The organism is Streptomyces sp. NPDC001443, from assembly GCF_053597355.1.
The window spans coordinates 115,343-169,440 of sequence record NZ_JBSFIA010000008.1; the positions used below are offsets into that span (position 1 = coordinate 115,343).

A 54,098-nucleotide genomic window follows, 5' to 3' on the forward strand; every position below is an offset into this window, starting at 1 on the left:
GGAGTTCTTCAAAGTCCAAACAAAACCATTTTTTTCAGCTTGTACGACTACTCGCATGATGTCGGATCCTCCCAGCCCACGACCGCCGACCGGGCCCGACACCGCCACCGGAGGCGCGCCGTCCACCGACTGGCCCACAATGAGCCGGTGAACGACCTGCACGCCCTCCTCACGCCCGAAGGCCGCGCCCTCCTCCACGAGGTCCGCGACACCGCCCCGGCCGACGAACTCGCCGTCGCCACCCGGCTCCGCCGCGAGCACCCCGCCGACCTGGTGTCGGCGGCGCTCGGCCAGGCACGCCTGCGGCAGCGGGCGGCGGCGAAGTTCGCGGCCGAGGACGCGCGGCGGATGTTCTTCACGCCCAACGGGGTGGAACAGTCCACCCGGGCGACGGTGGCCGGCTACCGCGCGCGGCGGTTCGCGGAACTCGGCGTGACCTCGGTCGCGGACCTGTGCTGCGGCATCGGCGGCGACGCGATCGCGCTCGCCCGCGCCGGCATCCGGGTCCTGGCCGTGGACCGCGACCCGGTGACGGCGGCCGTGGCGCGCGCGAACGCCGACGCGCTGGGGCTCGCCGACCTGATCGAGGTGCGGGAGGCGGACGTCACGGAGGTGGACGTGTCGTCGTACGACGCCGTCTTCGTGGACCCGGCGCGCCGGGGCGGACGCGGCCGCATCTTCGATCCGGAGGCGTACTCGCCGCCGCTGTCCTGGGCGGTGCGGACGGCCATGGCGGCCCCGCGCGCCGCGCTGAAGGTCGCGCCCGGCATTCCGCACGAGGCCGTGCCCGCCGAGGCGGAGGCCGAGTGGATCTCGGACGGCGGGGACGTGAAGGAGGCGGTGCTGTGGTTCGGGACGAGCCCGGGCGCGGTGCGCTCCACCCTGCTGCCCGGCCCGCGCACCCTGCTCTCCCGCGGTCTGCCCGACCCCGAAGTCCGTTCCGTCGGACGCTACTTGTACGAGCCCGACGGCGCCGTCATCCGTGCCCATCTGGTGGCCGAGGTGGCCGAGGAGGTCGGTGGCGGCCTCGTCGACGAGACGATCGCGTACGTGACGTCGGACGAACTGCGCCCGACGGAGTACGCCTCGGCGTACGAGATCACCGACCAGCTCCACTTCAGCGTCAAGCGGCTGAAGGCGCTGCTGCGGGAGCGGGAGGTCGGGGTGCTGACCGTCAAGAAGCGCGGGTCGGCGGTGGAACCGGAGGAACTGCGCCGCAAGGTCAAACCGCAGGGGCCGAACGCGGCGACGGTGTTCCTCACCCGGGTGGCGGGGGCGCCGACGATGCTGATCGGCCGTCCGGCCTAGGGCCTTCCCGGCGGTGCGCGGGCCGGCGGTCGGCTGCGGGGCCGTCGTGGCCGGTCGCGCAGTTCCCCGCGCCCCTTCAGGGCGGTCGACCGCGCCGTGGGGCTTCAACGTGCCGTCCCGGGCGTCGGCCGGCGGTCGGCTGCGGGGCCGTCGTGGCCGGTCGCGCAGTTCCCCGCGCCCCTTCAGGGCGCCGTCCACCTCAGGGCGTTGTGCCGTCAGGGCGTTGTGCCGTCAGGGTGTGGGTTCGTCTGCTCGGCGTCGTAGCAGCCGTCGTTCGCGCTCGTTGCGGGCCAGGGCGGCCGCCCTGGCGAACTCCGTGCGTGCCTCCGCCGTGCGGCCCAGCCGGGCCAGGAGGTCCCCCCGGACGCTCGGCAGCAGGTGGTAGTCCCGCAGGGCGGGTTCGGCGGCCAGGGCGTCGACGATCTCCAGGGCCGGGGCCGGGCCGTCCGCCATCGACACGGCCACCGCGCGGTTGAGCTCGACGACCGGGGAGGGGGCGCGGACGGCGAGCAGACCGTACAGGGTCGCGATGGCCCGCCAGTCGGTGTCCTCGTAGGTGTGGGCGTGGGCGTGGCAGGCGGCGATCGTGGCCTGGAGGACGTACGGGCCGGGGACGCCGGTGGCGACGGCGTCGGCCCGGGCGAGGGCGTCGACACCGCGGGCGAGGAGCATCCGGTTCCAGCGGCGGCGGTTCTGGTCCTTGAGCAGGATCGGCTCGCCGTCGGGGCCGGTGCGGGAAGCGGTGCGGGAGGCCTGGAACTCCAGCAGGGACGCGAGGCCGTGCGCCTCCGGCTCCTTGGGCATCAAGGCCGCGAGCTGCCGGGCGAGCCGCAGGGCGTCCTCGCACAGCGCCGGGCGCAGCCAGTCGTCCCCGGCGGTGGCCGCGTACCCCTCGTTGAAGATCAGGTAGATGACGTCGAGGACCGAGCCGAGGCGGGCCTCGCGGTCGGGTCCGCTCGGCACCTCGAAGGCGACGTTCCTGGTGGCGAGGGTCCGTTTCGCGCGGACGATGCGCTGGGCGACCGTCGGCTCCGGGGTGAGGAAGGCTCGGGCGATCTCGGCCGTACTCAGCCCGCCGAGCAGACGCAGGGTGAGGGCGGTACGGGCCTCGGCGGACAGCACCGGGTGGCAGGCCGTGAAGACCAGCCGGAGCAGGTCGTCGTCGATGTCGTCCGGGTCGGCGGGCTCCTGCGCCGGTACCGTGGTCTCCAGGTCGCGGCCGATCTCCGCGAGCTTGCGGGCGTAGTTCTCCCGGCGGCGGACCAGGTCGACGGCGCGGCGGCGGGCGGTGGTGACGAGCCAGGCGCCCGGGTTGTCGGGCACCCCGTCCCGCGGCCACTGCTCGAGGGCCGCGACCAGGGCGTCCTGGGCGAGCTCCTCCGCGATGCCGACGTCACGCACGATCCGGGTGGCGGCGGCGATGACGCGGGGGGACTCCAGACGGAAGACGGTCTCGATGGCGCCGCGCGGATCGGCGGGGGGTTGCGAGCTCACAACCCCCCATCGAACACCCCCGCACTGACAAGGCCCAGTGCGGAACCGCTCAGCCCTCGGCGATCTGGCGTACCTCGCAGGTCACCGTCCAGAAGTCCTCGTGCACCTTCAGGAAGCGCTTGGTCCACTCGACGGCCTCGGCCATGTCCTTGCACTGCATGATGGCGTAGCCGCCGACGACCTCCTTGGCCTCGGTGAAGGGCCCGTCGGTCACGGACAGTTCCCCGCCCGCGTAGTGGACGCGCTTGCCCTGCGCGCTGGGCGTCAGGCCCTCGGTCTGGAGCATGACGCCGGCCTTGGTGATCTCCTCGATCAGTTCGCCCATCCGCTGCATCAGCTCGGGGCTGGGTCCCTCGGCGGGCGCGGTGGACTCGTCGATCTGCACGAGCGAAAGGAAGCGGGGCATGGTGACTCCTCACGGCGGTGGGCGACCCGTACGGTGCCGAGTCTCCCGGGCGGGGGCCTTCCCCACCTCTCACCTGTGCGTCGAACAGGGGACGGCCGGATCGACACGGTCGCCGAAATTCTTCGAAGAATTTTCTCGAGGGTGTGTTTCCGCAGGTCAGCGGTGCGATCCGAGCGGCAGGACCTACCGCAGGGACTCCCACAGCTCGCTCGCCGCCGGTTCCCTGGCCACCACCCGGTTGGGGTCCGACGGGGCGGTCACCACCGGCATCATCACCGTCTCGACCCGGTCGGCCGCCAGGCCCTTCAGGCTCTCGCCCAGGTCGGTGAGCTCGCCCAGCGAGTCGAGTCCGGTGTCGGTGGTCAGGCTGCCGGTGACGGCGTCGGCGACCCCGTAGAGCTGGGTGGGGTCGGTCAGCAGGTCGATCGAGGCGATCTGCTCCAGCAGCGCCTTCACCAGCTTCTGCTGGAGGCCGATGCGGCCGAGGTCGCTGCCGTCGCCTATGCCGTGCCGGGTGCGGGCCAGGGCGAGTGCCTGCTTGCCGTCCAGGTGGTGGGTGCCCGCCGCGAGGTGCAGATGGCTGTCGTCGTCGTCGATGTCCTCGTCGGTGGTGACGGTGACTCCGCCGAGCGCGTCGACCAGTTTCGCGAAGCCGGAGAAGTCGATCTCGATGTAGTGGTCCATCCGTACGCCGGTGATCGACTCGACGGTCTTCACCGCGCAGACCGGACCGCCCACCGCGTACGCGCTGTTGAACATCGTGCCGTAGGCCACCGCGGTCGAGCGGCCCGACGACAGCGGGCAGGACGGACGGGTGACGAGGGTGTCGCGCGGGATGCTGACCACGGTGGCCGTGGTGCGCCCCGCGTCGAGGTGCACGACCATCGCCGTGTCGGAGCGGGCGCCGGAGCTGCTGCCGCCGCCGAGTTCCTCGTTCTCGGCGCCGCTGCGCGAGTCCGAGCCCAGCACGAGGATGTTCAGCGCCCCGGTCGCCGGCGCGGAGGCGGCGGCCGAGGGGGACGCCGACCCGCCGGGCGTGGGCGTGGACGCGGCCACCGCCCTGGCCGGGCGGTCGTCGCCGAGCGCGCTGTTGATGTCGACGCTCTTGATGTTGTTGTTCAGGTGCCAGTAGACCCAGCCCGTCGCCGCGACGCCGAGCACCAGGGCGCCCGCGAGGGTGAGGCCGGCGGCCCTCAGGACGATCGACCGCCGGCCTCCGCGTCTGCCCGTGTCCCAGTCCTGTTTCTCGTCGTGTCCGGTCACGCAGAGGAACGTAAGTCCGAATTATTACAACGGGCTTGTCTGGGGCAGTTTTCTTCAGAAAATCTCACTTTTCTCAGGACGAGTTCAGTGCCGTCTCAGCCCAGTGTCACCGTGGGCAGCGGATTGCTCCCGCTCCAGGACGCGTTGAACCCGAACGTCACCGAACCACCGTCCGGGACCGACCCGTTGTAGGAGGCGTTCGCGCACGAGACGGCCGCGCCGGACTGGGTGCAGGTCGCGTTCCAGGCCTGGGTGATCTGCTGCCCCGCGCCGTACGTCCAGACCGCCTTCCAGGAGGAGAGCGAGGCGCCGGAACAAGCGATCTTCACCTGGCCGGTGAAGCCGGTGTTCCACTGGTTGACCACGCTGTACGTGGCCGTGCAGGCGCCGGTGGAGGGCGGTGGCGTGGTAGTCGTCCCGCCGAGCGCCTCGGCGACTCCGTAGTACGCGGGCTTCGGGGCGTAGTTCGCGTCATACAGGGTCGCCGCCCCGTACCCCGGGAAGGTGCTGTCGACCCAGGAGTCGGAGTCGGTGAAGCCCCAGACGGTCAGGTTGACGCAGCGCGTCACGGCCACGCAGGCGGCGGTGACCGCCTTGTAGTCGGCGGCCTGCTGGGCCAGTTTCGTGCTGTCGGCCGGCAGCGCCATCCGGATGTCCAGCTCGGTGATCGCCACGTCGACGCCGAGGTCGGCGAAGCGCTGGATGTTCTGCTGGAGCGTGGCCGGCACCTGGCCGAGGATCAGGTGGGCCTGGAGGCCGACGCCGTCGATCGGGACACCGCGCTCCTTCAGGGACTTGACCAGGTTGTACAGGGCGGTGCTCTTGGCGTTGACGCCCTCGACGTTGTAGTCGTTGATGTACAGCTTGGCGGCCGGGTCGGCGGCCCGCGCCCAGGTCAGGGCGCTGGCGATGTAGTCGGCGCCGAGGCCGTTGTACCAGAGGGTCGAACGGTAGGTGCCGTCCTCGTTGAAGGGTTCGTTGACCACGTCCCAGGCGGTGATCTTGCCCTGGTAGCGGCCGACCTCGGTGCTGATGTGGTTCTGGAGCAGGGTGCCGAGCTGGGCGGCCGTCCAGCTGCCGTTGGTCAGCCAGCTCGGGTTCTGGCTGTGCCAGACCAGGGTGTGACCGCGCACCTGCTGGTTGTGCGCCTGCGCGAAGGCGACGATCTGGTCGGCCTCGGCCCAGTTGAAGGTGCCCTGGGTCGGCTCGACCGACCCCCACTTCATGGCGTTGCCCGGGGTGAGCGAACCGAACTGGGCCCCGGCGATGTCGCCGTAGCTGCCGGTGAGCTTGGAGCCGGTGACCGCCGTACCGACGACCTTGCCCTTGGCGGCCGCGAGGTCGCGCAGGGGCGTGTCGGCGGCCTGGGCGGACGTCATGCCGGCGGCGAGCAGGGCGCCGACGGCGGTGACGCCGGTGAGCAGGGCGGCGAGCCGGGTGCGTAACGATGACGATCTGGAGGTTCTCATTGCGGGTGCCTCCGAAAGTTTCGGTCGTCCAGCCGATTGACTTCGGTGGAGTGTGGAGGCACCGGCCTCACCCGTCAATACGTCAACTTCCGGCCACAGGATCCGCAGGAGCCTCGGGATCCGCAGGCGTTGCGGGTTCCGCAGAGGTTGCGGGTTCCGAGGGAACCTCAGGAGCCGCGGGATCCGCGGCGGCCGCCCGGTCCGCCGGATCCGCGGGGGCCGCGGGGGCCGCGGGGGCCGCGGTGCTGGACCGCACCACCAGGCTGGTGGCCAGCTCCACCCGGGTCGCCGCCTGCGCCCCCTCACCGCGCGCCAGCTCCAGCACCAGCCGGGCCGCCGCCTCCGCCATCTCGGTCAGCGGCTGCCGTACGGTCGTCAGCGGCGGCCCCACCCAGCGCGCCACCGGCAGATCGTCGAACCCGACCACGCTGAGGTCGTCCGGGATGCGCAGCCCCAGCTCGCGGGCGGCCTCGTAGAGCCCGAGCGCCTGGAGGTCGTTGCCGGCGAAGACGGCGGTGGGCCGGTCCGGCCGGCTCAGCAGTTCGCGGCCGAGCCGGTATCCGGCGTCGTGGTGGAAGTCGCCCGCCCTGATCAGCCCCCCGTCGACGGGCAGACCGGCCGTCTCCAGGGCGGCCCGGTAGCCGTCCACCCGGGCGCGGCTGCACATCATGGTGGCCGGTCCGCTGATCGCGCCGATGCGGGTGTGCCCGAGGTCGATCAGGTGCCGGGTGGCGGCGAGGCCGCCCTGCCAGTTGGTGGCGCCGATGGACGGCACGTCGGCGCCCGGGTCGCCGGCCGGGTCCATCACCACGAACGGGATGGACCTGCTGGTCAGCAGGGCGCGCTGGGACTCGTCGAGCCCGGACAGGACGAGGATGACGCCGTACGGGCGGCGGGCGGCGACCTGGTCGGCCCAGGTCCGCCCCGGGGTGAGCCGGCCCGCGCTCTCGCTCAGCACGACGCTCAGCCCGGCGTCCCGGGCCACGTTCTCCACGCCTCGGATGACCTCCATCGCCCAGGCGCTCTCCAGCTCGTGGAAGACCAGGTCGATCAGCGGCGAGCGGCTGGCCTCGGCCCGGCGGCGCCGGTAGCCGTGGACGCGCAGCAGTTCTTCCACCCGATTGCGGGTGGCCGGGGCGACGTCGGCACGGCCGTTGAGGACCTTCGAAACAGTCGGCGCCGACACGCCGGCCTCGCGGGCGATCTCGGCGAGCGTCGCGGTCCGGCTGGACCGCCCTGTCATCTGGGCTTCGGCAGGCTCCGGGGCTGTCATGGCGGCGATCGTATCCCTACGCGACCTCTTGACGAACCCCCTGTCGCACCATAGGTTCCCGGAACATTCGGATTGCATATCGAAACATTCGGACTGCGTCTTCGGCACCGGCGTCACCAGCATCCCCGAACACCTCCTACCGAGTGGAGCTCCATGACCACCGCCCCCTGGCGTGACCCCGCTCGGTCCGCCGCCGCCCGCGTCGACGACCTCCTGGCCCGGATGACCCTGGAGGAGAAGACCGCCCAGCTCTACGGAGTGTGGGTGGGAGCCGACACCGCCGGCGACGGGGTCGCCCCGCACCAGCACGACATGACCGACGGCCACTCCGCCGACGACTACGCCGAGCTGATCACCCTCGGCCTTGGCCAGCTCACCCGCCCCTTCGGCACCGCCCCCGTCGACCCGGACCTCGGCGCCCGGGCCCTGGCCGTGGCCCAGCGCCGGATCGCCGCGGCCGGCCGCTTCGGCATCCCGGCCGTCACCCACGAGGAGTGCCTGGCCGGCTTCACGGCCTGGCACGCCACCGCGTACCCCGTACCGCTGGCCTGGGGAGCGAGCTTCGACCCGCCGCTGGTCGAGGAGATGGCCCGGCACATCGGCCGCGACCTGCGCTCGGTGGGCGTGCACCAGGGCCTGGCCCCGGTCCTGGACGTGGTCCGCGACCCCCGCTGGGGACGGGTCGAGGAGACGATCGGCGAGGACCCGTACCTGGTCGGCACGGTCGGCAGCGCCTATGTGCGCGGCCTGGAGTCGGCCGGGATCGTCGCCACGCTCAAGCACTTCGCCGGGTACGCGTCCTCGGTGGGCGCCCGCAACCTGGCGCCGGTCCGCGCGGGCCTGCGCGAGCTCGCCGACATCACGCTGCCGCCCTTCGAGATGGCGCTGCGCGAAGGCGGGGCGCGCAGCGTGATGGCGGCGTACAACGAGACGGACGGCGTGCCCGCCTCGGCCGACCCCTGGCTGCTGACCGGACTCCTGCGCGAGGAGTGGGGCTTCACCGGCACGGTGGTCGCCGACTACTTCGGCATCGGCTTCCTCCAGACCCTGCACCGGGTCGCCGGTTCGCCCGCCGAGGCGGCCGGGCTGGCCCTCGCGGCCGGCGTCGACGTGGAGCTGCCGACGCTGAAGTGCTACGGGCAGGACCTGGTCGCCGCCGTGCGGGAGGGGGCGGTCCCGGCCGAGCTGGTGGACCGGGCGGCCCGCCGCGTCCTGCTCCAGAAGTGCGAACTGGGGCTGCTGGACGAGGACTGGTCCCCGGAGCCGACGGCCTCCGTCGACCTGGACTCGGCGGCGAACCGCGCGCTGGCCCGGCGCCTGGCCGAGGAGTCGGTGGTCCTGCTGGACAACCCCGACGGCGTCCTGCCGCTGGCCCCCGACGCGCGCGTGGCGGTCGTCGGCCCCCGGGCGGCGGACCCGCTCGCGATGCTGGGCTGCTACTCGTTCCCCTCGCACGTGCTGACGCACCACCCCCAGGTGCCGATGGGCATCGACATCCCCACGGTGCTCCAGGCGCTGCGCGCCGAGCTCCCCGACGCGAAGGTCACCTTCGCCGAGGGGTGCGGGGTCTCGGACCCGGACGACTCGGGCTTCGCGGAGGCGGTGGCGCGGGCCTCGGAGGCGGATGTGTGCGTGGCCGTCCTGGGCGACCGGGCCGGTCTGTTCGGCCGCGGGACGTCCGGCGAGGGCTGCGACGTGGCGGACCTGGACCTGCCGGGCCGCCAGGGCGAACTGCTGGACCGGCTGGTGGCGACCGGCGTCCCGGTGGTCCTGGTCCTGCTGACCGGCCGCCCGTACGCGCTCGGCCGCTGGCAGGGCAGGCTGGGCGCGGTGGTCCAGGCCTTCTTCCCCGGGGAGGAGGGCGGCCCGGCCGTGACGGGGGTGCTGTCGGGCCGCGTCAATCCGTCCGGGCGGCTGCCGGTGAGCGTGCCGCGGCTGCCGGGCGGCCAGCCGTGGACGTACCTCCAGCCGCCGCTGGGCCTGGCGGGCGAGGTCAGCAACCTGGACCCGACCCCGCTGTACGCCTTCGGCCACGGCCGTTCGTACACGGAGTTCGCGTGGGAGGACTTCGCGGGGCCCGAGGCCCGGATCGGCACGGACGGTGCGGACGGTCCCTCCGGTACGGACGGTCCCTCCGGTACGGACGGCACGTACGACGTGTCGGTGACCGTCCGCAACACCGGCGGCCGGGCGGGCGCCGAGGTGGTGCAGCTCTACCTGCACGACCCGGTGGCGTCCGTGACCCGCCCCGACGTCCGCCTGATCGGCTACCGGCGGCTGGAACTGGCGCCGGGCGAGGCACGGCGCGTGACGTTCCACTTCCACCCGGACCTGTCCGCCTTCACCGACCGCGCGGGCCGCCGGGTCGTCGAGCCGGGGGCGCTGGAACTGCGGCTGGGGGTCTCCAGCGCGGAGATCCGGCACACGGCCCGGCTGGCCCTCACGGGCCCGGTACGGGTCCTGGGGCCGGACCGCCGACTGCGGTGCGAGGTGAGCGAAGGCGCGTGAACGAAGGCGCGTGAACGGCGGGGCAGCTTGATCCACGCCTGGCTGATATTCGCACTGTTGCGTTCCCGCCGTGTGCCAGAATCCGCCGGAACCTCAGGCGCACGCACGTGACAGGAACGCACCTCCATGGACATACGACCGCAGCCGCTCCGCGAGTGGCTGCTCATCGGCGCGATGCTGACCGTGGCCTGGCTGCCACATGTCCTCGTCGGCATCGCACTGACCATCGCGAGCCTGGTGTTCCACACCCCGTGGACGCTGGTGTGGCTGGTGGGGATGTTCATGGCCGGGGCCACGAGAGGCTTCATCGGCCGGGACCGGCTGCCCGGCCGGGCCGTGCGGCCCGAGGACGAACCGGAACTGGTCGCGCTGGTGCAGGACGTGGCCGAGCGGGTCGGCTTCCGGGAGCCGCTGCTGGTGCGGATCGTCCCCGACGTGGACGCGTCCATGGGACCGGCGAAGGTCGGCGGTGTGCGCACCTACGTCCTGCTGCTCGGCCTGCCCCTGCTGCGCATGCTGACCGATGCCCAGCTGGCCTCGGTCGTCGCCCATGAACTGGCGCACGTGCACCATGCCCGCGACCGGCGCACGAACGCGCTGCGGTTCGCCCGCGCCTGTCTCGCCGACCGGACGGACAGTCGCTTCCGCCCGTTCGGCCCGCTGGCCGCACCGCTGCTGCGGGCCACCCAGCCGCGGATGTGGCGGGCGGAGACGGCCGCCGACGCCGACGCCGTCCGGGTCGCCGGCACCGCGGCCACCGCCGAGGCGCTGCGCCGGACCGGGATGATCCACGCGGCGTTCGAGGGCCTCGGCTCCGACTGGGTGCTCTCGGCGGAGGAGGAGGACACCTACCCCGAGGACCTGTACCCGGCCCTGGAGAGCGCCCTGGCCGAACCGCTCGTGGCCGAACGCAGCGTCCTCTCCGTCACTTCGGAGGAGGAGATGGCCGCCGCCTCCCCGTACGCCGTCGAGGACCATCCGCCGCTCGACCACCGGATCGCCGCGCTGCCCGCCGGCATCGAGGCGGCGACGCCGTACACGGGTGCTCCTCTCGCCCTGCGGACCGCGGGGTCCGTCGAGCGCTGGTGCTTGCGCGTGCTGGCCGGTCTGGAGGACACAGCGGCGGAGGACATGCGCCCCGTACGTCTGCTCGACCTGCCCGACGAGCGGCTGCACGCCCTGGGCGACCGCACGGGCCTCACGCTGCTGAAGGGCGCCACCGGCCACGAGGCGCCCGAGGAAGCGGTGGCCGCCGCGCTGGACACCGTCGCCGACGGCACCTGGCCGCGGCTGGCCCGCCGTCTCGAACCGCAGCTGCGCTGGATGCCTGCCACGGTACGGTCGGTGGCCGCCCCGCAGGTGCTGAGCACCGCGGTGGTCCAGGGGCTGGAGTCCGTGCTGCGCACGGCCGGCTGGACCCACGCCAACCGCTGGGTCAACAGCGTCCTGGTCGCGCCCGACGGCACGACCGTCGTGGACCTGTACGAGCCGGTCACCGCCGCCCTGACGAGCGGCGACCCGGAGCCCGTACGGGCTCTGCTGGCGACCGCCGCCACGACCCGGAAGGAGACGGCCGCATGAGACGTCCAGGACCCGCCCTGCGCGTCGCGCTCCTCGGCCTCACCGTCACGGTCGTCGGCTACGCCCTGTTCGCCGGCTGGCTCGTCGGACACGCCTACGCCTACGAGCACGCCCGCGACCGGGCCACGGCGACGGCACACGGGCTGATCGTCGAGGACGGCATCGGCGAGGAAGGGGACATCCGCGTGCGCTGGCGCGACGCGGACGGCCGCACGCACGTCCAGCGCTTCGGCATCTACGACACCGACCGCTACACCGAGGGCAGGCGCTTCGAGGTCGTCTACGATCCCGCCGGGGCGGACCCACAGGGCTTCCCTGCGGACCCCGACGAGACCTCGGCCGAGGACGACCGAGGCGTGCCCGCCGTGCTCGGCGGGGTCGTCCTCGTCCCGCTGAGCGTGATCTGGCTCTGGCGCGGACTGCGGTTCCGGCTGGCGGCCCGGCGGCCGGGCCGCCCGATGACGGCCACGGTGCGCCGTGGGGAGCGGCTGAACCTGAGGAACGCGTTCCAGAACTCGAACAGCACATGGCTGGTGCTGTCGGAGGCCGACCTGCCCGAGCAGGCCGACCGGCCGAAGGCATCGGAGGATGCGAAGCCGGCCGAGCGCTGGCAGCGGGTCATGTGGCACCCGGCCCTCGACGAACTGACGGGCGGCCGGGCACCGGTGACGGTGCACGCCCGCGGCGACCGGCCCGCCGTGGTACGGCTGTCCGACGGCACCCGTCTGGTGCCACTGGGCCGGCTGCGCCGGAAGCCGCCGACGAACGTGTCTCTCGACGACCACGAGGCCGGCCGGCTCGACCTGCGGGACTCCTTCGTCCGCCCGGCCGGCGCCGAGCCGCGCTCCGCCGGCCCGTGGTGGTGGTCGGGCGCGGGCATCGCCGCGGCGGGCACCGTGCTCGGCGTCTTCGGGGGCTTCCTGATGGGCGGCGGCACGCTGGTCGCGGTGGTGGGTTTCGCCCTGTTCGTACCGACCCTGCTCACCGCGGTCTGGGCGCTGTCGGCCCCGCAGCCCTGAGCCGGTGGTCCGGTGTCCCCCGGGACACCGGACCCCTCACCCGGTCCGCTCGGCCCCGTGGGACATGCGTACCGTCACGCCTCCGCCACCTGTTCGAACCGCCAGCGGTGCACGGTCCGGGTGACCAGGTCCGGCTCCGGTTCGGGGAGTTCGGGCAGGTCGGCGTCGTGGGGCGCGTCCCACCAGGTGATGACGAGGACGCGGTCCTGCGGGGCGCGGAAGGTCTCCCGGCGCAGCGGCGGCCGTCCGGGCAGCTTCTGTTCCCTTGCCCAGGCGAGCAGTTCGACGCCGCGGCCGGTCGCCGCCCGCGCCTCCCACATCAGCGCGACGGTCATGAGTAGAGGTTGTCCTTGCTGACCTCGTGCACATGGTCGTGGCTGTGGCTGTGGCCGTGGCCGTGTTCCCGCTCGCGGCCCGGCACGTGAGTGTCCGTCACCGGCAGGGAGGAGTCGGCCGAGAGGTCCCAGTCGGACGCGGACCGGCCGCGGGCGACCATCTCCGCGCCGAGCGCGGCCACCATCGCGCCGTTGTCGGTGCACAGCTTGGGGCGCGGCACGCGCAGCCGGATGCCGGCCGCCTCGCAGCGCTCCTGGGCGAGGACCCGCAGCCGGGAGTTGGCGGCGACACCGCCGCCGATCATCAGATGGTCGACGCCCTCGTCCTTGCAGGCCCGTACGGCCTTGCGGGTCAGCACGTCCACGACCGCCTCCTGGAAGGACGCCGCCACGTCACGCACCGGCACCTCCTCGCCCGCCGCCCGCTTGGCCTCGATCCAGCGGGCCACGGCCGTCTTCAGCCCGGAGAAGGAGAAGTCGTACGCCGGGTCGCGCGGCCCGGTCAGTCCGCGCGGGAAGGCGATGGCGCGCGGGTCGCCCTCCTTGGCGTACCGGTCGATGACCGGGCCGCCGGGGAAGCCGAGGTTCAGCACCCGGGCGATCTTGTCGAAGGCCTCGCCCGCCGCGTCGTCGATGGTCGCGCCCATGGGGCGGACGTCGGCGGTGATGTCCGTGGACAGCAGCAGCGACGAGTGGCCGCCGGAGACCAGCAGGGCCATCGTCGGCTCCGGCAGCGCGCCGTGCTCCAGCTGGTCGACGCAGATGTGGGAGGCGAGGTGGTTGACGCCGTACAGCGGCTTGCCGAGCGCGTAGGCGTACGCCTTCGCCGCCGAGACGCCGACCAGCAGGGCACCCGCCAGACCGGGTCCCGCGGTGACCGCGATGCCGTCCAGGTCGCGCGCGGAGACCCCGGCCTCCTTCAGCGCGCGGTCGATGGTCGGCACCATCGCCTCCAGGTGCGCGCGGGACGCCACCTCCGGCACGACCCCGCCGAAACGCGCGTGCTCGTCGACGCTGGACGCGATGGCGTCGGCCAGCAGGGTGGTGCCGCGGACGACGCCGACGCCGGTCTCGTCGCAGGAGGTCTCGATCCCCAGGACCAGGGGTTCGTCAGCCATTGATCTCTGTTCCTTGTTCGGGGGTGGAGCCCTCGGCGGAGCCGCCGCCGGATTTCATGGTCAGGCGCATCACCAGGGCGTCGATGTTGCCCGGCTGGTAGTAGCCGCGGCGGAAGCCGATGGGCTCGAAGCCGAAACGCTCGTAGAGCCGCTGGGCGCTGATGTTGTCGACCCGGCATTCGAGCATGACCTCGGCGCACTCGAAGGTGGTCGCGGCCCGCAGCAGTTCGGTCAGCAGCCGGGAGCCGAGGCCGGTGCCCTGGTGGTCACGGGCGACGGCGATGGTCTGCACGTCCGCCAGGTCGCCGGAGGCGGCCAGGCCCGCGTAGCCCACGACCCGGCCCTCGTGCTCGGCCAGGACGTACCGCCGGGTCGCCCCGGGGCCGCGCGCATGGGCCAGTTCGGACCAGAACATCCCCCGCGACCAGGCGTCCTCGGGGAAGAGTTCCTTCTCCAGCTCCAGCACGGGGTCGATGTCCCACCAGCGCATCTCGCGCAGGCTCGGAGTCACGGGCTCGGTCACTTGGGGGTGACCACCTTGTAGTTCTTGGGCACCTGCGCGTCGGGCCGGCGCAGGTACAGCGGGCGGGGTTCGGGCAGTTCCTCGCCCGCGGCCAGTCTCTCGGCGGCCAGCGAGGCGAGGGCCGCGGCGGAGACGTGCTCGGGCTCGCGGGCGACCGGGAAGGTGTCGGGGTAGAGCAGCGCGCCCGCGCCGACGGCCGGGAGCCCGGCCACCTGGTCTGCGATGTCGGCGGGCCGGTCGACGGCGGGGCCGGTCAGCCGGGTGCGGGAGTCGGCGTACGTCGCCCAGTAGACCTCCTTGCGGCGGGCGTCGGTCGCCACGACGAAGGGGCCCTTCTCGATGTCGGCGGCGTACGCGAGGCCGTCCAGCGTGCACAGGCCGTGCACGGGGACGCCGAGCGCGAGCCCGAAGGTGTCGGCGGTCATCAGACCGACGCGCAGCCCGGTGTAGGGGCCGGGTCCGGTGCCGACGACGACCGCGGTGACGGCGTCGAGCTTCAGCCCGGCGTCGGCGAGCACACGGTCGACGGCCGGCAGCAGCAGCTCGCCGTGCCGGCGGGCGTCGACCTGGCTCGACGAGGCGATGACGTCCGTGCCGTCGTGCAGCGCGACGGTGACGGCGGGGGTGGCGGTATCCAGAGCGAGCAAGAGCACGCAAACAGCCTACGGCTCCGCGGCCCGTGCCGGACGCGCTGTGCCCGGGCCGGGGTACGGGAAGCCCGCGGCCCGGGTACGGGGAAGCCCGCGGTCCGGTTACGACGGAGCCCGCGGCCGGGGTCCGACACGGGCCCCGGGCGCGGGCTCGCACGCCCGGGCCGGGCAGGACCCGGCTGCTAACGTCGCCGGAAGGCACGGCGTACGGCTCTCGGTACGGATGCAGAGGTGGCAGCGGTGGCAAGCAGCAGCGCGGGATTCGTGGCCGGGCTGACCGCGACGGCCGTGGTGACGGTCGCCTTCCTCGCCTACCAGGCCTCGTCGGCCGTTCCGGCCGGTTTCGACACCACCGCCGCGGTCGGCGCACCCACCAAGGCGGCCGCGAAGGCTCCCCGGGACCGCAAGAACCCCACCACGCTGCCGGGGAACTCCGGCACGGGTGAACGGGTCGTGTACTCGGTGGACGACGACCGGGTGTGGCTGGTCGGCGGCAGCGGCCGGGTCGAGCGCACCTTCGAGGTCAAGCCGGGCAGCGTCGACCCGCTGCCGGGTTCCTACTTCGTCACCTCCCGCTCGAAGGCGGTCACCGGCACGGACGGCACCCCCATCGAGCACGTCGTGCGCTTCGCCGGCGCGGGCGACGTGGTCATCGGGTTCAGCGCGGCCGTGCAGCCGCCGGAGGACCCCTCCGACCCGAGCGTGAAGACGGGCGGCATCCGCGAGTCCCGCAAGGACGGCGACGCGATGTGGGTGTTCGCGACGATCGGCCAGAAGGTCGTCGTGATCCGCTGAGCAGCGGCTCGCCCTCGGTCGGGCGGCCTCACGGCGGCACTCCGTACGCTCGCCGGCCGGGCGGCCTCACGGCGATTCTCCGCCCGCCCTCGGTCAGGCGGTCTCACGGCGGCACTCCGTACGCTCGCCGGTCAGGCGGCCTCGCGACGGTTCTCCGCCCGTTCGTCGGGCGCGCGGGGCGGGGTGGAGATCGCGTCCGCGGCCGCGCACGACGCCAGCAGCTCGCGCATGGACGGTCCGCGCGTCGACGCACCGCGCAGGGACAGGCCGCGCAGGGCCGACCCGCGCTGTCCGGACTGCGCCTGGGGTTCCGTGGCCGGCATGGACGCCTCCTGAGGGCCGGGGGCGGACGTGGTTAGGTAGACCTAACTACGAACTGGATACCATGTGACCACGCCCGGAGCGCCCGGCGCAACATCTTGCCGACGGGTTGTCGGAACGTTCATGCGAACGTCTCAGCCACCGCGGGACCCGTCCCGGAGGGTCTCAGGCCGACAGAACGCTCAGGTCGGCCGTGCCCCAGCGCTCCCCGAGCCCGGTCACGGTCACGTGCCGCACCTCGTCGGTCGTGTCGCCCACAGCCCGGTGGATACGGACCTGGAGCCGCTCGTCGGTCAGCTCCTCGACCTTGCCCTCGCCCCACTCCACGACGATCACGGACTCGGGCAGCGAGACGTCGAGGTCGAGGTCCTCCATCTCGTCCAGACCGCCGCCCAGCCGGTAGGCGTCGACGTGTACGAGCGGAGGTCCGTCGCCGAGCGAGGGATGCACCCTGGCGATGACGAAGGTCGGGGACGTGACGGCGCCGCGCACGCCGAGGCCCTCGCCGAGCCCTCGGGTGAGCGTGGTCTTGCCCGCGCCGAGCTCGCCGCTGAGCATCACCAGGTCGCCCGCGCGCAGCAGTTTGGCCAGACGGCGACCCAGTTCGCGCATCTGGTCGGGCGAGGTGACGGTCAGTTCGAGGTCAGCCGGGCTGTGCGGTGCTGCTGGTGCTTCCATAGCCACCCACGGTAGCCCCTGCGGGCACGGCACCGGCGCGGGTGAGCAGGTCCGCGAGGCGGTCGGTCACCACCTCCGGGTGCTCCAGCATCACCAGATGCCCGGCGTCCGGTACAAGGACGAGTTCGGCGTCCGGCAGCAGGCTCGCGATGGCCTCGCTGTGCTCGCTGGGCGTCACCAGGTCCCGGACCCCGGCCAGCACCAGGACCGGCATGTCCTTGAACAGCCCGAGCGCCTCGGTCTTGTCGTGGTCGGTGAAGGCCGGGTAGAACTCGGCGACCACGTCGATCGGCGTGCTCTCGATCATCCGTTCGGCGAATCGCTCGACCGCGGGGTCGACGTCCCGGGACGCGAACGAGTACCGCTTGATGATCCCGGCGAACAGCTCCGCCGTGGCCCTGCGCCCCTTCTCCACCAGCTCGGCCTGCTGCCCCAGCGCTTTCAGCACACCGGGGAGCACCCGGCGCACCGCGTTGACGCCGGCGACGGGCAGCCCGAAGTTGATCTCTCCGAGCCGCCCCGACGACGTGCCGACCAGGGCCGTGGCGACCACCCGGTCACGGATCAGCTCCGGGTACAGGGCCGCCAGCGCCATCACCGTCATCCCGCCCATGGAGTGGCCGACCAGCACGATCGGTCCGTCCGGCGCGGCGGTGTCGATGACGGCCTTCAGGTCCCGGCCGAGCTGGTCGATGGTGACCGGCACCTCGCCGCCGGCCTGCGCCGCCCCGCGCCCGGACCGGCCGTGGCTGCGCTGGTCCCAGTGCACGGTCCGTACGACACCGCGCAGCGCCGCCCGCTGGAAGTGCCAGGAGTCCTGGTTGAGGCAGTAGCCGTGGCTGAAGACGACGGTGACGGGGAGGGGGGCCTTGCGGCCGAAGAGCCGGCGCCTGCGGGGAGCCGGGCCGCCCTCGGGCTCGACGTCGTCCACCTCGTAGTACAGCTCGGTGCCGTCGTCGGCGTACGCCTTGCCGGGGGTGCCGCGCAGCGCGCCGTACGGGCCTGTGGAGTCCAGTGCGAGCCGGGCCCGCCTGCGCATCCCGCGTCCGACGGTCATCCGCTCGATGGCGACACCGGCGGCCGCGCCCGCGGCGAGCACGCCTATCGCGGCACCCGCGAGGCCGGTCGTCCTGCGCCAGCCGCCGGACGCCGCCGCGGCGGAGGCGACGGCCGCTGTGGCGCTCGCGACGGCCTCCGCACTGCTCTCGCTCACGTACCGCTCCTCTTCCCCGTGTCGGCCGTGACGGCCGGACCGGCCGCGGCCGCCTTACCGGGCGGGTCGGCCGTGGTGGTCGTCGTAGTGGTCGTGGTGGTCGCCGTACTTGTTTCCGGTTCTTCGTTCACATAGACGCGCGGAACCCGGGTTCCGATGCGCGTGACGATCTCGTACGCGATGGTGCCCGCGGCCTGCGCCCAGTCCTCGGCGGTGGGCTCGCCCCGGTCCCCGGGGCCGAAGAGCACCGCGCGGGAGCCCGGCTCGGGCTCGTCGCCGCCGAGGTCGACGACGAACTGGTCCATCGCGATCCGTCCGGCGGCCGTGCGCCACTTGCCGTCGATCAGGACCGGCCCGCTGCCGGAGGCGTGCCGCGGGATGCCGTCCGCGTAGCCGACGGGCACCAGGCCGAGGGTGGTCTCACCGGGGGTGACGTAGTGGTGGCCGTAGCTCACGCCGTGACCGGCCGGGACCCGCTTCACCAGCGCGACCGACGCAGACAGCGTCATCACCGGGCGCAGCCCGAGGTCGGCGGGGGTGCCGAGTTCGGGGCTGGGCGAGATGCCGTACACGGCGATCCCGGTCCGCACGAGGTCGAAGTGGCTCTCGGGCAGGGTGAGCGTGGCGGGCGAGTTGGCGATGTGCCGCACCTCGGGGCGGACGCCGCGCGCCTGCGCGTACGCCAGCATCTCCCGGAAGACGTCGAGCTGCGCGGCGATGGAGGGGTGCCCGGGTTCGTCGGCGCAGGCGAAGTGCGACCAGAGCCCGGTGATCCGGACCAGCCCCTCGGACTCGGCCGCCAGGGCCGCGCCGACCAGCTCGGCCCAGTCCTCGCCGGGCTGGCAGCCGCTGCGGCCGAGCCCGGTGTCGGCCTTGAGCTGCACCCGCGCGGGCACACCGGCCGCCCGCGCCGCCTGCACGACCTCCCGCAGCGCCCACATCCCGCTGACGGAGACGTCCAGGTCGGCCTCGATCGCTTCCCGCCAGGGCCCGCCGGGCGTCCACAGCCAGCACATGATCCGCCCCGGCAGCCCGGCGGCGCGCAGCGCCAGGGCTTCCTCGGGGGTGGCCGTGCCGAGCCAGGTCGCTCCCGCGTCGAGGGCCGCCCGGGCGCAGCGGACCGCGCCGTGGCCGTACGCGTCGGATTTCACGACGGCCATGAGGGCCGCGCCCGGCGCGAGGGCGCGCAGGGCGCGCACATTGGCCCGCAGGGCCGCCAGGTCGATCTCGGCGCGGGCACGCAGGGGGGCGGTCGGCGAAGGTGCTGTCTCATTCATGGCGCCCCCAGTGTCTCAGAGGGGTGCGGCGGCCCTCCGGCACCGGCCTGGGTAGGCGGCCCTCCGGCACCGGCCCGGGTAGGCGCCCCTCCGGCACCGGCCCGGGCAGGCGGGACTACGGCGCCGGCCTGTGCCCCCACACGTACACGTGGTCGTTCTGCTTCAGCACGCCCCACAGGGTGCGCGCGTCGTCCAGGGTCAGATTCACGCAGCCCCAGGAGCCGACGGTCGTGTAGAGGCTGCCGTACACGGCGTGGAAGGCCTCTCCGCCGTCGAAGAACTGGGAGTACGGCATGGGGGTGTTGTAGATCGTCGACACGTGGTTCTTGTGCCGCCAGTAGATCGTGTGCCATCCGGGCCGCGTCCGGTGCCCGATCCGCCCGCTGCGCATCGGCACGGGCCCGAACAGCACCTTCTCCCCCTTCTGCACCCACGTCAGCTGCCGGTCGAGGTCGACACAGGCCACCCGGTACGTCCGCACCGGGCACTTCCCGGCCGCGTTGGGGTCCTTCCTCGCGGACTTCAGCATCATCCGCGCCCAGGTCACGGTCCCGGCGAACCCGGTGGCGGGCTTGATCTTCTCCTTCTCCTGGAACGCCCGGATCGCCCGGCAGTCGGCCGCCGACTGCTTCCCGTCCACCGTCAGCTTCAGCCAGCGCTCGACCTGCCGCTGGAACGGCCCGGTCTGCCGACTGCATGTCACGCCCGACACCGCGTCGATCAACGGGACGTACTCGACCAGCGCGTAGGTCCCGCGCCCGGCGGCGCGCGGCTCGACCGCGTCCTCGGCGGCACTGGGCACATAGGTCCTCGGCGCCAGCATCTGGTCGGGGGTGTCGATCTGCCAGGGCTGGTACGGCCCCGGCGGCACCCCCGGCACGAGCTCGCCCTCGACGCCGGCGGCGGGGCCGGGCGCGGGAACGGGACCGGTGACGGGGAGAGCGGCGGGAGGCCGGGGCGCGGCCTGGGCGGCGACGGCACCTGCGGGAAGGACGGCGACGGCGGCGAGCAGAACGGCGATCCCCCGCGTCCCTCGCACTCCCCTGATTCGCGCTCCCCGGATTCTTCGCATTCGTACGCTGATCATGCGATCAGCGAATCGTGGCGGGGGGTCGGACGGAGGGCGGCGCGCGGCGGGGTCGCCCGTTCAGCCCTTACGTCGGGCGGGGAGCAGCTGACTGGCCGCCAGCACCAGCATTCCGCCGAGCAGGAGCCCGTTCCCGCTGAGGAAGCGGGCCTCCCAGGACAGCGTCGGCAGCGCATCGAAGAAGAACAGCCCCTGGAGCACACACGACATCCCCATCAGGAGTGCTCCGGTTCCGTAGAGCCGGGGATGCCGGACATGGCGGCGCGCCCACGGCAGCGTCCACCCCGTGCGTATCGAGGCCACTCCCAGGGCCATGAACAGCAGGCCCAGGACCATGCCGACTCCGACGACCCATTCCATGGGGCTTCCTCCGAACGACGAACCCGGCGTCAGGACGAACCCGGCGTCAGGGCGAACACTGCGTCAGGGCGAACACTGCGTCAGGGCGAACACTGCGTCAAGACGTCCCGACCAGGACGTACGCATGCTGCCGCCGCTCGTCGTGGGGCGGCAATGCCGGACTCCGGCAGTCATCGGCGCGCTTCACTGCGCAGGCGCGGCAAGGCGCTTCCGACCTGCTCCCGCCCGGTCCTCCCGCTCCGCCCGCCCGCTCAGTCCCGTACGTCCCGCCAGGCTCCCGGGATCGCCTCGGCGACGTCGTGCGCCCCCGCCGGTGCCCCGTCCGACGCGAACCGCCCCGCCAGCCCGTGCAGATACGCCGCCACGCTGCCCGCGTCCACCGCGCTCAGCCCCGCCGCCAGCAGCGATCCGCCCAGCCCCGACAGCACGTCCCCACTGCCTGCCGTGGCCAGCCAGGACGTGCCCGTCGGATTCACCCGTACGGTACGGTCCCCGGGGCCCGCGACCAGCGTCGTCGACCCCTTCAGCAGCACGGTCGCCCCGTACCGCCGCGCCAGTTCCCGCACCGACTCCAGCCGTGCTCCCTCGACCTGCTCCCGCGCCACGCCGAGCAGCGCCGCGGCCTCCCCGGCGTGCGGGGTCAGCAGGGTCGGTGCCGTACGCGCCCGTACCGCCCCGGGGTCGGCCAGCCGCAGCCCGTCGGCGTCCAGCAGCACCGGCACGTCCGTCGCCAGCACCTCCGCCACGGCGTCCGCGTCGTCCCCGGCCCCCGGTCCGACGACCCACGCCTGTACGCGCCCGGCGTGCCCGGGCCCCCGGTCCGACACCAGGGTCTCCGGGAACCGGGCGATGACGGAGTCCCCGGCGGGCCCCACGTACCGCACCGCCCCGGCCCCGCCGCGCAGCGCCCCGGCCACGGCCAGCACGGCGGCCCCCGGGTAGCGCGCGGACCCGGCGGCGATGCCGACTACCCCGCGCCGGTACTTGTCGCTCTCCGCGCCGGGCAGCGGCAGCAGCGCGGCCACGTCCGCGTGCTGCAACGCCTCCAGCTCCGGCTCCACGGGCAGTTCGGGCCCGAGCCCGATGTCCACGAACCGCACGGACCCGGCGTACTCGCGCGCCGGGTCGATCAGCAGCCCCGGCTTGTGCGTCCCGAAGGTCACCGTCAGGTCGGCGCGCACGGCGGCGCCCCGTACCTCTCCGGTGTCCGCCTCCACCCCGCTGGGCAGATCGACGGCGACGACGGCCGCCCGGGACTCCTCGACGAGCGCGGCCAGCGCCGCCGCGTCCGGACGCAGACCGCCCGTGCCCCCGATGCCCACGATGCCGTCCACGACGAGTGCGGCCCGGCGGATCGGGCCCTCGGCCGCGTCCGGGGCGACCGTCACCCCGCCCGCCCGGCGCAGCGCCGCGAGGCCGCCGGCATGGGTGCGCTCCGGCGCCAGCAGCACCGCCGTGACGCCCGCGCCCCGCCGGGCCAGCCGGGCCCCGGCGTACAGGGCGTCGCCGCCGTTGTCGCCGCTGCCGACCAGCAGCACGACCCGGGTGCCGTAGACCCGCCCGACCAGGTCCGCACAGGCGGCGGCCAGTCCGGCGGCGGCACGCTGCATCAGCGCGCCCTCCGGCAGCCGCGCCATCAGCTCCCGCTCGGCAGCCCTCACCGTCTCCACGCTGTACGCAGTACGCATGGGTCCGAGTCTTCCCTACCTCACCCGCACCACGCAGGTTCTGACCCTCCCTCGGTCCCCCGGCCCGGGCGGCTACCCCTCCGCCACCACCACCGCCGAGGCCACCCCGGCGTCGTGACTGAGGGACACGTGCCAGGAACGCACCCCGAGCTCCGCCGCACGTGCCGCGACCGTGCCCGTCACCCGCAGCCGCGGCTGTCCGCTGTCCTCGACGAACACCTCGGCGTCCGTCCAGAGCAGACCGGCCGGCGCGCCCAGCGCCTTGGCCAGCGCCTCCTTCGCCGCGAACCGCGCCGCGAGCGAGGCGATGCCCCTGCGCGCCCCGCTGGGCAGCAGCAGCTCCCGGTCCAGGAACAGCCGTTGCGCCAGTCCGGGCGTGCGCTCCAGCGACGCCGCGAACCGGTCGATCTCGGCCACGTCGATACCGACCCCGATGATGCTCATGCCGAGCACCCTACGGCCGGTGTTCCTCCGTCGGCGCGGCTGTCACCGTGGACTGCTAGCCTGCGGCAACTTGATCACTTCAACCACACACGTCACATGCACCGCATACATGGGCAGGTGACGCAGGTGGCTCGGTGGCGCAAATGGCACCACCCGCATCACTCACACCGTGCACAACAGCGCGCCCTGGGGGCCAGTCGGCGCGCCAGGGCAGGCGACGCCAGGGGGCGGAGGAATGAGCAGTTCCAGCAACGGCAGGGGCAGGACATCCACAGGTGCGTACGACGGTACGTACGGGGGCGATTCGGCCCTGCTGACCGACCCCTTCGACTACCTGCCCGAACTCGCCCCGCTGCGCCCCGCCGCGCAGGCCGGCGACTGGCCCGCCGTACGGGCCTTCTTCACGGGCCTCGACTCCGCCGAGAAGGTCTCCTACGCCTCCGGGCTGCTCTCCGACATCGCCGGCGTCGAGGGCTTCCTGGAGCGCGCGGTCGCCGAGCTGCCCGGCGACCCGCTGCCGCGCACCCTGCTGGCCAGGCGGTACATCAGCATCGGCTGGGACATCCGCAGCGGCGCCCGCGCCAAGCACGTCTCGCGCGACCAGTTCGACCGGTTCCACGCCTGGCTGCGCAGGGCCGAGCAGCTGCTGATCGAGGTGTGCGCCGAGCAGCCCGCGTACGCCCCCGCCTGGACGGCCCGGCTGATCACCGCGCGCGGTCTGGAACTGGGGCAGGCCGAGGCCCGCCGCCGTTACGACCGGCTGTCCGCCCACCACCCCCACCACTACCGGGCGCAGATCCAGTTGCTCCAGCAGGTGTGCCCCAAGTGGAGCGGCTCCTGGGAGGATGCGCACGGCTTCGCCCGGGAATGCGCGAGCGCCGCGCCCGACGGCTCGGTGGCGGGCGCCCTGGTCGCGGAGGCCCACATCGAGCACTGGCTCGACCTCGACAGCGGCGCGGACGCGGCGTACATGCGGGGCCTGCCGGTCCGTGACGACCTGCGGTTCGCCGCCCAGGTGTCGGTGCTGCACCCCGACCACGTGCCCGGCTGGGACACCGTGGGCGCGCACAGCACGTTCGCGATGGCCTTCTCGATCGGCGGTCACTTCGCGGACGCCGCCCCGCACTTCGCCGCGCTGGGCAACCGGGTCAACGAGTCCCCGTGGTGCTATCTGCCGGACTGGCGCGGCCAGTTCACCAAGTTCCGCAAGAACGCGCTGGCGACGCGCTGAGGGGGAGACCGCACATGACCACGCAACCGCACACCGACGGCGGCACGAGCACCGCGTACACCGGCGCCGGCACCGGCGCCGATCTCGCCGCCCTCGACGGGCTGATCTCCCACACCACCACCCAGGGCATCCCCACCCTCTACGCCCCGCGCCCCGGCGAGATCACCGCCGGTCTCTTCTTCCGGGTGGGCCGCGCCGACGAGACCCTGGCCACCGCCGGGATCACCCATCTCGTCGAGCACCTCGCCCTGCACCGCCTGGGCCTGTCCGACCTGCACTACAACGGCGCGACGGCGAACACGTACACCCTCTTCCACGTCACCGGCAGCGAGGACGAGGTGGTCGCGTACCTCAACAGCGTCTGCGCGGCCCTGCGCGACCTGCCGCTCGCCCGGCTGGAGACGGAGAAGGAGATCCTGCGCACCGAGGCGGCGGGCCGCAGCGGCGGCCCCGGCTCCCAACTGCCGCTGTGGCGCTACGGCGCCCGGAGCTACGGCCTGACCAGCTACAACGAGCTGGGCACCTGGGGGCTGACCGCCGACCAGGTCCGGCACTGGGCCGAGACCCGCTTCACCCGCGACAACGCGGTGCTGTGGCTGACCAGCGACAGCGTGCCGGCCGGACTGGACCTCACGCTGCCCGCCGGCACCCGCCACCCGGCCCCGGCGGCCACCAGCGCGCTGCCGGTGACCCCCGCGTACATCCACGGCGACGACGGCCACGTGGTGTTCACGTCCGTCCTGCGCCGCTCCACCGCGGCCTCCGTCCTCGCGGACGTGCTGGGCCGGGCCCTCTTCCAGGACCTGCGCCAGGAGGGCGGCTACTCGTACTCGGCGGAGGCCGACTACACCCCGCGCGACACCGACCACGCGACCCTCACCGCGTACGCCGACGCGCTGCCGAAGAAGCAGGACGCGGTGGTCGGCGGCTTCGTCGACACCCTGGCGCGGCTGCGCGCGGGCCGCATCGAGCAGTCCGAACTGGACTCGGCACGGGTCAAGATCCTCAAGCGGTACGACGCTCCCGACCTCGGCGCCTCCTCCCTTCCGTCGTACGCGCTCGACCTCCTGCTCGGCCACGAACTCCTCTCCCCCGAGCAGCACCGGGCCGAGCTGAACGCCGTCACGCTCGCCGATCTGCGCGAGGTGGCCCGGGAGGCCTGGTCGACCGGGCTCCTCCAGGTACCCGGCCGGGGCGCCGACTGGGCGGGCTTCGAGCAGGCCCCGCAGTACTCGCAGGCGGCCGTCGTCGGCACCCGTCACCAGTCCCTGGAGGACGACCGGATCACCCTGGTCATCGGCGACGAGGGGGTCAGCCTCGACACCCCCCGCGGCCCGGTCACCGTCCGCTACGACGCCTGCGCGGTCATGACCACCCGTCCCGACGGCGCCCGCAGCCTCACCGGTACGGACGGCTTCTGCGTGTCCGTCGAGCCGACCCTGTACCGGGGTGTGACGCCGGAGCGGATCGCGGCGGTCGACGCGTCCGTCCCCACGGCCGCGGTGGTCCCGCTGCCGGCCCGCGACCCGCAGCAGATACCCCGGCCCCGCGAACGGCAGGCCGCCCCGCACCCGCAGTCCTCGGGCGGCGGCCGCTCCACCTGGGCCTGGACCATCGGCCTCTGGCTGATCGGTCCGATCGCCGCGATCTGGAGCCTGCTGGGCACCGCGGTCACCATCGGCGAGCTGCGCGCCGCGACCCCCGATTCGGACGCGGTGATCGGCGTATGGGTACTGGCCACGCCGCTCCTGCTGGTGACCTGGCTGCTCTATCGGGCACGGCAGCGCAGGCGCCGCTGATCCGCCCGCCGGATGCGTACCCGGTCCACCGTCCGGGCCCCTCGGGAACTCCGAAGAGAATCCGATCGTCGGCCCGGCGGTGCGCCGGGCACCCCCGTCCCGAGGAGCGTTCCCCTGTCATGAAGAGCGCTCCCGCAAACCATTCGCCGATCAACCTCACTCCATTGCCGCACATCCGGCAGACGGAGGGCGCGTTAGTGGAATGTGACGAAAGCAAGGTTTTTTGATCTGCCCCGCTCCGGGACCTCGGCCGACAGACGACCGGCGCCGCGCGCGGTGGCGGTGGGGCGGTTCACCTTCACACCTGCCGAGGCGTACTCGTCGCCCGAGGCCGGCGGCACCTTGCACGGAGACGGCGTACGGGTCGAACTGCGGCTCACCGGGTCGCTGCTCAGCGAGCTCCTGACGTCGCTCGACACGGCCCAGGAGGAACTCGCCCGGCGATGGAGCGGCCGGGGACGCTCCGGTCACCCCGCGCCCCGCATGGTGGAGCTGCCGTGACCGACGACTACCCTGATCTCTCCTTCGCCCGACAGCAGTGGTACCCCGACGCCTACCAGGCCGGACCGGCCGACGGCTGGCACGGGAGCGCCGCCGACACCCTGCACCCGACCTTCCCCGAGGAGAGCTGGGACCCGGTCGAGGAACTCACCTACCTCCTCCAGGACGCCGTGGCCGCGGACCGGACGGTCGGCGTGCCGCAGCCCCGCAGCGAGCACTCGCCCGACACCGGCTACACCGGCGACCCGATGGAGAACCTGGCCCGGATCACCGCCGAACTGCCGCCCCTGCGGCACTCGTCCCCCGGGCACCGCAAAGTACGGGTCCGCAATCCCCGCCTCACGTGGTTGCAGACCGTCAGTTACTCGATCGCCGCGTTCGCCGCCGTCATCGTGTCGATGGTGAGCGTCTTCGGCGGCATGGTGGCCTACACGCCGTTGCGCCACATCGCCGCGGCCACGGGGGGCGGCGCCCTGGCCTGGTGGCCCCTGCTGATCTACGGCCCCTGGATGGTGGCCTCGCTCTCCATCCTGCGGACCGCGCTGCACCGGCGCCGGGCCATGCACTCGTGGTTCGTCGTCCTGCTGTTCTCCTCGCTCGCGATGATGCTCTGCGTGGCCGAGGCGGACCGGACCTTCACCGGGATCTCCGCGGCGGCCCTGCCGGCCGTCGCGTCCCTGGCCTGCTTCCAGCAGTTGGTCCGTCAGGTCACGCTGACCCGGCCGCCGCGCCAGCCGGCCTCCCGCCACCGGCAGCGCCCCGCCCCCGCGCCGACCGGCAGAGCCGGGAGCGGTCCGGCCGCATCGAGATCACCTCGCCGCTGACCGCGGGAGAGGGACAGCGCGTCGGCGGCCGACGACCGGCCGCCCCCGACGCCACGTCAGGCGCGTTGCGCCGTCAGGTGCGGGACACCGTCCCACAGCCCTCGGTGCGGTCCTCGTCGAGGCTCCGGCTGCGGTCGTACGGATCGGTCGTCGGCCCGGTCGGGGTCGCGCCCGCCGGGGCGTCGTCCGTCCGGAACGTGGGGTGGAAGTAGCCGTCGTAGACGTCGCAGGCCGAGTTGCCCGCCACCTCGTCGTAGCTCTTGACGCTGACCTTCCCGGTGGTGACCCGGTAGCGGGCCGGGTCGAGGAGTTCGAGGTCGAGCACGCGCCGCACGATGGTCCGGGCCACCTCGGTCTTCGACTTGTCGACGTGCGCGAGCGGGTAGACGAAGCTGTAGTCGGCGTGCACGACGACGGAACCCTCGGCGCCCGCCTCGAACGTCATCCGCCCGCGGGTCTTGACCACCTGGCCGACCACCCGCACCTCTTCGGGGTCGAACCGGCTGAACATCAGCAGCGGGTCGTGCTTCTTGTCCGGCTTGAGCAGCGAGGTGTTCAGCAGGTCGAGCAGTTCCGGCTGCTTGGGGTCGAGCACCCCGAGCGCGGCGGCGGGACGGTGGCCGCGCAGGGTGGCCGGGGAGAGGCTCCCGTCGACCAGGAACGTCTTGGTCTGCCGGAGCACCTGCGCCACCTGCGCCTTGGACCAGGACCCGACCGGCTTCGCCTCCGGCAGGACGATGCCGGCCTCGCCGTCGGCCCAGGCGAGTGCCGGGGACCCCGCGAACGGCCGGTCCACCGTGGGCAGGTCGGGGTCCACCGACTCCGGAGGCACGGTCGGGGCGGCGGTCTCCGGCGGCAGCTGCGAGGGAGCGGCGACCGCCCGGTTCGAGGCGTGGAAGGGATCGCCGGGGATCAGCGAGGGCCGCACCGCCACCACCGCCACGGCGATGGCGACCGGGATGCCCAGGAAGCCCCACAACCGCCGCCGCCGGGCCGCCCGCCCGTTCATCTCCTGCCAGGCCGGACCGGTCCGCCAGCCCGCGGGCAGCTCACCCCGGGCCTCCTGCTGCCGGAGCCGTTCGGTGACCATGCGCGCCCGCGCGGAGGGCTCCTTGGGCGCCGAGGCAGGTATCCCGCGTTCGCTTTCCGCTACGAACTTCGCCCACTCGTCGTCGGATATGGAACTCGACCCGGAATCCTCGGCTCGGGGCTCCTCGGACGGTCTCTCGGCCATGGCAAGCAGCGCTTTCTCTCGTGTAGTTGTGCGGTGCAGGCAGAGCGTACGACAGCAACTTCGCTCACCTGTACGGTTTCTGACCCGCTCCGCACGAACTTCCGCGCCGCCTGCCCGTCGCTTCGCCGTCCACGGCACAAAGGCTCCGGCCGGGGCGGTTCCCACCACCCCGGCCGGAGCCCTCACCTCGTTCGCCGGAACACTAGAGGCGAGTCACTCGACGGTCACCGACTTCGCCAGATTGCGCGGCTGGTCCACCTCGTTGCCCCGGGCGGTGGCCAGTTCGCAGGCGAACACCTGGAGCGGGACCGTGGCCACGAGGGGCTGGAGCAGGGTCGGCGTGGCGGGGATGCGGATCAGATGGTCGGCGTACGGCACCACCGCCTCGTCACCCTCCTCCGCGATCACGATCGTGCGCGCGCCCCGGGCGCGGATCTCCTGGATGTTGGACACGATCTTGTCGTGGAGGACGGAGCGGCCGCGCGGTGACGGCACGACGACCACGACCGGCAGATCCTCCTCGATCAGGGCGATCGGACCGTGCTTCAACTCGCCCGCGGCGAAGCCCTCGGCGTGCATGTAGGCGAGTTCCTTGAGCTTCAGGGCCCCTTCCAGCGCCACCGGGTACCCCACGTGCCGCCCGAGGAACAGCACCGTCTTCTTGTCCACGAGGGTGCGCGCCAACTCCCGGACCGGCCCCATGGTCTCCAGGACGCGATCGACGTCGCCGGAGATCTTCGCCAGGTCGCGCACGACGGTCCGGATCTCGTCGGCCCACTTGGTGCCGCGCACCTGGCCCAGGTAGAGGGCGACGAGATAGCAGGCGACGAGCTGGGTCAGGAAGGCCTTCGTGGAGGCGACGGCGACCTCGGGCCCGGCGTGGGTGTACAGCACCGCGTCGGACTCGCGCGGGATCGTGGAGCCGTTGGTGTTGCAGATGGCCAGCACCCTGGAGCCCTGCTCGCGGGCGTGCCTGAGGGCCATCAGGGTGTCCATGGTCTCGCCGGACTGGGAGATGGCGATGACCAGGGACCGGGAGTCCAGGATCGGGTCCCGGTAACGGAACTCGCTGGCCAGCTCCACCTCGCAGGGGATGCGGGTCCAGTGCTCGATGGCGTACTTCGCGATCATCCCGGCGTGGAAGGCCGTACCGCACGCGACGACGACGACCTTGTCGATCTCGCGCAGCACGCGCGGGGAGATCCGCACCTCGTCCAGGGTCAGCGAGCCGGACGCGTCGATGCGGCCCAGGAGCGTGTCGGCGACCGCCTTGGGCTGCTCGGCGATCTCCTTGAGCATGAAGTAGTCGTAGCCCCCCTTCTCCGCGGCCGACGCGTCCCAGTCGACGTGGTAGGAACGTACCTCCGCCGGAAGGCCGTCGAAACCGGTCACGGTCACGCCTTCCCGGCGCAGCTCCACCACCTGGTCCTGGCCCAGCTCGATCGCCGACCGCGTGTGGGCGATGAACGCGGCCACGTCCGAGGCGAGAAACGCCTCGCCCTCCCCCACGCCCACCACGAGCGGCGAGTTGCGCCGCGCGCCCACGACCACGTCCGGCACGTCCGCGTGCACGGCGACCAGGGTGAACGCGCCCTCCAGCCGTCGGCACACCAGCCGCATCGCCTCCGCCAGATCGGCGCAGCCGGCGAACTCCTCGGCGAGCAGATGGGCGACGACCTCGGTGTCGGTCTCGGAGACGAGGTCGTGCCCGCGCTCGGCCAACTCCGCGCGCAGCACGGCGAAGTTCTCGATGATCCCGTTGTGCACGACGGCGACGCGCCCCGCGTTGTCGAGATGGGGATGGGCGTTGGCGTCCGTCGGGCCGCCGTGCGTGGCCCACCGGGTGTGCCCGATGCCCGTCACACCGCTCGGCAGCGGCCGCTCGGCCAGTTCCTTCTCCAGATTGACCAGCTTCCCGGCCCGCTTGGCCGCGGCGAGGCCGTCGCCCGCGAGCACGGCGACACCCGCCGAGTCGTATCCCCGGTACTCCAGCCGCTTCAGCCCGGCCATCACGACATCGAGCGCCGACTGAGACCCCACGTATCCCACGATTCCGCACATGCCCGGCAGCCTAAGCTCCGCCGTCCGCAGAAAAGAGCCGAAGCGTGCCCGAAATCGGAAATTCCTACGGTGGCACGAACGCCGCGCCAGACTGAAACCGACCGAGGCGAGGAACGAAAAGTCCATGGCCGAACCCGCATCGGCTACGGCGAGCACCACGTCACCGAGGGCCTGGAACCGTTGGTGCGGTCCGGCTGACCGCCGGGCCGCCGTATCGCAGGCCGAGACGCCAGGCGACGCGGATCGGAGGGCGCAACAGCGGAGCGTGACATACCCCACCTCCCGTCCCGTTCAAACTCCGTTAACAATGGACTGTGATCTCTCCGGTCTCCTCGATGCCCAGGAGCGCCCACCGGCACAGGCCGGAGGCGACTCCCTACGTCGATCTCACCCGTGCCGAGTGGAGCGCGCTGCGTGAGAAGACGCCGCTGCCCCTCACCGCCGAGGAGGTCGAGAAGCTGCGCGGTCTGGGCGATGTCATCGACCTCGACGAGGTGCGCGACATCTACCTCCCGCTGTCGCGGCTGCTCAACCTGTACATCGGCGCCACCGACGGGCTCCGAGGGGCGCTGAACACCTTCCTCGGCGAGCAGGGGTCGCAGTCCGGCACCCCGTTCGTCATAGGCGTCGCGGGGTCGGTCGCGGTCGGCAAGTCAACCGTCGCACGACTGCTCCAGGCGCTGCTCTCCCGATGGCCCGAACACCCGCGCGTCGAACTGGTGACCACGGACGGTTTCCTGCTGCCCACCAAGGAGCTCCAGGCCCGGGGGCTGATGTCCCGCAAAGGCTTCCCGGAGTCGTACGACCGGCGCGCGCTGACCCGGTTCGTCGCCGACATCAAGGCCGGCAAGGACGAGGTGACGGCCCCCGTCTACTCGCACCTGATCTACGACATCGTCCCCGACAAGCGGCTGACCGTGCGCCGCCCGGACATCCTGATCGTCGAGGGCCTGAACGTCCTGCAGCCCGCACTGCCCGGCAAGGACGGCCGCACCCGGGTGGGCCTCGCCGACTACTTCGACTTCAGCGTGTACGTCGACGCCCGCACCGAGGACATCGAGCGCTGGTACCTCGACCGGTTCACCAAGCTGCGCGCGACCGCCTTCCAGAACCCGTCCTCGTACTTCCGCAAGTACACCCAGGTGTCCGAGGAAGAGGCCCTCGACTACGCGCGCACCACCTGGCGCACCATCAACAAGCCCAACCTCGTGGAGAACGTGGCCCCCACCCGGGGCCGGGCGACCCTGATCGTGCGCAAGGGCGCGGACCACAAGGTGCAGCGGCTGAGCCTGCGCAAACTCTGACGCCGTCGGCCCGGAAGGAATTCCTTCCGGGCCGACGGCGCATGGAGTTCAGCGGAGTTCGGCAGGCAACCGGCTCAGCCGAGCGCCGACTTCACCACGTCGGCCAGCCGGCCGGCCACCGACCGCGCCTGGTCGATGTCCGCCGCCTCGACCATCACGCGCACCAACGGCTCGGTGCCGGACGGACGCAGCAGCACCCGGCCCGTGGTGCCGAGTTCGAGCTCCGCCTCGGCCACCGCGGCGGACAGCTCCTCGGACGTCGCGACCCGGCTGCGGTCCACGTCGGGGACGTTGACGAGCACCTGCGGCAGCCGCTCCATCACACCCGCGAGGTCGCGCAGCGACCTTCCGGTCTGCGCGACCCGGGCGGCCAGCATCAGTCCGGTCAGCGTGCCGTCGCCGGTCGTCGCGTGGTCGAGGATGATGACGTGCCCGGACTGCTCGCCGCCGAGGGCGTAGCCGTGCTCCTTCATCTCCTCCAGGACGTAGCGGTCGCCGACGCCGGTCTGGACGAGCTTCAGTCCTTCCCGCTCCAGCGCCAGTTTGAAGCCGAGGTTGGACATCACGGTCGCGACGACGGTGTCGGAGCGCAGCGCGGAACGCTCCCTCATCGCCAGCGCGAGCACGGCGAGGATCTGGTCGCCGTCGATCTCCTCGCCGGTGTGGTCCACCGCGAGGCAGCGGTCGGCGTCGCCGTCGTGGGCGATGCCGAAGTCCGCGCCGTGGGTGCGCACGGCCTCCTTCAGCGGGCCGAGGTGGGTCGAGCCGCAGCCGTCGTTGATGTTGAGGCCGTCCGGCTCGGCACCGATGGTGATGACCTCGGCGCCGGCGCGGGCGAACGCCTCGGGCGAGACCCGGGCGGCGGCACCGTGCGCCTCGTCGAGGACGATCTTCAGCCCGTCCAGCCGGTTCGGCAGGACGGCGATGAGGTGGGCGACGTAACGGTCGAACCCTTCGTCGTACGTCCGGACCCGGCCGACGCCCGCTCCGGTCGGCCGCTCCCAGGGCGCGCCGGTGCGGTGCTCCTCGTAGACGGACTCGATCCGGTCCTCCAGCTCGTCGGCGAGCTTGTGGCCGCCGCGGGCGAAGAACTTGACACCGTTGTCCGGCATGGCGTTGTGGCTGGCGGACAGCATCACGCCGAGGTCGGCGCCGAGCACGCCGGTGAGGTACGCGACCGCCGGCGTCGGCAGCACGCCGACCCGCAGCACGTCCACGCCCGCGCTCGCGAGGCCCGCGACCACCGCGGCCTCCAGGAACTCCCCGGACGCGCGCGGATCCCGTCCGACCACCGCCGTCGGCCGGTGGCCCGCGAAGGTACCCGCCTCGGCCAGCACGTGTGCCGCCGCGACGGACAGGCCAAGTGCCATCTCGGCCGTCAGATCGGCGTTGGCGACACCACGCACACCGTCCGTGCCGAAGAGTCGTCCCACGTGTCCTCCTGAAGGAATCATCAAGGGTGGAAGCCGAGCACTCGTGCGGCTCACGCGCGGCGCTTCCACGTCACAGACATACGATGCCTGAACATCCGATAGCACTAGCCGTTGAACGTCTTGTGCCGTTATACGCCCGAAGGCTGTGATACACGAACGCCCCGGCGGCACTGTGGCGTGCCGCCGGGGCGTTCGGAGTACGTGCAGAGGCAGCTGAAGATTAGCGCTTGCTGTACTGCGGGGCCTTACGGGCCTTCTTCAGACCGGCCTTCTTGCGCTCGACCGCACGGTCGTCGCGCTTGAGGAAGCCGGCCTTCTTCAGCGGGCCGCGGTTGTTGTCCACGTCCGCCTCGTTCAGGGCGCGGGCCACGCCGAGGCGCAGGGCGCCGGCCTGACCGGAGACACCGCCACCCGCGATGCGGGCGATGACGTCGTAACGGCCTTCGAGCTCGAGCACCTTGAAGGGCTCGTTGACTTCCTGCTGGTGCACCTTGTTGGGGAAGTAGTCCTCAAGGGTGCGACCGTTGATCTTCCACTTGCCGGTGCCCGGGACGATCCGGACGCGGGCGATGGCGTTCTTGCGACGGCCCAGGCCGGCGGCCGGCTGGGGGTCGCCGAAGCGGGAAGCCATCGACTCCGAGGTGTACTCGCCCTCCAGGGGGACCTCGGACTCGGTGGTGTAGCTGTCGATGTCGACGAGCTCAGTCTCTTCGACCGGCTGCTCAACAGTGGTCTCGGCCACGATTCTCCTCAGATTTCTTTTCGTCTTAGGGGGTGGCCGGAACTACTGCGCGACCTGGGTGATCTCGAACGGCACCGGCTGCTGGGCAGCGTGGGGGTGCTGGTCGCCCGAGTAGACCTTCAGCTTCGAGAGCATCTGACGGCCCAGGGTGTTCTTGGGGAGCATGCCCTTGACGGCCTTCTCGATGGCCTTCTCGGGGTTCTTGGCGAGCAGCTCGTCGTAGCGGACCGAGCGCAGACCGCCCGGGTAGCCCGAGTGGCGGTACGCCATCTTCTGGGTCCGCTTGTTGCCGGAGAGGTGCACCTTGTCGGCGTTGATGATGACGACGAAGTCACCGGTGTCGACGTGCGGGGCGTAGATCGGCTTGTGCTTGCCGCGGAGAAGGGACGCGGCGGTGGTGGCGAGACGGCCCAGGACGACGTCCTGAGCGTCAATGACGTGCCACTGGCGAGTCACATCGCCGGGCTTGGGGCTGTACGTACGCACTTCGCAGCCTTCTTCTTCAGTGGATGGGTGCTGACACATGGCATCACTGAAGCGATCGTGCAGCTGGGGACGACAATGCCGGGAACGCTGCCCGTATGCCGCCCACTGGTAACTGCTCCAGGGAACCTAGGTAGAGGCCACTCCCGTGAGAATGAGCAAGCCTATACACAACGAAGAATCAGAGTACCGGGCTCCCACGAGTCGGTCAAAACGAGCAGACCCGAGCCCTCGCGCGCGCCGTCGAGAAATCTTCCGGCATCGACGTCAGGACGCCGTCAGGGGCCTGTCGGGTCGCATACCGCATGACCGTGTGCGACGACGGTCATCGCCACGCCGGTCCGACCCCCCAATTTTGAGTGGATCACTCGGACATGTCGCCTATAGGACTTCTTACGCCCCCAACATCAGTGACCGCAGGGCCTGTTGAGGCGGAACGGGATACCCCGGGTCCCGTCTAAGATGCGCCCCATGAACTATGGGCAGGGGGGACCCCGGTCCCAGTGGGATCCGTGGAAACCGAACTCCGAGCAGCCGTGGACCGGCGCCTCCGACGGCCGGTCCCCCGACTGGGCTGCGCTCGCCGAGGCCTCCGAGAACCGCCACCGGCGGCGTCGGGTCCTCTTCATCGTCGGCGGCGTGCTGGCCACGGTCGGCATCGGCACGGCCGTCGCCATGGGCATGATGTCGGCGAACGACAAGCAGGGGGCGAACAACGCCGCCTCCCAGCTGCCCTCGAACGCGGACATACCCAACGGCGGCAGCACGTCGGCGCCGTCGTTCGACCCGACGACCGCCCCGCCTCCGCTGGACCCGAAGGAATTCGTCGCCAGCGCCAAGAAGGACACGGCGCCGCTCGGCCCGGACATCCTCTTCCCGGGCACGCAGCTCACCGTCGGCACGACCGTGTACAAGAAGGCCGCCTCGGACGACACGAAGAGCTGCGCCACGGCCGCCCAAGGCACGCTCCCGAAGGTCCTCACCGGCAACGGCTGCACCCGCCTGATGCGCATCACCTACACCAAGGACGACATCGCGGTGACGGTCGGCGTGGCCGTCTTCACCACCGAGGAGCAGGCCACCAAGGCCAAGGGACAGGCGGACAACAAGAGCATCGTCAAGGCGCTGCCCGGCAAGGGCGTGAAGGCCTTCTGCAACGGTGCCGTCTGCCGCTCCACCACGAACACCTTCGGCCGTTACGCCTACTTCACGATCACCGGCTTCACCGCCGGCAAGGACGTCACCACGAAGGACACCACGGTCTTCCGTGCGGGTGACGACCTCGCCCAGTTCGCGTTCAAGCAGATCCACCGGCGCGGCGAGGCCCAGGCGTCGGCCGCGTCCGCGGGCTGACCCCCGGCGCCACCGCCGCCCGGAGCGCACGAGCCCCCCGACCGGTGACCGGACGAGCCCCCCTCCGTCCGGTCCCGCGGGGGGCGTCCGTCCGAGGGCCGGCCCACCAGCAGGCCCGGCGGTCGCCCCTGCGAGCGGTTCAGCAGCAGCCCGCTCCGGGCAGCGAGCGCTTGTTCCGCGCCTCCTTGTTGCGGGCGGCCAGCAGCTCGTCGGCGGGATAGCCGACCTCCTCCAGCGTCAGCCCGTGCGGCCGTACGACGTGCACGGCCGAATCCCGTACGCCCGCGGCCAGCACCTTGCCCGGCCAGTCCGGGGTGCGGTGTCCGTCCCCCACGAACAGCAGCGCCCCGATCAACGAGCGCACCATGTTGTGGCAGAAGGCGTCGGCGCGGACGGTCGCGGTGATGATCCCCTCCGCGTCCCGCACCAGGCTCAGCTCCTGGAGCGTGCGGATGGTGGTGGCACCCTCCCGCTTCTTGCAGTAGGCGGCGAAGTCGTGCTCCCCCACCAGCGCCCGTGCGGCCTCGTTCATGGCGTCGACGTCGAGAGGCCAGTCGTGCCACAGGACATGGCCGCGCAGCAGCGGGTCCACCCCGCCGGGGTTGTCGGTGACGCGATAGGCGTACCGGCGCCAGACCGCCGAGAACCGGGCGTTGAAACCGGCCGGAGCCTCGGTCAGGGTCCACACCCGTACGTCCTTGGGCAGCCGCCCGGCCAGCCGCTTCAGCAGCTTCTCCCGGTGCTCGGCCCACAGCTCCTCGGGCAGGTCCACATGGGCCACCTGCCCGCGCGCGTGCACCCCCGCGTCGGTCCGCCCGGCCACGGTCAGCTCGTACGTCGTGTCCTTCGACCGGGTCACGGTCCGCAGCGCGTCCTCGATCTCGCCCTGCACGGTCCGCTTCCCGCCGGCCTGCTTGGCCCAGCCGTGGAAGCCGCTGCCGTCGTAGGACAGGTCGAGGCGGATACGGACGTGTCCGGGCTGCGCTTCGTCACTCACACAAGAATCCTCTCAGCACAAAGACAGCGGGCCCGCCCCCGAAGGGAACGGGCCCACTGGAGCGCCCCGGAAGGGGCGCGGGGAACTGCGCGACCGACCACGACGGCGCGGCAGCAGAAGGACGGCCTTACGCCTCCTTCGACTCCTCGACGACCTCGTCGGCCTTGGTCTCCTCGACCTTGGCGGCCTCGGTCTCCTTGACGGCACGCTTGGTGGCCGCCTCGGCCTCACCGGTGGCCTGCTGGGCCACGGTCAGGGCCTCCACCAGCTCGATGACAGCCATGGGCGCGTTGTCGCCACGACGGTTACCGATCTTGGTGATACGGGTGTAGCCACCCGGGCGGTTCTCGTAGCGCGGGCCGATCTCGGTGAAGAGCGTGTGCACGACGCTCTTGTCCGTGATGACCTGGAGCACCTGACGGCGGTTGTGAAGGTCGCCCTTCTTCGCCTTGGTGACCAGACGCTCGGCGTACGGCCGCAGACGGCGGGCCTTCGCCTCGGTGGTCGTGATGCGGCCGTGCTCGAACAGCGACTTCGCGAGGTTCGCGAGGAGCAGCTTCTCGTGCGCGGCGCTGCCGCCCAGACGGGCACCCTTGGTGGGCTTCGGCATGGTTCTTCTCCTGTGAGTCTGCCCCGGCCGTATCAGGTACCGAGGTCAGTATCCGAGCAGGCGGTCGCCTGTCGGAGACCCCGCGCCCCAAAGGGGCGCGGGGAACTGCGCGACCAGCCACAGCCGGTCCGCAGGCGCAGTACTGCCTCTCCTCGCGGAGCGATCAGTACTGCTCGGTCTCCACGAAGCCCGCGTCCGCGTCGTCGTCGGCGCCGAAGGCGTCCGCGGCAGCGGTCGGGTCGAATCCGGGCGGGCTGTCCTTGAGGGCCAGGCCCATGCCGGCCAGCTTCGCCTTGACCTCGTCGATGGACTTCGCACCGAAGTTGCGGATGTCCAGGAGGTCGGCCTCGGAGCGGGCGACGAGCTCACCCACGGAGTGGATGCCCTCACGCTTGAGGCAGTTGTACGAGCGGACCGTGAGCTCGAGCTCCTCGATCGGCAGCGCGAGGTCGGCGGCCAGGGCGGCGTCCGTGGGGGACGGGCCCATGTCGATGCCCTCGGCGTCGATGTTGAGCTCGCGGGCCAGACCGAACAGCTCGACCAGGGTCTTGCCGGCCGACGCCATGGCGTCACGGGGACGCATGGCCTGCTTGGTCTCGACGTCGACGATCAGCTTGTCGAAGTCGGTGCGCTGCTCGACACGGGTCGCCTCGACCTTGTACGTGACCTTCAGCACCGGCGAGTAGATCGAGTCGACCGGGATGCGCCCGATCTCCTGACCGACCTGCTTGTTCTGAACGGCGGAGACGTAACCGCGACCGCGCTCGACGGTCAGCTCCATCTCCAGCTTGCCCTTGCCGTTGAGCGTGGCGAGGACGAGGTCGGGGTTGTGCACCTCGACACCGGCCGGGGGCGCGATGTCGGCGGCGGTGACCAGACCCGGGCCCTGCTTGCGCAGGTACATCACGACCGGCTCGTCGTGCTCCGAGGAGACGACCAGCTGCTTGATGTTGAGGATCAGGTCGGTGACGTCCTCCTTGACGCCCGGCACGGTGGTGAACTCGTGCAGGACACCGTCGATGCGGATGCTGGTGACAGCAGCGCCGGGGATCGACGACAGGAGGGTGCGGCGCAGGGAGTTGCCGAGGGTGTAGCCGAAGCCCGGCTCCAGCGGCTCGATCACGAACCGGGAGCGGAACTCGTCGACGACCTCTTCGGTCAACGAGGGACGCTGAGCGATCAGCATGTTGCGTTCCTTCAGTCAGGGGCACCCACTATTTGATGCCCTGAGACACCGGGCGGTGGCCCGATGGTGGTATGTGCAAGGGTACGGGCGATACAGCCCCGAAGAGCCGTACCGCCCGAAATCCTCAACCCGAACCGGCCGTGTGCCGGAAGCGGCGGTGATCAGCCCCGCTGCTGCGGAGCGGGCCGCCGCACCCGATCAAACGCGGCGGCGCTTCGGCGGACGGCAGCCGTTGTGCGGGGTGGGGGTGACGTCCTGGATCGAGCCGACCTCGAGGCCGGTGGCCTGGAGGGAGCGGATCGCGGTCTCACGGCCGGAGCCGGGACCCTTGACGAAGACGTCGACCTTGCGCATGCCGTGCTCCTGCGCGCGACGCGCGGCCGACTCGGCGGCCATCTGCGCGGCGAACGGGGTCGACTTGCGCGAGCCCTTGAAGCCGACGTGGCCGGCGGAGGCCCAGGAGATCACGTTGCCGGACGGGTCCGTGATCGAGACGATCGTGTTGTTGAACGTGCTCTTGATGTGGGCGTGCCCGTGAGCGACGTTCTTCTTTTCCTTGCGGCGCACCTTCTTGGCAGCGCCCTGACGACCCTTGGGGGGCATCTGTAACTCCTACGGGGAGGTGGTCGGTCCTACAGCGAAGACCGCTGATGAAGCGTTGTCCGCTGTGGACTACTTCTTGCCCGGCTTCTTCTTGCCGGCGATGGCGCGACGCGGGCCCTTGCGGGTGCGGGCGTTGGTGCTGGTGCGCTGACCGCGGACGGGCAGACCGCGGCGGTGCCGCAGACCCTGGTAGCAGCCGATCTCGACCTTGCGGCGGATGTCGGCCTGGATCTCGCGACGGAGGTCACCCTCGGTCTTGATGTTGTTGTCGACGTACTCGCGGATCGCGACGAGCTGCTCCTCGGAGAGGTCGCGAACGCGGGTGTTCGGGTCGACGCCGGTCGCAGCCAGCGTCTCCTGCGAGAGGGTCCGGCCGATGCCGAACACGTAGGTGAGGGCGACCTCCACACGCTTTTCGCGCGGGATGTCGACACCGGAAACGCGTGCCATTCAATGGCTCCAGTTGAATCTTCGGAGGTCTTCCGCAGAACCGGTTCCCAGCCGCCGTACGAGGTACGAACTGGGTCCCCGGCCTCCGAGCCGGGGGTGTCAGACCCGGGATGCCCAGGACTGGGTGCTGCGTATGAACATGTTCAGCTTGCGTCGCGCGAATCTCTGCGGGTGCAGAGGGTTCGGTCGTGCGTCAGCCCTGGCGCTGCTTGTGGCGCGGGTTCTCGCAGATGACCATGACCCGACCGTGACGGCGGATCACCCTGCACTTGTCGCAGATCTTCTTGACGCTCGGCTTGACCTTCATGGGGTGAGGTTCTCCGGGTCAGTTGCCGGCAGTCCCGCTCGCGCGGAACCTGGGCAAGATCTACTTGTAGCGGTAGACGATCCGGCCACGCGTCAGGTCGTACGGAGACAGCTCCACCACGACCCGGTCGTCAGGGAGGATGCGGATGTAGTGCATACGCATCTTGCCGCTGATGTGTGCCAGGACCTGGTGGCCGTTCTGGAGCTCGACCTTGAACATAGCGTTCGGAAGAGACTCGACGACAGTGCCCTCGATCTCGATGGCACCTTGCTTCTTGGCCACGCTTCGCCCTTCGAATCGACTACCTTGATCGACTCCGTACGAGCGCATGCAGGCATGCGGGTGCACGAGAGCCGACGAGTCAGTCTACGTCAGCGCACCCGGAAACACGAATCGAGGAAGTCTGCCCCATGGGGGAGATCGTCATGCAAGGGGGTCCGGCGCAGCCGTGACCCCGTGCTCCGCGAGCTTGGCCCGGCCGCCGTCGACGGCCGTCAGGACCAGTGGGCCCTCCTCCGTCAGCGCGACGGAGTGCTCCCAGTGGGAGGACCAGGTGCCGTCCGTGGTGATGACGGTCCAGTCGTCCTCCAGGACCTCCGTCCTCGGGGTGCCCAGGGAGACCATCGGCTCGATGGCCAGGCAGAAGCCGGGCACCAGCTTGGGACCCTTGCCGCGGCGGCGGTCGACGTAGTTCAGCAGGTGCGGGTCCATGTGCATCTCGGTGCCGATGCCGTGGCCGCCGTAGTCCTCGATGATCCCGTACCGGCCGCCGCCGGGCTTCGGCTGGCGGCGGATGTACGTCTCGACGGCACGGGAGATGTCGACGAGCCGGTTGCCGAGCTTCATGGCGGCGATGCCCGCCCACATCGACTCCTCGGTCACCCGGGAGAGCTCGATCAGTTCCGGGGCGTGACCGGAGCCCACGAAGGCGGTGAAGGCGGCGTCTCCGTGCCAGCCGTCGACGATCGCGCCGCAGTCGATCGAGATGATGTCGCCGTCCTTGAGGACGACGTCATCGGACGGGATGCCGTGAACGACGACGTCGTTCACGGAGGTGCAGATGGTCGCGGGGAACCCGCCGTAGCCGAGGAAGTTCGACTTGGCGCCGTGCTCCGCGAGCACCTTGCGCGCGACCTCGTCCAGGTCCTTGGTGGTCGCCCCGGGCACGGCCGCCTCGCGCGTGGCCGCGTGGATCGCGGCGACGACCAGTCCCGCCGCACGCATCCTGGCGATCTGCTCGGGCGTCTTGATCTGTACCTGCGCCATGGGGGCTACGGCCTTTCTTGGCTTCCGGACCGGAGGGACCGCGCATCGCCGCTCAGGGCTGCGGACCACGGACTGCGGCTGGGGACTGCGGGCGGCGGGGCCGGGCTGCCGATCGCCGGCCGCGATGGTTTCCACGATACGTGGGGGTGCTCACACCCCCCACACAGCAGCCGCGGTCCCCTTCCTCAGGGAACCGCGGCTGCGGCGACGTGGGCACGCCTACTTGTCGGCGTCCTCGCGCTTGAGCGCCTCGAGCGCCCGCTTGGTGATCTCTTCCACCGGGCCCAGCGACGAGATCGTGACGACCAGTCCCTGCGCCTTGTAGTAGTCGATGATCGGCTCGGTCTGCGTGTGGTAGACCTCGAGCCGCTTGCGGACGGTGTCCTCGGAGTCGTCGTCACGCTGGTACAGCTCGCCACCGCAGACGTCGCAGACGCCTTCCTTGGCGGAGGGCTTGTACTCCACGTGGAAGACGTGCTCGGACTTGTTGCGGCAGACGCGCCGGCCGGCGATCCGCTTCACGACCTCGGCCTCGGGTACTTCGAGGTCGAGTACCGCGTCCAGCTTGATGCCCTCGGTGTTGAGGACCTCGTCCAGCGCCTCGGCCTGCGAGACGTTGCGCGGGAAACCGTCCAGCAGGAAGCCGTTCTCGGCGTCGGGCTGCTCCATGCGGTCCTTGGCCATGCCGATGGTCACCTCGTCGGGGACGAGATTGCCGGCGTCCATGTAGGACTTCGCGAGTTTCCCGAGCTCCGTCTGCTGGCTGATGTTGGCGCGGAACAGGTCGCCCGTGGAGATGTGGGGCACGCCCAGTTTCGCGGCGAGCAGCGTTGCCTGCGTTCCCTTACCGGCGCCCGGCGGCCCGACGAGGACGATTCGCATCAGCGGAGGAACCCTTCGTAATTGCGCTGCTGGAGCTGGCTCTCGATCTGCTTCACCGTCTCCAGACCGACACCCACGATGATGAGGATGCTGGTACCGCCGAACGGGAAGTTCTGGCTTGCCCCGAAGCCAACCAACGCCATCGTCGGGACGAGAGCAATCAGGCCCAAGTACAGCGAACCCGGCCAGGTGATCCGGTTGAGTACGTAGCTCAGGTACTCAGCGGTCGGTCGGCCAGCCCGGATGCCCGGGATGAAGCCACCATACTTCTTCATGTTGTCGGCGACTTCCTCGGGGTTGAAGGAGATCGCCACGTAGAAGAACGCGAAGAAAACGATCAGCAAGAAGTACATGCTGATGTAAATCGGGTGGTCACCCTTGGTCAGGTTCTGCTCGATCCAGGTCTTCCAGCCGGAATTGCCCCCGGCGAACTGCGCCACGAGTGCCGGAATGTAGAGCAGCGAGGAAGCGAAGATGACCGGGATCACACCCGCCTGGTTGACCTTCAGCGGGATGTAGGTCGACGTACCGCCGTAGGAACGGCGGCCGATCATGCGCTTCGCGTACTGGACGGGGATACGGCGCTGAGCCTGCTCGACGAAGACCACCAGGCCGACCATGACCAGACCGACCAGGATGACGGTGCTGAACTCGATCCAGCCGTCGGCCAGGGTGCCCTGCTTCTTGATGGCCCACAGTGCGGACGGGAAGGTCGCGGCGATCGAGATGAACATCAGGATCGACATGCCGTTGCCGATACCGCGGTCGGTGATCAGCTCGCCCAGCCACATGACGACGCACGTACCGGCGGTCATGCAGATGACCATCGTGACGGTGGAGAAGATCGCGCGGTCCGGGACGATGCTCGACGCGACCGTGCAGCCGGAGAACAGGGCGCCGCTGCGTGCGGTGGCCACCAGGCCGGTGCCCTGGAGGACGGCGAGAGCCACCGTCAGGTAGCGGGTGTACTGCGTGATCTTCGCCGTGCCGGACTGGCCCTCCTTCTTGAGGGCCTCCAGACGCGGGATCACCACGGTCAGCAGCTGGAGAATGATGCTCGCCGTGATGTACGGCATGATGCCGAGGGCGAAGATCGTGATCTGGAGCAGCGCGCCGCCGCTGAACATGTTGACCAGACCGAAGAGGCCCTGGTTGCCGGATGCCTCGTCCACGCACTGCTGAACGGACTTGTAGTCGACGCCCGGGATGGGGATGTGGGTACCGACCCGGTAGACCACAATGATCGCGAGCGTGAAGAGCAGCTTCTTGCGCAGGTCGGGCGTCCTGAACGCCCGGGCGAACGCGGTGAGCACGGTGCCTCCTGCGACCCCCGCGCAACTGCGTCAAGGGTGACGGTCTTGAGATTCCGATGGAATGACGACTAGAGAACGGTCATCTGCCGCTCAGAGTGCCCCATGTGGAGCACCCAGGAAAGTGGGCAGTGCAGGCCACCTTACCGGCGACACTACCCCCCTTGGAACGACCAACCGGGGATACCCCATTTGTGGGGTATCCCCGGTCGGGATCGTTCAAGTCATCGAGACGCCCGAGTGGGTCAGACGAGCTCGGTGACGGTGCCGCCGGCAGCGGTGATCTTCTCCTTGGCGGAGCCGGAGACGGCGTCGACCGTCACCTGCAGCGCCACGGAGATCTCGCCCTGGCCGAGGACCTTGACGAGGCTGTTCTTGCGAACGGCACCCTTGGCCACCAGACCCTCGACGGTGACCTCGCCACCCTCGGGGTAGAGCGCGGCCAGCTTGTCGAGGTTCACGACCTGGAACTCGGTCTTGAACGGGTTCTTGAAGCCCTTCAGCTTCGGAAGACGCATGTGGAGGGGCATCTGGCCACCCTCGAAGCGCTCCGGAACCTGGTAACGGGCCTTCGTACCCTTGGTACCACGACCGGCCGTCTTACCCTTCGACGCCTCACCACGACCGACACGGGTCTTGGCGGTCTTGGCGCCCGGGGCGGGACGAAGGTTGTGGATCTTGAGCGGGTTCTGCTCACCCATGATCAGTCGACCTCCTCGACCGTCACGAGGTGGCGGACGGTGTGCACCATGCCGCGGAACTCGGGGCGGTCCTCCTTGACGACCTGCGTGTTGATGCCCTTGAGACCAAGGGAACGCAGGGTGTCACGGTGGTTCTGCTTGCTGCCGATGTACGACTTCACCTGCGTGATCTTGAGCTGTGCCATCAGACACCAGCCCCGGCACGCGCACGGAGAAGGGCCGCGGGAGCGACGTCCTCGAGGGGCAGACCACGGCGGGCCGCGATCTCCTCGGGACGCTGCAGGCCCTTCAGGGCCGCCACGGTCGCGTGCACGATGTTGATCGCGTTGTCGGAGCCGAGCGACTTCGACAGCACGTCGTGGATACCGGCGCACTCGAGCACGGCACGCACCGGGCCACCGGCGATAACACCGGTACCGGGGGACGCGGGCTTGAGCAGCACGACGCCGGCAGCCTTCTCACCCTGGATCGGGTGCGGGATGGTGCCCTGGATACGGGGGACCTTGAAGAAGTGCTTCTTGGCCTCCTCAACACCCTTGGCGATGGCGGCCGGCACCTCCTTGGCCTTGCCGTAACCGACACCCACGGTGCCGTCACCGTCGCCCACCACGACCAGCGCGGTGAAGCTGAAGCGACGACCACCCTTCACAACCTTGGCGACGCGGTTGATCGCGACGACACGCTCGACGTAAGCGGTCTTCTCGGCGGCAGCTGCGCCGCCGTCACGGCCCTTCCGGTCCCGCCGCTCGCCGCCACCGGCACCGCTTCCACGGCGCTGGGGTCCAGCCATTGGAATTACCTCTCTCTGTTTCCGCTAGCTACGGAACCGGCTCAGAACTTCAGACCGGCTTCGCGGGCGGCGTCCGCCAGGGCGGCGATGCGCCCGGCGTACTGGTTGCCACCACGGTCGAATACGACAGCCTCGACGCCCGCGGCCTTGGCACGCTCGGCGACGAGCGCGCCGACCTGCTTGGCCTGGGCCGACTTGTCACCCTCGCCACCGCGGATCGAGGTGTCCAGGGTGGACGCCGACGCAAGGGTGTGACCCTTGAGGTCGTCGATCACCTGGGCCACGATGTGGCGGTTGGAGCGGGTAACGACCAGGCGGGGACGCTCGGCCGTGCCACCGATCCGCTTGCGGATCCGGATGTGACGGCGCTTGATCGCGGCGCGCTTGTAGGCGTCGCCCTTCAGGATCTTCTGTCCGTATGCCATGGCTTACTTACCCGCCTTTCCGACCTTGCGGCGGATGACTTCGCCCTCGTACTTGACGCCCTTGGCCTTGTACGGGTCGGGCTTGCGCAGCTTGCGGATGTTGGCCGCAACCTCGCCGACCTTCTGCTTGTCGATGCCCTCGACCTGGAAGCGGGTCGGGGTCTCCACCTTGAAGGTGATTCCCTCGGGCGCCTCGACGGTGATCGGGTGGCTGTAGCCGAGCGCGAACTCGAGGTTCGAACCCTTGGCCGTGACGCGGTAACCGACACCGCTGATCTCGAGCTTCTTCACGTAACCCTGGGTCACGCCGGTGATCATGTTCGCCACCAGCGTGCGGGACAGGCCGTGCAGGGCCTTGTTCTGACGCTCGTCGTTCGGACGGGTGACGTTGAGCACGCCGTCCTCACCCTTGACGATGTCGATCGGCGCGACGACGGTGTGGGTCAGCGAGCCCTTGGGGCCCTTGACCGAGACCGTGCGGCCATCGATGGTGACGTCCACGCCGGCGGGAACCGTGATGGGGAGCTTGCCAATACGCGACATAGCTGTTTCCTCCGTTCCCTTCCGCTACCAGACGTAGGCGAGGACTTCCCCACCCACGCCCTTCTTGCCGGCCTGCTTGTCGGTGAGGAGACCGTGAGACGTGGAGATGATCGCCACGCCGAGGCCGCCGAGCACCTTCGGCAGGTTGGTGGACTTCGCGTAAACCCGGAGACCGGGCTTGGAAATCCGCTTGATGCCCGCGATGGAGCGCTCACGGTTGGGGCCGAACTTCAGCTCCAGGACGAGGTTCTTGCCGACCTCGGCGTCCTCGACCTTCCAGCCCGTGATGAAGCCCTCCTGCTGGAGGATCTCCGCGATGTGAGACTTGATCTTCGATGCCGGCATCGTCACGGAGTCGTGGTATGCCGAGTTCGCGTTCCGCAGACGCGTAAGCATGTCTGCGATCGGATCAGTCATGGTCATGAATTGGCCTTCGGCCTCTCTCGCCGGGGTTTCCTGGTGCGCCATCCCTCTCCCCGATCCGGGACGGGACGGGTGCGGCGCGGTGGACCTACGGCGTAGTAAGCATCATTCAGCGGACAGCTGTCCGCGTGCGTACGGGCGACAGTCAGGCGCCCAACCCTCCAAGCCTAAGCCATGGAGAGGTGGGCACCTGACACGCCCAGTGCTTACCGAGAGCCCTTGGAATCCCTAGATTTAGGGGATTACCAGGAGCTCTTGGTCACGCCCGGCAGCTCGCCACGGTGAGCCATCTCACGAAGGCACACGCGGCACAGGCCGAACTTGCGGTACACGGAGTGGGGACGGCCGCAGCGCTGGCAGCGCGTGTAGCCACGCACGCCGAACTTGGGCTTGCGAGCAGCCTTCGCGATGAGAGCCTTCTTCGCCATCTCGCTCACGCCTCCTTGAAGGGGAAGCCGAGGTGACGAAGGAGCGCACGGCCCTCAGCGTCGTTGGTCGCCGTGGTCACCACGGTGATGTCCATACCCCGGGTGCGGTCGATCTTGTCCTGGTCGATCTCGTGGAACATGACCTGCTCCGTGAGACCGAAGGTGTAGTTGCCACGGCCGTCGAACTGCTTGGGGGACAGGCCGCGGAAGTCGCGGATGCGCGGCAGCGCGAGCGACAGGGTGCGGTCCAGGAACTCCCACATGCGGTCGCCACGGAGCGTGACGTGGGCACCGATCGGCTGGCCCTCACGCAGCTTGAACTGCGCGATGGACTTGCGGGCCTTGGTGACCTGCGGCTTCTGGCCGGTGATCGTGGTGAGGTCGCGGATGGCGCCATCGATCAGCTTGGAGTCGCGGGCGGCGTCGCCCACACCCATGTTGACCACGATCTTCACGAGGCCGGGGATCTGCATGACGTTCTCGTACTTGAACTCGTCACGCAGCTTGCCCGCGATCTCCTCGCGGTACTTCGTCTTGAGACGCGGGGTGGTGGTGGTAGCCATCAGATGTCCTCACCCGTCCGCTTGGCAACGCGGATCTTGTTGCCCTCGTCGTCGAAGCGGTAACCGACACGCGTGACGACCTTGTTGCCGTCCTTCTCCACGACCAGCTGAACGTTGGAAACGTGGATCGGGGCCTCGGTGGTCACGATGCCGCCGGCCTGGGAACCGCGAGCGGTCGGGCCGGCCTTCGTGTGCTTCTTGACCCGGTTGACACCCTCGACCAGGACACGGTCCTCGCGGGGGAAGGCCGCGATGACCTTGCCCTGCTTGCCCTTGTCCTTACCGGTGATGACCTGGACCAGGTCGCCCTTCTTGATCTTCATGCTTACAGCACCTCCGGCGCGAGCGAGATGATCTTCATGAACTTCTTCTCGCGCAGCTCACGGCCGACAGGGCCGAAGATACGGGTGCCACGAGGGTCGCCGTCGTTCTTCAGAATGACAGCGGCGTTCTCGTCGAAGCGGATGTACGAGCCGTCCGGACGGCGGCGCTCCTTGACGGTGCGAACGATGACGGCCTTGATGACGTCACCCTTCTTCACGTTGCCGCCGGGGATCGCGTCCTTGACGGTGGCGACGATCACGTCACCGATGCCCGCGTAGCGGCGACCGGAGCCACCGAGCACACGGATGCAAAGGATCTCCTTCGCACCAGTGTTGTCGGCGACACGCAGTCGCGACTCCTGCTGGATCACGTCTATCTCCTGGTTGTCTGCCGGTTCCCGGGGCGGTTCGCACTGCGGCGAACCGCCCCGAGCCTGGCGGAACTATTCCTAGGGGGTCCCCCTAGGAGGGATTACTTGGCCTTCTCGAGGATCTCGACGACGCGCCAGCGCTTCGTCGCAGACAGCGGCCGGGTCTCCGCGAGGAGGACACGGTCGCCGACGCCGGCGGCGTTCTGCTCGTCGTGGGCCTTGAGCTTGTTCGTACGGCGGATGACCTTGCCGTACAGCGCGTGCTTGACACGGTCCTCGACGGCGACGACGACGGTCTTGTCCATCTTGTCGCTGACGACGAGACCCTCACGGGTCTTGCGGAAACCGCGCGCCTCGGTGTTCTCAGTCACGTTGCTCTCGCTCATCAGGCGTTCTCCACCGTCTCGATGCCCAGCTCGCGCTCACGCATGAGGGTGTAGATCCGCGCGATGTCCTTACGGACGGCCTTGAGCCGACCGTGGTTCTCGAGCTGACCCGTCGCCGCCTGGAAGCGGAGGTTGAACAGCTCTTCCTTGGCCTCGCGGAGCTTCGCAAGAAGCTCCTCGTTGCCCAGCTCGCGCAGCTCGGACGCCTTGGTACCGGCCGACATCACGCTTCACCTGCCTCGCGCTTGACGATCCGGCACTTCATCGGCAGCTTGTGGGCTGCGCGAGTGAGGGCCTCACGGGCGATCTTCTCGTTGGGGTAGGACAGCTCGAACATGACCCGGCCCGGGTGCACGTTCGCGATCCACCACTCCGGAGAACCCTTACCGGAACCCATGCGGGTCTCGGCAGGCTTCTTCGTCAGGGGACGGTCCGGGTAGATGTTGATCCAGACCTTGCCGCCACGCTTGATGTGGCGGGTCATGGCGATACGGGCCGCCTCGATCTGGCGGTTGGTCACGTACGCCGGCGTGAGGGCCTGGATGCCGTACTCGCCGAACGCGACCGTCGTGCCGCCCTTGGCCTGACCACGGCGCTTCGGGTGGTGCTGCTTGCGGTGCTTGACCCTACGGGGGATCAGCATGTCGGTCAGGCCTCCGTTCCGGTGCTCTCAGCCGGAGCGGCGGCGGGAGCGTCGGCCTTGGGGGCCTCGGCAGCCGGAGCCGTCTGCGGCTTACGACCGCGACCGCCACGCTCGCCACCGCGGCCACCACGGCCGGCCGGGCGGTCAGCGCCGCCACGGGCCGGGCGGTTGCCCGCGCGGGCAGCAGCGTTCTCGGCGCGGACCTCGGCGATGTTCTTGACGTCGCCCTTGTAGATCCAGACCTTCACGCCGATGCGGCCGAAGGTCGTCTTGGCCTCGAAGAAGCCGTAGTCCACGTTCGCGCGGAGCGTGTGCAGGGGCACACGGCCCTCGCGGTAGAACTCCGAGCGGGACATCTCGGCGCCACCGAGGCGGCCACCGCACTGGATCTTGATGCCCTTGGCGCCGGCCTTCATGGCGGACTGCATGCTCTTGCGCATGGCCCGACGGAAGGAGACGCGGGAGGAGAGCTGCTCGGCGACGGCCTGGGCAACCAGCTGAGCGTCGGTCTCGGGGTTCTTGACCTCGAGGATGTTCAGCTGGACCTGCTTGCCCGTGAGCTTCTCGAGGTCGCCGCGGATGCGGTCGGCCTCGGCGCCACGGCGGCCGATGACGATGCCCGGACGAGCGGTGTGGATGTCCACACGCACGCGGTCACGGGTGCGCTCGATCTCAACCTTCGAGATGCCGGCGCGCTCCATGCCGGACGTCATCATCCGACGGATGGCGACGTCTTCCTTGACGTAGTCCTTGTACAGCTTGTCGGCGTACCAACGCGACTTGAAGTCGGTCGTGACACCGAGCCGGAACCCGTGCGGGTTTACCTTCTGGCCCATTACCGGGTTCCTTCCTTGCTGCTGACGACCACGGTGATGTGGCTGGTCCGCTTGCGGATCCGGTAGGCGCGGCCCTGGGCACGCGGACGGAACCGCTTCAGGGTCGGGCCCTCGTCGACGTACGCCTCGGAGATGTAGAGGCTGTCGGCGTCAGTGTGGTCGTAGTTGTGCGCGGCGTTGGCAATGGCGCTGTCCAGCACCTTGCCGACCGGCACGCTCGCGGCCTGCGGGGCGAAACGCAGGACCGCCTGAGCCTCCGTGGCATCCATGCCACGGATAAGGTCCACCACGCGGCGGGCCTTCATGGGCGTGACGCGGATGTACCGCGCCTGGGCCCTGGCTTCCATGGTTGTCCTTCCAGTGTCTGTCATGGTCAATCCACCCCGCTACTAGCGGCGCTTCGACTTCCGGTCGTCCTTGACGTGACCCCGGAAGGTGCGCGTCGGCGAGAACTCGCCGAGCTTGTGGCCGACCATCGACTCGGTGACAAACACCGGGATGTGGGTCTTGCCGTTGTGCACCGCGATCGTGTGGCCGAGCATGGCCGGGATGATCATCGAGCGACGGGACCAGGTCTTGATGACGTTCTTGGTGCCGGCTTCGTTCTGTACGTCCACCTTCTTGATCAGGTGGTCGTCGACGAAGGGCCCCTTCTTGAGACTGCGCGGCATCTAAACCCGCTCCTAGCGCTTCTTGTTCGTCTTGCGGCGGCGGACGATGTACTTGTTCGAAGCCTTCTTCGGCGAACGAGTACGACCCTCCTTCTGACCCCACGGCGAGACCGGGTGACGACCACCGGAGGTCTTGCCTTCACCACCACCGTGCGGGTGGTCAACCGGGTTCATCGCCACACCGCGGACGGTCGGGCGGACGCCCAGCCAGCGCTTGCGGCCGGCCTTGCCCCAGTTGATGTTGCTCTGCTCGGCGTTGCCGACCTCGCCGACCGTGGCGCGGCAGCGCTGGTCGACCAGGCGGATCTCACCGGAGGGCATGCGGAGGTGGGCCATGGTGCCCTCCTTCGCGAGCAGCTGCACCGAGGCACCGGCGGAGCGGGCGAACTTGGCGCCGCCACCGGGACGGATCTCGATCGCGTGGATCGTGGTACCGACCGGGATGTTGCGGAGCGCCAGGTTGTTGCCCGGCTTGATGTCGGCCCCGGGACCGTTCTCGACGCGGTCACCCTGCTGCAGGTTGCGCGGGGCGAGGATGTAGCGCTTCTCGCCGTCCGCGTAGTGCAGCAGCGCGATGCGCGCGGTGCGGTTGGGGTCGTACTCGATGTGCGCGACCTTCGCCGGCACGCCGTCCTTGTCGTGACGACGGAAGTCGATCACGCGGTAGGCGCGCTTGTGTCCGCCACCCTGGTGGCGAACGGTCACACGACCGGCGTTGTTACGGCCGCCCTTGCTGTGCAGCGGGCGGACCAGCGACTTCTCCGGCGTGGACCGCGTGACCTCGACGAAGTCGGCGACGCTGGAGCCACGACGGCCCGGCGTAGTCGGCTTGTACTTGCGGATTCCCATTTCTCAGTCCTCGTCCGATATCGGACGATCCGACCCGCTTACGCGGTCGGACCGCCGAAGATGTCGATACGGTCGCCCTCGGCGAGGGTCACGATCGCGCGCTTGGTGTCAGCACGCTTACCGAAACCGCTCTTGGTGCGCTTGCGCTTGCCCTGGCGGTTGATCGTGTTGACCCCGGTGACCTTGACCGAGAAGACCGCCTGGACGGCCTCCTTGATCTGGGTCTTGTTGGAGCCCGGCGCCACGACGAAGGTGTACTTGCCCTCGTCGAGCAGCGCGTAGCTCTTCTCCGAGACGACCGGCTTGAGGAGCACGTCACGGGGGTCCGTGAAGGACTTGCTCAGCGGCGTCTCGACGGTGTTCTTGCCCTCGGTGGCGTGGCGCTTCGCCTTGGCGACGCGCGCGGCCTTGGCGGCCTTGGCGGCCTTCGAGGCGATGCTCGGGTGACGCGTAGCCATCAGGCTTCGCTCCCTTCGGTGTCAGCGGCCTTGGGGCCAGACACGAAGGACTCGAGTGCGGCCTGGGTGAAGACCACGTCGTCCGAGACGAGAACGTCGTACGTGTTCAGCTGGCCCGGCTCCAGGATGTGGACCTGGGGCAGGTTGCGGGCGGACAGCCACGCGGCCTCGTCGGTGCGCTCGGCGACCAGGAGCAGGTTCTTGCGCTCCGAGATCTTGCCGAACAGCGTCTTCGCGGCCTTGGTGGAGATGTCGCCGTCGACCACGCCGGAGACGACGTGGATGCGGTTGTGGCGCGCCCGGTCGGTGAGGGCGTGGCGCAGGGCCGCGGCCTTCATCTTCTTGGGGGTGCGCTGCGAGTAGTCGCGCGGCACGGGACCGTGCACGACGCCACCACCGGCGAACTGCGGCGCGCGGGTCGAGCCCTGACGGGCGCGACCGGTGCCCTTCTGGCGGTAAGGCTTCTTGCCACCGCCGCGGACCTCGCCACGCGTCTTGGTCTTGTGGGTGCCCTGGCGGGCAGCGGCCAGCTGCGCGACGACGACCTGGTGGATCAGCGGAATGCTGATCTTCTCCACGTCGAAGATCTCCGCGGGGAGCTCGACCGTACCGGCCTTGTCGCCGGCAGGCGACAGGATGTCAACAGTGCTCATCGGTTACCTCAGGCCCCCTTGGCCGCGGTGCGGACCAGGACGAGGCCGCCGTTCGGACCGGGAACCGCGCCCTTGATGAGCAGCAGACCCTTCTCCGCGTCAACGGCGTGGACGGTCAGGTTCTGGGTGGTGACCCGCTCGTTGCCCATGCGGCCCGCCATGCGGAGGCCCTTGAACACACGGCCCGGGGTGGCGCAGCCACCGATGGAACCGGGGGAGCGGTGCTTGCGCTGGGTGCCGTGACCGGCGCCGAGGCCCTTGAAGTTGTGACGCTTCATGACACCGGCGAAGCCCTTGCCCTTGCTCTTGCCGGTCACGTCCACCTTGATGCCGGCCTCGAACACCTCAGCGGTGATCTCCTGGCCGAGGGTGTACTCGCTGGCGTCAGCGGTACGGATCTCGACGAGGTGGCGACGGGGGGTGACGTCGGCCTTCGCGAAGTGGCCCTTGAGGGGCTTGTTCACCTTGCGCGGGTCGATCTCGCCGAACGCGATCTGGACGGACTCGTAGCCGTCGACGTCGTTCGTGCGGACCTGGGTGACGACGTTGGGGCCGGCCTTGACGACGGTGACCGGAACAACACGGTTGTTCTCGTCCCACACCTGCGTCATGCCGAGCTTCTCGCCCAGGATGCCCTTGATCTGCTTAGCCATTCTCAGATCACCGATCCCTAGAGCTTGATCTCGATGTCGACACCGGCCGGGAGGTCGAGTCGCATCAGAGAGTCAACGGTCTTGGGCGTGGGGTCGAGGATGTCGATGAGGCGCTTGTGCGTGCGCATCTCGAAGTGCTCGCGAGAGTCCTTGTACTTGTGCGGCGACTTGATGACGCAGTACACGTTCTTCTCAGTGGGCAGCGGCACCGGGCCCGCGACCGACGCACCAGTGCGGGTCACCGTCTCGACGATCTTCTTCGCCGAGGAGTCGATGACCTCGTGGTCGTAGGCCTTGAGCCGGATGCGGATCTTCTGTCCCGCCATGGCTACTCAGTAGTCCTGTCTCTTCGTACGCTCTGGAACCCGGCATTCCGTGAACTTCCTCCGACCCACGCGGTCGGGCGTGTCGCGCTCCCGCTCAAACAGATGCCCCTCGCGAGACATCCCCTGTTGGGAAACACGGCCCTTCCGGAACCGCAGGTCGGGGGCCGAAGGCCCACCGGGTGCCTGGCCGGTGCCGCACTGACACTTCCCGGAAGATTCCCGTACGTCCGTCCCAGCGCTGCCATGAGGCAGTTGGGACGACGAGTACTGTGGGACTCGCTTCCGGTCCTCCCGGCGGGAGGCGCACAGCATCAACACTCGACCGAGCAACCCCGTTAGTCTGCCATACGGGACACCCCTCTGGCCAATCGAGCCGGAGAGAATACCCCCGAAGTGACGCAGGTCAAACACGGGCGTGCCACCGTGCGTGATGAGCCCTGCTCACCCGCCGGAAAGCGCCGCCGTGCCGCGGCCACCGCCGGTGTCCGCGGCGGTCGGCGCGTGCGGGCAGCGCCAGATGCAGTAGCCGCACGGTGGGGGCTCGGCGGGCGCCGATGCCGGTGCGGTCGCCCTCGTGGCGCCCTCCGGGGCGGGGCCCGGACCGGCACCCGTGGTCTGCGGCGGCGCGGCGTCGTCCCGGTCCGAGAATCCGGCGTCGATCAGGGGCAGC

Annotated in this window: 65 protein-coding genes (1 of these 65 cut by a window edge); 11 read left to right on the plus strand and 54 right to left on the minus strand. The window is 70.5% G+C overall.

Annotation, left to right across the window (positions count from 1 at the left end):
• Positions 1–147: 147 nt before the first annotated feature.
• Positions 148–1,308 carry a class I SAM-dependent methyltransferase gene (locus ACWC24_RS11890; RefSeq protein WP_450662681.1) on the plus strand — a complete coding sequence of 387 codons (1,161 nt, stop codon included), beginning with the start codon at positions 148–150 and terminating at the stop codon, positions 1,306–1,308.
• Positions 1,309–1,539: 231 nt separating this feature from the next.
• On the opposite strand, the gene ACWC24_RS11895 is transcribed toward ACWC24_RS11890, so the two are convergent.
• The 5 genes from ACWC24_RS11895 to ACWC24_RS11915 form a co-directional block, all read right to left on the minus strand.
• Positions 1,540–2,802 carry an RNA polymerase sigma factor gene (locus ACWC24_RS11895; RefSeq protein ID WP_450662682.1) on the minus strand — a complete coding sequence of 421 codons (1,263 nt, stop codon included), beginning with the start codon at positions 2,800–2,802 and terminating at the stop codon, positions 1,540–1,542.
• A gap of 49 nt (positions 2,803–2,851) precedes the next feature.
• Positions 2,852–3,208, minus strand: coding sequence for a YciI family protein (locus ACWC24_RS11900; protein ID WP_351609536.1), 357 nt, complete (start codon positions 3,206–3,208; stop codon positions 2,852–2,854).
• 183 nt (positions 3,209–3,391) lie between these two features.
• Positions 3,392–4,471 carry an LCP family protein gene (locus ACWC24_RS11905; RefSeq protein WP_450662683.1) on the minus strand — a complete coding sequence of 360 codons (1,080 nt, stop codon included), beginning with the start codon at positions 4,469–4,471 and terminating at the stop codon, positions 3,392–3,394.
• Positions 4,472–4,566: 95 nt separating this feature from the next.
• Positions 4,567–5,940, minus strand: coding sequence for an endo-1,4-beta-xylanase (locus ACWC24_RS11910; protein ID WP_450662684.1), 1,374 nt, complete (start codon positions 5,938–5,940; stop codon positions 4,567–4,569).
• A gap of 82 nt (positions 5,941–6,022) precedes the next feature.
• On the minus strand, positions 6,023–7,213 hold the full coding sequence (locus ACWC24_RS11915) for a LacI family DNA-binding transcriptional regulator (protein ID WP_450662685.1): 1,191 nt from the start codon (positions 7,211–7,213) through the stop codon (positions 6,023–6,025).
• Between the two features lie 153 nt (positions 7,214–7,366).
• Here ACWC24_RS11915 and ACWC24_RS11920 point away from each other — a divergent pair, with 153 nt between their 5' ends.
• The 3 genes from ACWC24_RS11920 to ACWC24_RS11930 all read left to right on the plus strand — a co-directional run bounded on the left by ACWC24_RS11920 (position 7,367) and on the right by ACWC24_RS11930 (position 12,321).
• Positions 7,367–9,721, plus strand: coding sequence for a beta-xylosidase/alpha-l-arabinosidase (locus tag ACWC24_RS11920; RefSeq protein WP_450662686.1), 2,355 nt, complete (start codon positions 7,367–7,369; stop codon positions 9,719–9,721).
• 126 nt (positions 9,722–9,847) lie between these two features.
• Positions 9,848–11,302, plus strand: coding sequence for a M48 family metalloprotease (locus ACWC24_RS11925; RefSeq protein ID WP_450662687.1), 1,455 nt, complete (start codon positions 9,848–9,850; stop codon positions 11,300–11,302).
• Positions 11,299–12,321 carry a hypothetical protein gene (locus ACWC24_RS11930; protein WP_450662688.1) on the plus strand — a complete coding sequence of 341 codons (1,023 nt, stop codon included), beginning with the start codon at positions 11,299–11,301 and terminating at the stop codon, positions 12,319–12,321. Before ACWC24_RS11925 ends, ACWC24_RS11930 begins: the two co-directional genes overlap by 4 nt.
• Before the next feature lie 74 nt (positions 12,322–12,395).
• Here the strand turns inward: ACWC24_RS11930 and ACWC24_RS11935 are convergent, their stop codons facing one another.
• Genes ACWC24_RS11935 through tsaB form a run of 4 tightly spaced genes read right to left on the minus strand, consistent with a single transcriptional unit; the run spans position 12,396 to position 14,950 of the window.
• Complete coding sequence (locus ACWC24_RS11935) at positions 12,396–12,656, minus strand: hypothetical protein (RefSeq protein WP_450662689.1); 261 nt, start codon at positions 12,654–12,656, stop codon at positions 12,396–12,398.
• Positions 12,653–13,774 (minus strand): tRNA (adenosine(37)-N6)-threonylcarbamoyltransferase complex transferase subunit TsaD, encoded by a 1,122-nt coding sequence (tsaD, locus tag ACWC24_RS11940; RefSeq protein WP_450662690.1) that lies wholly within the window; start codon positions 13,772–13,774, stop codon positions 12,653–12,655. The genes ACWC24_RS11935 and tsaD overlap by 4 nt, the downstream gene beginning before the upstream one ends.
• Positions 13,767–14,297 carry a ribosomal protein S18-alanine N-acetyltransferase gene (gene rimI, locus ACWC24_RS11945; RefSeq protein ID WP_450662691.1) on the minus strand — a complete coding sequence of 177 codons (531 nt, stop codon included), beginning with the start codon at positions 14,295–14,297 and terminating at the stop codon, positions 13,767–13,769. The genes tsaD and rimI overlap by 8 nt, the downstream gene beginning before the upstream one ends.
• Complete coding sequence (gene tsaB / locus ACWC24_RS11950) at positions 14,294–14,950, minus strand: tRNA (adenosine(37)-N6)-threonylcarbamoyltransferase complex dimerization subunit type 1 TsaB (RefSeq protein WP_351612515.1); 657 nt, start codon at positions 14,948–14,950, stop codon at positions 14,294–14,296. Before tsaB ends, rimI begins: the two co-directional genes overlap by 4 nt.
• Before the next feature lie 237 nt (positions 14,951–15,187).
• Here tsaB and ACWC24_RS11955 point away from each other — a divergent pair, with 237 nt between their 5' ends.
• Entirely contained in the window at positions 15,188–15,742 is a 555-nt protein-coding gene (locus tag ACWC24_RS11955) for a hypothetical protein (protein ID WP_450662692.1), read from the plus strand.
• A gap of 131 nt (positions 15,743–15,873) precedes the next feature.
• Here ACWC24_RS11955 and ACWC24_RS11960 read toward each other — a convergent pair whose 3' ends face one another.
• The 8 genes from ACWC24_RS11960 to ACWC24_RS11995 form a co-directional block, all read right to left on the minus strand.
• Positions 15,874–16,065 (minus strand): hypothetical protein, encoded by a 192-nt coding sequence (locus ACWC24_RS11960; protein ID WP_450662693.1) that lies wholly within the window; start codon positions 16,063–16,065, stop codon positions 15,874–15,876.
• A 163-nt stretch (positions 16,066–16,228) separates the two neighbouring features.
• The gene (tsaE, locus tag ACWC24_RS11965; protein ID WP_450662694.1) at positions 16,229–16,741 is read right to left on the minus strand and encodes a tRNA (adenosine(37)-N6)-threonylcarbamoyltransferase complex ATPase subunit type 1 TsaE; all 513 of its coding nucleotides are present in this window, start codon (positions 16,739–16,741) and stop codon (positions 16,229–16,231) included.
• Complete coding sequence (locus ACWC24_RS11970; RefSeq protein ID WP_450662695.1) at positions 16,707–17,954, minus strand: alpha/beta fold hydrolase; 1,248 nt, start codon at positions 17,952–17,954, stop codon at positions 16,707–16,709. Before ACWC24_RS11970 ends, tsaE begins: the two co-directional genes overlap by 35 nt.
• The gene (gene alr / locus ACWC24_RS11975; RefSeq protein ID WP_450662696.1) at positions 17,951–19,231 is read right to left on the minus strand and encodes an alanine racemase; all 1,281 of its coding nucleotides are present in this window, start codon (positions 19,229–19,231) and stop codon (positions 17,951–17,953) included. The genes ACWC24_RS11970 and alr overlap by 4 nt, the downstream gene beginning before the upstream one ends.
• Positions 19,232–19,346: 115 nt before the next feature.
• A complete protein-coding gene (locus ACWC24_RS11980) occupies positions 19,347–20,270 on the minus strand; it encodes a L,D-transpeptidase family protein (protein WP_450662697.1) in 924 nt (307 codons plus the stop codon).
• A 108-nt stretch (positions 20,271–20,378) separates the two neighbouring features.
• On the minus strand, positions 20,379–20,678 hold the full coding sequence (locus tag ACWC24_RS11985) for a hypothetical protein (protein WP_450662698.1): 300 nt from the start codon (positions 20,676–20,678) through the stop codon (positions 20,379–20,381).
• Between the two features lie 251 nt (positions 20,679–20,929).
• Entirely contained in the window at positions 20,930–22,366 is a 1,437-nt protein-coding gene (locus ACWC24_RS11990; protein WP_450662699.1) for an NAD(P)H-hydrate dehydratase, read from the minus strand.
• A 72-nt stretch (positions 22,367–22,438) separates the two neighbouring features.
• Positions 22,439–22,810, minus strand: a complete 372-nt coding sequence (locus ACWC24_RS11995; RefSeq protein ID WP_450662700.1) for a holo-ACP synthase — start codon at positions 22,808–22,810, stop codon at positions 22,439–22,441.
• Between the two features lie 235 nt (positions 22,811–23,045).
• Between ACWC24_RS11995 and ACWC24_RS12000 the strand changes: the two genes are divergently transcribed.
• From ACWC24_RS12000 to ACWC24_RS12015, 4 genes are all read left to right on the plus strand, one after another.
• Positions 23,046–24,041 (plus strand): hypothetical protein, encoded by a 996-nt coding sequence (locus ACWC24_RS12000; protein ID WP_450662701.1) that lies wholly within the window; start codon positions 23,046–23,048, stop codon positions 24,039–24,041.
• A 14-nt stretch (positions 24,042–24,055) separates the two neighbouring features.
• The gene (locus ACWC24_RS12005) at positions 24,056–25,840 is read left to right on the plus strand and encodes a M16 family metallopeptidase (RefSeq protein WP_450662702.1); all 1,785 of its coding nucleotides are present in this window, start codon (positions 24,056–24,058) and stop codon (positions 25,838–25,840) included.
• 282 nt (positions 25,841–26,122) lie between these two features.
• Entirely contained in the window at positions 26,123–26,341 is a 219-nt protein-coding gene (locus tag ACWC24_RS12010) for a hypothetical protein (RefSeq protein ID WP_450662703.1), read from the plus strand.
• On the plus strand, positions 26,338–27,165 hold the full coding sequence (locus ACWC24_RS12015) for a DUF2637 domain-containing protein (RefSeq protein WP_450662704.1): 828 nt from the start codon (positions 26,338–26,340) through the stop codon (positions 27,163–27,165). The genes ACWC24_RS12010 and ACWC24_RS12015 overlap by 4 nt, the downstream gene beginning before the upstream one ends.
• 73 nt (positions 27,166–27,238) lie before the next feature.
• Here the strand turns inward: ACWC24_RS12015 and ACWC24_RS12020 are convergent, their stop codons facing one another.
• Complete coding sequence (locus ACWC24_RS12020) at positions 27,239–28,399, minus strand: hypothetical protein (protein WP_450662705.1); 1,161 nt, start codon at positions 28,397–28,399, stop codon at positions 27,239–27,241.
• 213 nt (positions 28,400–28,612) lie between these two features.
• Positions 28,613–30,460: a glutamine--fructose-6-phosphate transaminase (isomerizing) gene (gene glmS, locus ACWC24_RS12025; protein ID WP_450662706.1), complete on the minus strand. Its 1,848-nt coding sequence runs from the start codon at positions 30,458–30,460 to the stop codon at positions 28,613–28,615.
• 335 nt (positions 30,461–30,795) lie between these two features.
• Between glmS and coaA the strand changes: the two genes are divergently transcribed.
• Entirely contained in the window at positions 30,796–31,764 is a 969-nt protein-coding gene (gene coaA / locus ACWC24_RS12030) for a type I pantothenate kinase (protein ID WP_152888062.1), read from the plus strand.
• A 74-nt stretch (positions 31,765–31,838) separates the two neighbouring features.
• On the opposite strand, the gene glmM is transcribed toward coaA, so the two are convergent.
• The 3 genes from glmM to rplM all read right to left on the minus strand — a co-directional run bounded on the left by glmM (position 31,839) and on the right by rplM (position 34,425).
• Positions 31,839–33,197 (minus strand): phosphoglucosamine mutase, encoded by a 1,359-nt coding sequence (gene glmM, locus ACWC24_RS12035; protein WP_450662707.1) that lies wholly within the window; start codon positions 33,195–33,197, stop codon positions 31,839–31,841.
• Positions 33,198–33,417: 220 nt separating this feature from the next.
• Positions 33,418–33,939: a 30S ribosomal protein S9 gene (rpsI, locus tag ACWC24_RS12040; RefSeq protein WP_162468604.1), complete on the minus strand. Its 522-nt coding sequence runs from the start codon at positions 33,937–33,939 to the stop codon at positions 33,418–33,420.
• A gap of 42 nt (positions 33,940–33,981) precedes the next feature.
• Entirely contained in the window at positions 33,982–34,425 is a 444-nt protein-coding gene (gene rplM / locus ACWC24_RS12045; RefSeq protein WP_351143408.1) for a 50S ribosomal protein L13, read from the minus strand.
• A gap of 468 nt (positions 34,426–34,893) precedes the next feature.
• Between rplM and ACWC24_RS12050 the strand changes: the two genes are divergently transcribed.
• Positions 34,894–35,775 (plus strand): hypothetical protein, encoded by an 882-nt coding sequence (locus tag ACWC24_RS12050; RefSeq protein ID WP_450662708.1) that lies wholly within the window; start codon positions 34,894–34,896, stop codon positions 35,773–35,775.
• A gap of 139 nt (positions 35,776–35,914) precedes the next feature.
• On the opposite strand, the gene truA is transcribed toward ACWC24_RS12050, so the two are convergent.
• The 32 genes from truA to ACWC24_RS12210 form a co-directional block, all read right to left on the minus strand.
• A complete protein-coding gene (truA, locus tag ACWC24_RS12055; RefSeq protein ID WP_450662709.1) occupies positions 35,915–36,772 on the minus strand; it encodes a tRNA pseudouridine(38-40) synthase TruA in 858 nt (285 codons plus the stop codon).
• Between the two features lie 127 nt (positions 36,773–36,899).
• Positions 36,900–37,382, minus strand: a complete 483-nt coding sequence (gene rplQ, locus ACWC24_RS12060; RefSeq protein WP_450662710.1) for a 50S ribosomal protein L17 — start codon at positions 37,380–37,382, stop codon at positions 36,900–36,902.
• A 163-nt stretch (positions 37,383–37,545) separates the two neighbouring features.
• A complete protein-coding gene (locus tag ACWC24_RS12065; RefSeq protein ID WP_003966937.1) occupies positions 37,546–38,568 on the minus strand; it encodes a DNA-directed RNA polymerase subunit alpha in 1,023 nt (340 codons plus the stop codon).
• 198 nt (positions 38,569–38,766) lie between these two features.
• Positions 38,767–39,171 (minus strand): 30S ribosomal protein S11, encoded by a 405-nt coding sequence (rpsK, locus tag ACWC24_RS12070; protein ID WP_003956432.1) that lies wholly within the window; start codon positions 39,169–39,171, stop codon positions 38,767–38,769.
• Between the two features lie 69 nt (positions 39,172–39,240).
• Positions 39,241–39,621, minus strand: coding sequence for a 30S ribosomal protein S13 (gene rpsM, locus ACWC24_RS12075; protein WP_030811707.1), 381 nt, complete (start codon positions 39,619–39,621; stop codon positions 39,241–39,243).
• A gap of 193 nt (positions 39,622–39,814) precedes the next feature.
• On the minus strand, positions 39,815–39,928 hold the full coding sequence (rpmJ, locus tag ACWC24_RS12080) for a 50S ribosomal protein L36 (RefSeq protein ID WP_003998809.1): 114 nt from the start codon (positions 39,926–39,928) through the stop codon (positions 39,815–39,817).
• 60 nt (positions 39,929–39,988) lie between these two features.
• Complete coding sequence (gene infA / locus ACWC24_RS12085; RefSeq protein WP_003948620.1) at positions 39,989–40,210, minus strand: translation initiation factor IF-1; 222 nt, start codon at positions 40,208–40,210, stop codon at positions 39,989–39,991.
• A gap of 141 nt (positions 40,211–40,351) precedes the next feature.
• Complete coding sequence (gene map / locus ACWC24_RS12090; RefSeq protein ID WP_450662711.1) at positions 40,352–41,194, minus strand: type I methionyl aminopeptidase; 843 nt, start codon at positions 41,192–41,194, stop codon at positions 40,352–40,354.
• A 219-nt stretch (positions 41,195–41,413) separates the two neighbouring features.
• Positions 41,414–42,076 carry an adenylate kinase gene (locus ACWC24_RS12095; RefSeq protein WP_450662712.1) on the minus strand — a complete coding sequence of 221 codons (663 nt, stop codon included), beginning with the start codon at positions 42,074–42,076 and terminating at the stop codon, positions 41,414–41,416.
• Positions 42,076–43,389: a preprotein translocase subunit SecY gene (gene secY, locus ACWC24_RS12100; RefSeq protein ID WP_450662713.1), complete on the minus strand. Its 1,314-nt coding sequence runs from the start codon at positions 43,387–43,389 to the stop codon at positions 42,076–42,078. Before secY ends, ACWC24_RS12095 begins: the two co-directional genes overlap by 1 nt.
• Positions 43,390–43,631: 242 nt before the next feature.
• On the minus strand, positions 43,632–44,087 hold the full coding sequence (gene rplO / locus ACWC24_RS12105) for a 50S ribosomal protein L15 (RefSeq protein WP_043381011.1): 456 nt from the start codon (positions 44,085–44,087) through the stop codon (positions 43,632–43,634).
• 2 nt (positions 44,088–44,089) lie between these two features.
• Positions 44,090–44,272, minus strand: coding sequence for a 50S ribosomal protein L30 (gene rpmD / locus ACWC24_RS12110; protein WP_003974250.1), 183 nt, complete (start codon positions 44,270–44,272; stop codon positions 44,090–44,092).
• Complete coding sequence (gene rpsE, locus ACWC24_RS12115; protein ID WP_094054455.1) at positions 44,272–44,877, minus strand: 30S ribosomal protein S5; 606 nt, start codon at positions 44,875–44,877, stop codon at positions 44,272–44,274. Before rpsE ends, rpmD begins: the two co-directional genes overlap by 1 nt.
• A gap of 41 nt (positions 44,878–44,918) precedes the next feature.
• On the minus strand, positions 44,919–45,302 hold the full coding sequence (rplR, locus tag ACWC24_RS12120) for a 50S ribosomal protein L18 (protein WP_152888011.1): 384 nt from the start codon (positions 45,300–45,302) through the stop codon (positions 44,919–44,921).
• Between the two features lie 3 nt (positions 45,303–45,305).
• Positions 45,306–45,845: a 50S ribosomal protein L6 gene (rplF, locus tag ACWC24_RS12125; protein WP_317444886.1), complete on the minus strand. Its 540-nt coding sequence runs from the start codon at positions 45,843–45,845 to the stop codon at positions 45,306–45,308.
• A gap of 24 nt (positions 45,846–45,869) precedes the next feature.
• The gene (gene rpsH, locus ACWC24_RS12130) at positions 45,870–46,268 is read right to left on the minus strand and encodes a 30S ribosomal protein S8 (protein WP_007384075.1); all 399 of its coding nucleotides are present in this window, start codon (positions 46,266–46,268) and stop codon (positions 45,870–45,872) included.
• Positions 46,269–46,510: 242 nt separating this feature from the next.
• Positions 46,511–46,696, minus strand: coding sequence for a type Z 30S ribosomal protein S14 (locus ACWC24_RS12135; protein ID WP_003948630.1), 186 nt, complete (start codon positions 46,694–46,696; stop codon positions 46,511–46,513).
• 5 nt (positions 46,697–46,701) lie between these two features.
• Positions 46,702–47,259 carry a 50S ribosomal protein L5 gene (gene rplE / locus ACWC24_RS12140; RefSeq protein WP_152888007.1) on the minus strand — a complete coding sequence of 186 codons (558 nt, stop codon included), beginning with the start codon at positions 47,257–47,259 and terminating at the stop codon, positions 46,702–46,704.
• A complete protein-coding gene (gene rplX, locus ACWC24_RS12145) occupies positions 47,259–47,582 on the minus strand; it encodes a 50S ribosomal protein L24 (RefSeq protein ID WP_003992365.1) in 324 nt (107 codons plus the stop codon). The genes rplE and rplX overlap by 1 nt, the downstream gene beginning before the upstream one ends.
• 2 nt (positions 47,583–47,584) lie before the next feature.
• Positions 47,585–47,953: a 50S ribosomal protein L14 gene (gene rplN / locus ACWC24_RS12150; RefSeq protein WP_003992364.1), complete on the minus strand. Its 369-nt coding sequence runs from the start codon at positions 47,951–47,953 to the stop codon at positions 47,585–47,587.
• 101 nt (positions 47,954–48,054) lie between these two features.
• The gene (rpsQ, locus tag ACWC24_RS12155; RefSeq protein ID WP_152888004.1) at positions 48,055–48,339 is read right to left on the minus strand and encodes a 30S ribosomal protein S17; all 285 of its coding nucleotides are present in this window, start codon (positions 48,337–48,339) and stop codon (positions 48,055–48,057) included.
• On the minus strand, positions 48,339–48,563 hold the full coding sequence (rpmC, locus tag ACWC24_RS12160; RefSeq protein WP_007494763.1) for a 50S ribosomal protein L29: 225 nt from the start codon (positions 48,561–48,563) through the stop codon (positions 48,339–48,341). The genes rpsQ and rpmC overlap by 1 nt, the downstream gene beginning before the upstream one ends.
• Entirely contained in the window at positions 48,563–48,982 is a 420-nt protein-coding gene (rplP, locus tag ACWC24_RS12165) for a 50S ribosomal protein L16 (RefSeq protein ID WP_004927269.1), read from the minus strand. The genes rpmC and rplP overlap by 1 nt, the downstream gene beginning before the upstream one ends.
• Before the next feature lie 5 nt (positions 48,983–48,987).
• A complete protein-coding gene (gene rpsC, locus ACWC24_RS12170; RefSeq protein WP_152888002.1) occupies positions 48,988–49,818 on the minus strand; it encodes a 30S ribosomal protein S3 in 831 nt (276 codons plus the stop codon).
• Complete coding sequence (gene rplV / locus ACWC24_RS12175) at positions 49,818–50,165, minus strand: 50S ribosomal protein L22 (RefSeq protein ID WP_019329637.1); 348 nt, start codon at positions 50,163–50,165, stop codon at positions 49,818–49,820. The genes rpsC and rplV overlap by 1 nt, the downstream gene beginning before the upstream one ends.
• A gap of 42 nt (positions 50,166–50,207) precedes the next feature.
• On the minus strand, positions 50,208–50,489 hold the full coding sequence (gene rpsS / locus ACWC24_RS12180; RefSeq protein ID WP_005481224.1) for a 30S ribosomal protein S19: 282 nt from the start codon (positions 50,487–50,489) through the stop codon (positions 50,208–50,210).
• A gap of 12 nt (positions 50,490–50,501) precedes the next feature.
• Positions 50,502–51,338, minus strand: a complete 837-nt coding sequence (rplB, locus tag ACWC24_RS12185; protein WP_030039757.1) for a 50S ribosomal protein L2 — start codon at positions 51,336–51,338, stop codon at positions 50,502–50,504.
• Positions 51,339–51,376: 38 nt separating this feature from the next.
• A complete protein-coding gene (gene rplW / locus ACWC24_RS12190; RefSeq protein WP_152888000.1) occupies positions 51,377–51,796 on the minus strand; it encodes a 50S ribosomal protein L23 in 420 nt (139 codons plus the stop codon).
• Positions 51,796–52,449, minus strand: a complete 654-nt coding sequence (rplD, locus tag ACWC24_RS12195) for a 50S ribosomal protein L4 (protein WP_450662714.1) — start codon at positions 52,447–52,449, stop codon at positions 51,796–51,798. The genes rplW and rplD overlap by 1 nt, the downstream gene beginning before the upstream one ends.
• Before the next feature lie 8 nt (positions 52,450–52,457).
• The gene (gene rplC / locus ACWC24_RS12200) at positions 52,458–53,102 is read right to left on the minus strand and encodes a 50S ribosomal protein L3 (protein WP_020135811.1); all 645 of its coding nucleotides are present in this window, start codon (positions 53,100–53,102) and stop codon (positions 52,458–52,460) included.
• 17 nt (positions 53,103–53,119) lie between these two features.
• Positions 53,120–53,428, minus strand: coding sequence for a 30S ribosomal protein S10 (gene rpsJ / locus ACWC24_RS12205; protein ID WP_003948644.1), 309 nt, complete (start codon positions 53,426–53,428; stop codon positions 53,120–53,122).
• Between the two features lie 441 nt (positions 53,429–53,869).
• Positions 53,870–54,098, minus strand: the end of a protein-coding gene (locus tag ACWC24_RS12210; protein ID WP_450662715.1) for a hypothetical protein. The gene runs 617 nt beyond the window's last position; the window shows 229 of its 846 coding nt (coding positions 618–846); its start codon lies off the right edge, out of view — the gene reads right to left on this strand; its stop codon occupies positions 53,870–53,872.

Excerpts from the sequence above, each read along its gene's own strand:
- ACWC24_RS11900 (WP_351609536.1), bottom strand. The coding sequence starts at position 3,208 with ATGCCCCGCTTCCTTTCGCTCGTGCAGATCGACGAGTCCACCGCGCCC.
- ACWC24_RS11910 (WP_450662684.1), bottom strand. The coding sequence starts at position 5,940 with ATGAGAACCTCCAGATCGTCATCGTTACGCACCCGGCTCGCCGCCCTG.
- ACWC24_RS11915 (WP_450662685.1), bottom strand. The coding sequence starts at position 7,213 with ATGACAGCCCCGGAGCCTGCCGAAGCCCAGATGACAGGGCGGTCCAGC.
- ACWC24_RS11920 (WP_450662686.1), top strand. The coding sequence starts at position 7,367 with ATGACCACCGCCCCCTGGCGTGACCCCGCTCGGTCCGCCGCCGCCCGC.
- ACWC24_RS11925 (WP_450662687.1), top strand. The coding sequence starts at position 9,848 with ATGGACATACGACCGCAGCCGCTCCGCGAGTGGCTGCTCATCGGCGCG.
- ACWC24_RS11930 (WP_450662688.1), top strand. The coding sequence starts at position 11,299 with ATGAGACGTCCAGGACCCGCCCTGCGCGTCGCGCTCCTCGGCCTCACC.
- ACWC24_RS11935 (WP_450662689.1), bottom strand. The coding sequence starts at position 12,656 with ATGACCGTCGCGCTGATGTGGGAGGCGCGGGCGGCGACCGGCCGCGGC.
- tsaD (WP_450662690.1), bottom strand. The coding sequence starts at position 13,774 with ATGGCTGACGAACCCCTGGTCCTGGGGATCGAGACCTCCTGCGACGAG.
- ACWC24_RS11960 (WP_450662693.1), bottom strand. The coding sequence starts at position 16,065 with ATGCCGGCCACGGAACCCCAGGCGCAGTCCGGACAGCGCGGGTCGGCC.
- tsaE (WP_450662694.1), bottom strand. The coding sequence starts at position 16,741 with ATGGAAGCACCAGCAGCACCGCACAGCCCGGCTGACCTCGAACTGACC.
- alr (WP_450662696.1), bottom strand. The coding sequence starts at position 19,231 with ATGAATGAGACAGCACCTTCGCCGACCGCCCCCCTGCGTGCCCGCGCC.
- ACWC24_RS11985 (WP_450662698.1), bottom strand. The coding sequence starts at position 20,678 with ATGGAATGGGTCGTCGGAGTCGGCATGGTCCTGGGCCTGCTGTTCATG.
- ACWC24_RS11990 (WP_450662699.1), bottom strand. The coding sequence starts at position 22,366 with ATGCGTACTGCGTACAGCGTGGAGACGGTGAGGGCTGCCGAGCGGGAG.
- ACWC24_RS11995 (WP_450662700.1), bottom strand. The coding sequence starts at position 22,810 with ATGAGCATCATCGGGGTCGGTATCGACGTGGCCGAGATCGACCGGTTC.
- ACWC24_RS12000 (WP_450662701.1), top strand. The coding sequence starts at position 23,046 with ATGAGCAGTTCCAGCAACGGCAGGGGCAGGACATCCACAGGTGCGTAC.
- ACWC24_RS12005 (WP_450662702.1), top strand. The coding sequence starts at position 24,056 with ATGACCACGCAACCGCACACCGACGGCGGCACGAGCACCGCGTACACC.
- ACWC24_RS12020 (WP_450662705.1), bottom strand. The coding sequence starts at position 28,399 with ATGGCCGAGAGACCGTCCGAGGAGCCCCGAGCCGAGGATTCCGGGTCG.
- glmS (WP_450662706.1), bottom strand. The coding sequence starts at position 30,460 with ATGTGCGGAATCGTGGGATACGTGGGGTCTCAGTCGGCGCTCGATGTC.
- coaA (WP_152888062.1), top strand. The coding sequence starts at position 30,796 with ATGCCCAGGAGCGCCCACCGGCACAGGCCGGAGGCGACTCCCTACGTC.
- ACWC24_RS12050 (WP_450662708.1), top strand. The coding sequence starts at position 34,894 with ATGAACTATGGGCAGGGGGGACCCCGGTCCCAGTGGGATCCGTGGAAA.
- rplQ (WP_450662710.1), bottom strand. The coding sequence starts at position 37,382 with ATGCCGAAGCCCACCAAGGGTGCCCGTCTGGGCGGCAGCGCCGCGCAC.
- ACWC24_RS12065 (WP_003966937.1), bottom strand. The coding sequence starts at position 38,568 with ATGCTGATCGCTCAGCGTCCCTCGTTGACCGAAGAGGTCGTCGACGAG.
- rpsK (WP_003956432.1), bottom strand. The coding sequence starts at position 39,171 with ATGCCCCCCAAGGGTCGTCAGGGCGCTGCCAAGAAGGTGCGCCGCAAG.
- rpsM (WP_030811707.1), bottom strand. The coding sequence starts at position 39,621 with ATGGCACGCGTTTCCGGTGTCGACATCCCGCGCGAAAAGCGTGTGGAG.
- rpmJ (WP_003998809.1), bottom strand. The coding sequence starts at position 39,928 with ATGAAGGTCAAGCCGAGCGTCAAGAAGATCTGCGACAAGTGCAGGGTG.
- map (WP_450662711.1), bottom strand. The coding sequence starts at position 41,194 with ATGGCGCAGGTACAGATCAAGACGCCCGAGCAGATCGCCAGGATGCGT.
- ACWC24_RS12095 (WP_450662712.1), bottom strand. The coding sequence starts at position 42,076 with ATGCGAATCGTCCTCGTCGGGCCGCCGGGCGCCGGTAAGGGAACGCAG.
- rplO (WP_043381011.1), bottom strand. The coding sequence starts at position 44,087 with ATGGGTGAGCAGAACCCGCTCAAGATCCACAACCTTCGTCCCGCCCCG.
- rpmD (WP_003974250.1), bottom strand. The coding sequence starts at position 44,272 with ATGGCACAGCTCAAGATCACGCAGGTGAAGTCGTACATCGGCAGCAAG.
- rpsE (WP_094054455.1), bottom strand. The coding sequence starts at position 44,877 with ATGGCTGGACCCCAGCGCCGTGGAAGCGGTGCCGGTGGCGGCGAGCGG.
- rplR (WP_152888011.1), bottom strand. The coding sequence starts at position 45,302 with ATGGCATACGGACAGAAGATCCTGAAGGGCGACGCCTACAAGCGCGCC.
- rplF (WP_317444886.1), bottom strand. The coding sequence starts at position 45,845 with ATGTCGCGTATTGGCAAGCTCCCCATCACGGTTCCCGCCGGCGTGGAC.
- rpsH (WP_007384075.1), bottom strand. The coding sequence starts at position 46,268 with ATGACCATGACTGATCCGATCGCAGACATGCTTACGCGTCTGCGGAAC.
- ACWC24_RS12135 (WP_003948630.1), bottom strand. The coding sequence starts at position 46,696 with ATGGCGAAGAAGGCTCTCATCGCGAAGGCTGCTCGCAAGCCCAAGTTC.
- rplE (WP_152888007.1), bottom strand. The coding sequence starts at position 47,259 with ATGGCTACCACCACCACCCCGCGTCTCAAGACGAAGTACCGCGAGGAG.
- rplX (WP_003992365.1), bottom strand. The coding sequence starts at position 47,582 with ATGAAGATCAAGAAGGGCGACCTGGTCCAGGTCATCACCGGTAAGGAC.
- rpsQ (WP_152888004.1), bottom strand. The coding sequence starts at position 48,339 with ATGAGCGAGAGCAACGTGACTGAGAACACCGAGGCGCGCGGTTTCCGC.
- rpmC (WP_007494763.1), bottom strand. The coding sequence starts at position 48,563 with ATGTCGGCCGGTACCAAGGCGTCCGAGCTGCGCGAGCTGGGCAACGAG.
- rplP (WP_004927269.1), bottom strand. The coding sequence starts at position 48,982 with ATGCTGATCCCCCGTAGGGTCAAGCACCGCAAGCAGCACCACCCGAAG.
- rpsC (WP_152888002.1), bottom strand. The coding sequence starts at position 49,818 with ATGGGCCAGAAGGTAAACCCGCACGGGTTCCGGCTCGGTGTCACGACC.
- rplV (WP_019329637.1), bottom strand. The coding sequence starts at position 50,165 with ATGGAAGCCAGGGCCCAGGCGCGGTACATCCGCGTCACGCCCATGAAG.
- rpsS (WP_005481224.1), bottom strand. The coding sequence starts at position 50,489 with ATGCCGCGCAGTCTCAAGAAGGGGCCCTTCGTCGACGACCACCTGATC.
- rplB (WP_030039757.1), bottom strand. The coding sequence starts at position 51,338 with ATGGGAATCCGCAAGTACAAGCCGACTACGCCGGGCCGTCGTGGCTCC.
- rplW (WP_152888000.1), bottom strand. The coding sequence starts at position 51,796 with ATGGCTACGCGTCACCCGAGCATCGCCTCGAAGGCCGCCAAGGCCGCC.
- rplD (WP_450662714.1), bottom strand. The coding sequence starts at position 52,449 with ATGAGCACTGTTGACATCCTGTCGCCTGCCGGCGACAAGGCCGGTACG.
- rplC (WP_020135811.1), bottom strand. The coding sequence starts at position 53,102 with ATGGCTAAGCAGATCAAGGGCATCCTGGGCGAGAAGCTCGGCATGACG.
- rpsJ (WP_003948644.1), bottom strand. The coding sequence starts at position 53,428 with ATGGCGGGACAGAAGATCCGCATCCGGCTCAAGGCCTACGACCACGAG.